Here is a 57,671-nt window from a genome sequence, read left to right on the forward strand (position 1 = left end):
GCTTGCGGCGCTTAATATCCGCATTTTAGCATTACGTTGCGCAGGTTTTAATAATGTTGATTTAGTCGCAGCACAAGAGCTTGGGATCCAAGTTGTGCGTGTGCCCGCCTATTCACCTGAAGCAGTTGCCGAACATGCCGTGGGGATGATGTTATGCCTTAATCGTCGTATCCACCGAGCCTATCAACGTACCCGAGATGCTAATTTTTCTTTAGAAGGGTTAACGGGCTTTAATATGCATAACCGCACTGTCGGTATTATCGGCACGGGTAAAATTGGCCAAGCCGCGCTGAGGATCTTAAAAGGGTTTGGTATGCGTTTACTCGCCCATGACCCTTACCCAAATCAAGTGGTCCTCGATTTAGGTGCAGAATATGTGGATTTAGATACTTTATACAAAAATTCTGACATTATCTCTTTACACTGCCCTCTCACGCCCGAAAATCACCATTTATTAGATGAAAACGCATTTAATAAAATGAAAAATGGCGTAATGATCATCAATACAAGCCGTGGCGCTCTCATCGATTCTGTTGCAGCCATTAGTGCACTTAAAGCACAGAAAATTGGCTCTCTTGGTATGGATGTTTATGAAAATGAACGCGAATTGTTCTTTGAAGACAAATCGAATGACGTTATCCAAGATGATATTTTCCGTCGCCTTTCATCATGCCATAATGTGCTATTTACGGGTCACCAGGCTTTCTTAACGGAAGAAGCATTAACCAGTATCAGCGAAACAACTTTAGGGAACATCCGCCAACTTAATAATGGCGAAGATTGTCCTAACATTGTCAAAGCCTAATAGAGGCAAAATGATAATGAAACGGATAATCCCTTTAACACTATTGGGTTTTTTATTAGCAGCCTGCCAAACCCAAAATGTGAGTGCTGATAACAGCGATAATGTGACTGAGCAACAGTTAATCCATCATAATTTTATACTAACAGAGGTTGATGGGCACCCCATCGTTGGTAAAGTCGGCGTTCCTAGTTTGTCCTTTGGCGAAAAAATGTTTGTCTCTGCCACTATGTGCAATGAATAACCGATATATTGAAATTAATTGTTTTTTTAAGATTTTATATATTGTATAATTTTATAATGCATTAGCATTATACTCTACAATCCCTTTATCAATCGAGGGTGTCACATGGACATTCATTATTTTATTGGAATTAAGATAAAAACACGGCGAAAAGAATTAGGCCTTTCGGGGGCTGATTTAGCCAAAAAATTAAATATCAGCCAACAGCAAGTCTCTCGCTATGAGAATGGAATCAATAAAATACCTCTAAATCACTTAGTTAGCATAGCGATTGCGTTGAAATGCCCTATAGACTGGTTCTTTCAAGGATGTATTACTGAAGAGGATTACTCTATGCAAGATGAAACAATTAATATTAAGAGTCAAGAGCTAAAATATACAGCAGAGAGTGTTATTATTCACTCTAAAAACTCGCTCTAATATTTCAATCTATATTATTACATTTATGATACATCTGTAATTAGACAATTATATTTCAAACCTAATCACCTAAACAAAAAAATAACATAGCGATTAAATCGCTATGTTATTTTTATTTAACCTACATGTTTTTATATGTTAATTATACTGGATTTCATATGTCGCATAACTTGCCATCAACCCAGTTGTCACATCACTCGCCTTCTCTGCTGTGTAACCAATATAATATTGGAAAATTGCATCCTTATTATCCGATATTTTCGGCGTGACTTTAAGTTGCTGAGGATCTGCTGGAATAATTTTATTATCAGCATCTAGAATCGTGTTATTATTGATGGATAATGCAAAGTTAATATTTTTTGCACCATCAACTAACATATTTTTCAGAAGCCCCGCAGTTTCAAAGTTTGTTTTCGGCACCAAGTAACCATCCGCCCAAGTTACACTGATTTTATTGAGATCGGCATCAACAACTTCACCATTATGCTCAACAGATTGACATTGTGATAACTTGATAGTAAACATTTTTGATTTTAAATAGGCACCACCTTCACTATTATGAATTTCCATAAGTGAAATTGGAGCAAGATAGATATTCGCATCACTTCCTTGGTCATTCACGGAAACTACACACGAAACATCAACAACTTTACCCGCAAAAGATACCTTGCCTTCATCATAGTTAGTTTCAAAAGTTGGTAATGCATTTGCATAACCTACCGCTGAAAAAAGCATCAGTATTATCCAGTTTTTCATTGGGCTCCCCTATTAATCATAGGTTATGTTGAATTGCATCACAGCCTGCACATCACCAGCAGTCACTTTGTCTCCATACTGGTAATAGCGAGCAATATAGTTCGTATTAATATATTTATCGAGTGCAGTTGTTAACTCCCCAACCTTATAACTCTTACCCCAAGTTAATTTTACTCCCTTGTCGGTAAGAACTTGCACACCAATACCTTGTGCCGGGGACGATTTTGCAGTGTTATCCAGAACCCCATCTTGAGGGTTGGTATTCGGTGCATTTCTTCCATAGAAACTCATGTTTACAGAAACCGAATCGGGAGAAATACTCACTCCACCATTACACATTAAATTAATAGGGAACTTTTTCTCACCCGCAGTAGTTCCTCGACCTTTAAAATCGGTGCGCTTAACCGTATCTAGATGAACATCTTGGTTTTTACCTGTCATAATTTTACAAGATGGCGATACAATGGTAATGGCATCAGCCGATAAATAAGTAATAATCGCTGGTTCAACTGAATTAGGTTTGTAACCATAACGAGTATACTCACCTTGGGTAATTCGCCCTGAGCCTGTATTTTCTGCTGTCTTAATGATTTGTAACTTAAATGTTGAGCCAGCTAAATACACATTGATCTTTTGTCTATTACTCCCACTAACTTTAAACGTATCTGGGTAGGTCATTGCTACAGCCCCCATACGTTGGAAACGCAATCCTATCCCTGGGATATTCGTGTTATAGACTTTATTTGGCCCCTCAGTCAGCCCCTTTGCTGTTATAATGGCATCTAAAACAGTGCCACCATAACACTGTGCCCAATAACTGCCAGTTTCCTTCATCGGCCATGTTTTTTCTTGTATCACACTACCTACAGGAAGATCTGGGGAGACAACCACTCGGCCAAATTGCATGTCGATATTCTCGGCTGGAATCCAACTATTTCGGGTGCATGTAGCATACGCGGGGATACTCGATAGCACTGCTGCCAGTGCTATTCCATTACGTAAAATTGTGTTTATCGACATACACTATCCTTACTGGTTCCTGCTTCCAGAGAAAATACACATTGCCCATTATCCCATTTCACAATAGCTTCTTTGGCATCTTCGTTACTAATAAATACCGTGCCACCTTGTCCGACAACACCAATTGACTCACCTTCAGCGTTAGTCACTTCCGCGCCAAATGGCATTGGCTTTTTATCGAGACGCACAACGTTAAAAGTCCGATTACGTTCAACTTTAGTGCCAAATTTCACCTTAACAATACTGCCTTCATAAGGAACGACTTGGCTTGATGTGTTTTCGAACACGATATCTTCAGCACTGCCTTTAGGGTCAATTTCAATATTATTAATACGATAAGGTCGTACATATGGTGCTAGTGCATAACCACCTCGATTGACGCGTACACCTGGAGCACTGATAATTGAAGCGCCTTCTGCACCTTCGGCTTCAATCAACGCCATTGTCGTTGCAGTATTTGGTGTGAGTACAACGCCCCCTGAATGCACAACAACAGAGCCATTCGCACCAACGCCAAATTGGCGATAACCTTGCCCTTGACTATAATTAGCATTGGTATTGACATAAGGAGTACGATAACCCGTATTTACTGCAACACTGTGTTCACCACCTCTAGCCGTTGAGGTATTTAGCCCATAAGTCCAGTTATTCTCATCATCTAGTGCCCCATTAACACCGAGCTGAGTTGAGCCAAATTTCTCATTATTAAATACGGTGTTTGAGGTTAATGTGGTACTTCTGCTGTCACCAAAATAGAGTGGAATATTTAGGTTTAGGCTAATACGGTCGTCTTTCTTTCCATGTGAGTTATTATTATCCGAGTAGACTCGCATAAAATTAATGGAATAAGAGAGGCGCTGATATTGGTTGTTATAACTAAACTGATACTGTTTCTCAGTGCCAGAACGTTCCCAATAACTTGATATACGACCTGTAAAATACAGCCCACCAAATCCATCCGGTAAGTTTTGGTTTACTGTATAGCTAAAACCATTTTTTTCACGCCAACGGTTATTTGAAAGACCACGTTTATCATAATCGATCGCATACAGCGCATCGTTAACATTAAAATAGTCTTTCGTTGAATAACGATACGCAGCCAATGAAATATTGGTATCAGTTTGCGATATCAGTCGGTTAAAAGTGATACGATAACTTTGGCCATTATCGGTTCGATGTTTTAACGCAGTTCGAGATTGCGTCACGTCCAGTGCTAACGCACCAATCCCCGTATTAATACCAGTACCAACTAAATAAGCTTGGTAGTCATCAAATGCCGTAACACCACCATAAAGTGAAAACGTATTATTTAAGCCGTGTTGGATCGTACCTTGCATAATATAAGGGCGATGATGCAAACCATCGGTATCAGACTTACCAGCAGCGACTTGATAACGTGTAAAGCCCGGACGTAACAGTTGTGCTAACGATGAATATGGCACACTGAAAGTACTTTCACTGCCATCTGCTTCCTTAACGGTGACGTTTAGGTCATTACCGTAACCGGATGGATAGACATCATTTAAAATAAACGGCCCTGGTGGTACTGAAGTTTGATATATGATCGAGCCATTTTGGCGTACAGTGACTAATGCGTTACTTTGGGCAACACCACGAATTTCAGGTGCATATGATGTCATTCCATCAGGATACATGCTGTCATCTGTCGCAATTTTTGCACCACGCAAGCTAATACTGTCAAACAGATCGCCATCAGTATAAAACTGACCTGCGGTCATTTTTGACTTCATACTTGCAATAGGTCGTTGTAAATAAGTTTGGTTGCTGTTCCAACTGGTGCTTCCTGAACGTTGCCAACTTAAGTTACCGATATGTTTTAACAACCAGCCATCGAATGATAACCCTGCATTTAATCCTAAATACGCACTAGCATCATTCTGCCCCTGAGCTCCGCTCGTATGATTATCATAATAGTTAGCCATATAGGCTACATTAAGTGCTGGTATTCCTTTTTCCCAGAATTGTGGCGCAACATACCCGCGTGATAAACGTTGTTCATAAATTTGGGGTACTGAAATATCTAGACGTAAATTAGATGAGTGAAATTTATCATTCACTTCACTCAAATTATTCCACTCTTTAAGAGGTAAGCAGGTGGATTCTTGTGAATTTAGTTGTGGGTTTAATTTTTCTGCATCAACACCAAAATTGCTCAACATAGCTGGCGTATAGCACACACCTAAATTCCCATCTTTTTGTTGAACAATATTTAAATCATAGCGTCCTTTCCAATTATCATTGGTATACACATCAACAGAATATTTACCTTCACTAATTGGAGCAGTATTGAAGCGTTCTAAATCAACATTATCTTTGCTGCCTACTATGAATCCACTGTTAAACTCGTAGGTTGTGCCTTCCGCCCCCCACGCGTAAAATGTTGGCATCATACATACAGTGACAAAGCAGGTCACAGAGAGTGTATTACTATATTTATTTATTAACTCTCGCTGTTTCATTTTTCTGTCCTATTTAACAGTTGTTTTAACTGCTATGTCCGCCCCATAATCATTGATATTGTTCAAAACAATGTTTTCACCTGCTTTAATTGTTTTTTTCAATACCACTGAGCTCTGGCTTTTTGGTGCCACCATAACCGCTTTATCAGTTAACCCATTTTTTCCATCTGTAGAAATTTTTGTAATGGTAATAAAAAATGGTGTTGGGTTATTTATAGTCAGATTATTTCCATTAGCACTCACAATTAGTTTTTCAGGTGCTAATTCACGGCTACCTAAACCTACAGGACGATAAATAAATTTAAAACGAGAACGAATTGCCAGTTGTAAAAAGTTTTGATCTTCTTTTCCTGCAGTTCGGACTGTCGGTGGAATATCTAAAATATTCAGCCACCATAAACTTTCCTTATCTTGTGGTAGTCCATTTTTATCCATTAATTTAATACGGAGAGTTTGACCACCCTTAGCATCAATACGAGATATTGGAGGCGTAATTTGAAATGGTGTTTTTATTGTATCTGGTGTTTCAGATGCATCACCGGTATCTAACCATGCTTGTGCGACAGCTGGTCTATCCGCGGTATTATTTAACTGCACTGTAATTTCTTTTTCATTTCCAGGATAAATAAATCGTGTGCCGTTAACAATAATGTTGTTCGCTAATGAAGATGCACTGAAAACGAAGCAGAAGAATAAAACAATTGCTTTCATTTGAACCTCTAAATAAAAGCGGCAGTTAACCTACCGCTTAGATAAATATTACTTTTAAATTAATTTAATATTATTCGTAAGTAATTTCGTAAGTTGCATAGCTTTCTACGATACCGCTGCTAACAGTATCTGGCGTAGAAGTTGCGTAACCTACGTAATAAGTGAAACGTGAACCGTCAGCAATATCAACTGTTTTTGCTTTAGGTTGAGTAGCACTAGTTGGGTTGATTTTGGTTTTTAAATCAGGATCAGCATTAGTTGCTAATACTAATTGAATATTTTCAGCACCCGTTGAATCAGTGTTAGCTAAATAACCTTCGTTTGCACCAGAAGCACCTACTAATACGTTACCACCAGTCCAGTTAACATTTAATGTAGTGTCATCAGCTGTACCTTGACAATTAGTCACGTCAATAACAAATGATTTTGGTTTCAGGTAAGTATTTGCACCTGCATCTTTAACTTCTTTTACTGAAACAGGAGCCAAATAAACTTTAGCGTCACTACCTTGGCCGTCAACAGAAATAGTACAAGAAACATCTGTCACTTTACCGTAAAAATTAACTTGGCCACCACCAGCGTTTTCAGTTGCAGCGTAAGCAGAAGATGCACCAATAATTGCAGTAGCAATTGCAGTCAGTAATACTTTTTTCATTGTCATTTCCTAATATGAGGGTTTTTATTATTACACTAAACAGAACTTATTAAGCACCTAGTCTTTTAATAAATAATTAGCGTAGGGTGTTGACCATATGTTTAATATGGTTACACATTTATTTCCGTGTATTTAAGCTACTGCTAATAATTTAATTAAAAATATAGTTCTATCTTAATCAGTCCATTTTTAGAATTAATAATCATAACGTGGTCTATATGATTTCGGAGAGAGGATACATAAAAACTTAAATTACATTAAATCGTTTTTATCATGAGATACAATAAAATTTAATAGTCTTAGCCTATCAAACAACTGCTATTGATCGAAAAACCTTATTGAATATACACGATGTATTACTCGTTTTACGCTAATTTATCAAATTGATTGTTTGTTTTTTATTTTTATGTTTTTAACAAATTCTAAAAAATGATCTTATAGTGATATTTTATAAAAGAGATAAATGCAAAAACTATTCTAAATAAGATTATCCTTATTGTGACTACTTATTCTAAATTTATATACTCAAAATAAATATTAGTCTAAATATGATATTTGGGTTTTAAATAATATAAATTAATTTTATGTTTATTCATTGATGGAATTAATTCTCATTTGAGAATATATTTATGATATAACGGTAATGCATCATAATTGGATTATTTACTCATGTAAGGAGTAAAACAATATGATTATATGGATAAAGGTGTATTTTTAGATTAAAAGCAAAACTTAAGCGATAAATCAGAAAGTAATAGGCTTTATTTTGATCTAGTAAGTAGAATAATTACTTGTGATTTGACTATATTTCAAAAGTTCTTTTTATTTCGCTATTTTATTCCTTGCCTAGCACCCAAAATGCGCTAATGAAGAAATAACAAAGGTTACTTATTATTAGTAAATGTTATCAATTAATTTGATGTATGCACATTTTTTCTTCATATTTTTTGATCTATTCAATTTTTTTTAAATGTGTAACCATTTGATAACTAATGTTAAAAAATAATTTACCCTCCCCTCTATTGAGACTTAACTCAGATATCAAAACCATCCTTAAGAATAGTCCTAAAACTCACCTAAAGAGTATAAATAGCTTTTTATTTCACCAGTGCTGAACAAAAAAGATGCTCAGTTAAGGTTAGTTAGATCACTTTGCGCAATAATCTATCTAAAGATAACAAGATTAATGGAGCGAATAAGCCTGTTTAATGCAACTTATTTAGACCATAACATAAAGCACACATCGTATATTGAATATCTGTTATCGCAAGAAGTGAGAGTTAGATCTCTTTCAACTACACACACCGATCAAACTTTAATCGACATTGTTGTTAAGTTACTACTTTCATATTGTTAGCGACCAATCAATTAAAACTACCGTTAACCTCTTTAACAGCACCTTACAAAATTGCTGACTTAAACTGCTACATTCCATTAAGTGAATGCAATTAACCTACTATTAGCCATAAAGTTAATTGCATTCAACGCCTTTATTGACTGAGATATACCATGCAAGCCCATTTTGTAGAGAATAAAATCATCACTCCGCTAGGCGGGTTTACCTTCAATATTCTTATTGTCTGGGTTATCGGGGGCTGCAAATGCGAGCTCTTTTAACCAGTCTGAGAGAATGGGCTTAGTTTTCTTAGCGTCAAGCTCTGCTCTTTCTTGCTTAGTGAGTCTAATAACCACAACTTCTGTTTTCATTTGATGCATTTTGGTTTCCTCCCTTTAGAGGCTTTACCATGCCATACTCAAGAAAAAGATAGGTCTTAATTACTTAATTTTACAAAAATAGAAGATAGCAATACAAACGACTACCAGAGTGGCATATTGATGTTGCTATACGCTGGTTATGTCATTTTCCGAGTGATAGGTTGGCGGGGCAATCAATGATGCTCAAATAGAGATGATGGAAAATTATAATAATTCTCAGTAAGTTATTCGTTGAGTTATCAACTTATACACTGTATGAATATGATTAATTTATAAGGTGAGATCGTCTAATGCCAATTTCTTTGCCCCAAACCCGAAGTGCCTTTTTACTTTCTCTATGGGTTATCGCTCCATGGTTTATTGCTATCCTCTATAAGCAACCCATGTTAGGGACTTTGATCTCTTTTGGTGCATATTTATTAGTTGTGTCATTTCCTAAACTCCCCACGAAAAAACCTATTTATGTTTTACTGCAAGGAGCCTGCATTTTATCTGCTCTTGCGGTAATCGGTGTTAATGTCACCCTTGGTAGCCTTTTATTCTTTATTTGCTCTGGACTTGGCGCTTTTTTTCAAGGCTATGCCGAATTGCGGTCAACCTATCTACGTTTACCAATCGCCCTTGGCGTTTTAGCTTATTTCCTATCAATTGGTCAGGTCCCCGCTCAGGGTAGCTTATTTTATGGCATCGCATTTACACTCGGTACATTTTGGGGCGTCATTATTGCTTATATTCTGTTGCCCCGTCATGACCTTCCCGCACCAACAACTCAAATTGATATGCGCACTCCCGCAGTACAGCGCTTCTCTGTGGCAATAGTTCTCGTTGCGCTCATCGGGAGTGCTCTTGCAACCCTGCTCCCTAGCTCTCATCCCTGTTGGTTACCTGCTGCTGGTTTAAGAGTGATGAAATCTGAACGGACAGCAACTTGGCAAAGGCTAAAACAACGTGGTGCAGGCACTCTGCTCGGTGCTGCTGTAGGGGGGCTTTTACTTGGTTTATCAAATAACCCACTCTTACACGTTTCCTTAGTGGGCCTATTGTTATTCGCCATGTTAATGATCGGTGCGAAACGTTATGGCTATTGGACATTTTGTTTAACCGCTATCGCATTAACATTTAACTTAACGGCCACTGCTGGGCCTATTGTATTAGCGATTGACCGAGTGTTACTGACGGTTTGCGCTTTGGTCATTGCCATCATGATGTTATTGCTACTGCCCAAATCGACAAAATAAGTTCTTACGCGGTGATATATTGGGTACAGTTTTGACATCTATCAGGAGACACTATGATCCCATCATATGAATTACTCGATGGATTCCAAATCCCTCAAATTGGTTTTGGAACATATTCATTAAAAGGTTTACATGGGGTTCGGGTTATTGAAAGTGCGCTATCACATGGCTATCGTTTATTAGATACTGCATTTAATTATGAGAATGAAGGTATTGTCGGCAAAGCCATTAAAAATAGCTCAGTTCCTAGAGATCAAATAACCGTCACATCGAAATTACCTGGCCGACACCAACAATACAATAATGCCATGCACACTATCCAAGAATCAGTGGCTCGATTAGGTTTAGATTATGTTGACCTTTATTTGATCCACTGGCCAAATCCGAAAAGAGGAACATTTGTTGAGGCTTGGCAAGCATTAATCGATTCACAACGTTCAGGTTTAATCAGAAGTATTGGGGTGTGTAATTTTCTCCCCGAACATCTAGAAACATTAGAAAAAGAGACGGGCATACTTCCCGTGGTCAATCAAATTGAGCTGCATCCTAATTTTAATCAAGCCAAACAGCGTCAGTATGACCAATCTAAAGGGATCATTACGCAATCATGGAGCCCATTAGGTCGTGCTGGTGATGTGTTATCTAATCCAACCTTACTCAATTTAGCGAGTCGCTATAATAAATCGGTATCGCAAATTATCATACGTTGGCATTTACAGTTAGGTGCATTACCAATACCGAAATCGGCGCATTCGTCACGCCAAATTGAAAATATTGATGTTTATGATTTCGAATTATCGCCGGAAGATATGCAAGCAATAAATAACTTATCTTCTGCTAATGGTCGATTACGCAATCAAGATCCTGCTGTTTATGAAGAATTTTAATACGTCACTGTTTTAAAATACGACAGCCCTATAAAATAGGGCTGTCGCGTTATTCAAACATATTGGCTAAATCAAGCTTATCTGATTAAGATGATGTTCTATCTACTGGCCGATTCATGATATGGTCTTCCCAATCCACCACATCTTTTTCTCTAACCGCGATATGGCGAACAGAGATCCGCTCACTGTGCATTGCCGCTTTTGACCCCGTTTTAAGAGGATGCCATGCAGGTAAGGTTTTACCTTCTAGCAATAAACGATAAGCACAAGTGTGTGGCAACCATTCAAACGTTTCTAAATTGTAGCGATTGAGCTTGATGCAATCTGCCTCATAACTGAAACGATCTTCATAATGCTTACACTGGCAGGTCTTGATATTTAATTGATTACAAGCCACGTTAGTAAAATAAATTTCATCCGTGTCTTCATCCATCAGCTTATGTAAACAACACTGACCACAACCGTCACACAGTGATTCCCATTCATCGTCAGTCATTTCATCTAACGTTTTTACCTGCCAGAAAGGCTGAGACATAATACTTATCAATCCTATATCATTAGATCACTCGAGTCGTTAACGAGTGGTCATTAATTGAGAGCTTTAACATATCACCCGATGTCAACGGCCCGACACCCTCTGGTGTTCCCGTTAAAATAATATCCCCCGCACGCAAAGTAAAAAAGCGAGACATATAGCTAATCAGAGGTAATATTGGCGTGATCATATCACGAGTAGAGCCTGACTGGCGAATTTCCCCATTGATCTCCAGTGAAAGCTGGGCACTTTGCGGATCACCAAAGTTATTAACCGGAATAAAGCCTGAAATAGGACATGAGCCATCAAACGCTTTACTTTTTTCCCATGGCTGCCCTGCTTTTTTAAATTTTGCCTGCAAATCACGCAACGTTAAATCTAATGCCACAGCAAAACCCGCGATTGAGCGAGAAACTCTATCTTCATCAGCATTTTTTAAGGGCATACCAATCAAAACCGCTAATTCTATCTCATGGTGTACAGAGCCAAGATCTTTTGGAATAACAATCGGTTGGTTAGCGTCACATAATGCCGTTTCAGGTTTGATAAAAATCACAGGCTCTTCGGGGTGTGCTGAGCCCATTTCTTTTATATGTTTCGCATAGTTACTGCCAACACAAACCACTTTGTTTGCAGGGAAATCCAGTAAGGCACCTTGCCAGTCACGATGTTGGTACATAGTTGTAACTCCTATTATCGTTATTGTATTTTTTGAGCAACGCCATCAGCCATGAGGCAAACGCTCAAAGCAAAGTAATATGAACGATTCCAATGCATGATCGTGCGGAAGTTTTCAGTTACTAAGTATGCACGCCCTAATGGATCATCAGGGATAACAACCCACGTTTTTAAATTGGATGATAACTGCGCAGATGCAGGGAGTTTAACGCCAAGTTGCTCCCACTGTGCAACCGTTTTGCCCTGCTCTGCTTTCACGCCTTCCAGTTGCTTATCAAAGTCGGTAGGTAGGCTCACTTGATAGCCCCAAGGTAGTGCAGACTGCCAGCCTTCCGTAGACAGGTAATTGGCAATTGAGGCAAACACATCCGCCTTATTGTTCCAAATATCCATTTTGCCATCGCCATCACCATCCGCCGCATAAGATAAATAAGACGTCGGCATAAATTGGCTTTGGCCCATGGCGCCTGCCCAAGAGCCTTTTAACTGCTGCTCTTCCGGTATATAGCCTTTATCCATAATTTCCAGTGCAGCCAGCAACTGTTTACTGAATAATGCTTCACGGCGGCCTTCAAATGAAAGCGTAGCTAATGCTGAGATAACATCTTCTTTACCTTGGGAGCGACCAAAGCCACTTTCTAGCCCCCACAATGCAACAATATATTGGGGCGGTACGCCATAACGATGGCTAATCGCATTTAAGAGTGACTCATTTTCCCAATATTTTTCCGCGCCTGCATTAATGCGTGATGCAGGTAGCACATTCTTGAGATAACTTTCTAAAGTCACTGTTGCTCTTTTTTCCGGTTGCCCTTTATCGGCCTTAACAACGCGTTCAATAAAATGAATATGGGCGAAACCACGTTCAATAGTGGCAGGTTGAATACCTTGAGCTAATGCATGCTCTTTTAACAACTCCACATAAGCAGGGAATTGCGATGGTTCACGCTCTTCGAGTGGAAAAGCTTTATTTAGCGCGATCACCTCTTTTGCAATCATGGCATCTTGCTCAGCCTGTGGTGTAACCAAAATAGGTTGTTTTGCTGAGCAGCTAGCTAAAAATAGGCCGCTAATTAAAGTAAATAATAACGTTGGTTTTATCACATCACCTCCACAAGTAAATTAACATCTAAGTATTATCCTAATTTTATTCGCTGTAAGACTCTCGATATTCAGCGAGTAGGTTTTCAACTGGAGGTGGAAATTGCAGATAATACCCAACTTCAATTAAATCAGCTTTGACTTTCTCAATGTCTGCATTTGCCAGCTTGTCGCGGTTTGCAAGGGAAAGGGTCATCGCAAATTGAGGAGTACCAAATTGTTTCATGAGTTCTTCAGGTACACGAGAAAAATCATCCTTCTTCTCAATATAAAGATATGTTTGTTCACGGTTAGGACTACGATATATTGCACAAATCATTATATTTAACTCTTTTTCTTAGTTCATTGGCTTGCTTGAAGAATGTAGTAACTATAACATGCTATTGTTTTACAGAATATCGTCACCCGAAGTTTGTTTCGGATATTTTAATTTGCTGAGCCCGGATAGATGTCACAGTCGCCAATAGAACTCAAAGGCAGTAGTTTTACTCTTTCTGTTCTTCACTTACACAGTGAAGAACCCAAACTCATCAAAAAAGCGCTACAAGATAAGGTTAGTCAAGCTCCTGACTTCCTTAAAAATGCGCCAGTGGTTATCAACATTGCTGATTTAACCACAAATGCTGATTTATACAGTATTCACAAAGCAATTATATCGGTTGGCTTAAGGGTTGTCGGAATAAGCGGATGTACCGATCCTTTGCTACGTAAGAAAGTCAATGATGCAGGCTTACCGGTTCTCAATGAGGGGAAAAGCCAAAAAGCCGTTGATACTCAACCTAAGGCTGTTCATACACCGGTTGAGGTAGCCACTCCCGCCGAACCTGAGTTTAATTACCGGAAAACACGAATTATTAATGCCCCTGTTCGTTCAGGCCAACGAATTTATGCACCAAATAGTGATCTCATCGTAACAAGTAATGTGAGTGCAGGTGCAGAATTGTTGGCAGATGGTAATATTCATATATATGGCATAATGAGAGGCCGAGCACTTGCAGGTGCTTCTGGCGATACGGAAAGCCAAATTTTTTGTGTCCACTTGCAAGCAGAGTTAGTGTCTATTGCAGGTGAATATTGGCTGAGTGATCAGATCCCGTCTGAATTTCTCGGCAAAGCAGCGAAACTTTGTCTCGTTGACAACAGATTAAATATTGAAAACTTAATTTAGACCTTATTTACAAGGAATTATTCATGGCACGCATAATTGTTGTTACATCTGGTAAAGGTGGCGTCGGTAAAACCACTTCAAGCGCGGCCATAGCTACAGGCCTAGCTCAAAGAGGGAAAAAAACGGTTGTGATCGATTTTGATATCGGTCTACGTAACCTCGACCTGATCATGGGATGTGAACGCCGAGTAGTGTATGACTTCGTTAACGTCATTCAAGGTGATGCCACATTAAATCAGGCACTGATTAAAGATAAACGCACCGAGAATCTTTATATTCTGCCAGCATCACAAACTCGTGACAAAGACGCACTGACACGTGAAGGCGTTGAAAAAATACTCGACGAATTAAGTAATGACTTGTCTTTTGATTTTATCGTATGTGACTCCCCAGCCGGTATTGAAAGTGGTGCATTAATGGCACTTTACTTTGCAGATGAAGCGATCATCACCACGAACCCTGAGGTTTCTTCTGTTCGTGACTCTGACCGCATCTTGGGTATTCTCGCCTCTAAATCACGCCGCGCCGAAAAAGGGCTCGATCCTATCAAAGAGCACTTGTTATTAACCCGCTATAACCCAGGTCGTGTGACGCGTGGTGATATGTTAAGCATGGAAGATGTGCTGGAAATACTTTGTATTCCATTAATTGGTGTGATCCCTGAAGACCAATCTGTTCTACGTTCATCAAACCAAGGTGAACCGGTCATCTTAGACGCAGAATCTGATGCAGGTCAGGCATACAGTGACTGTGTTGACCGTATTTTAGGTGAAGAGCGCCCTATCCGATTCATTGAAGAAGAGAAAAAAGGTTTCTTGAAACGCCTATTTGGGGGGTAAATAATGGCTTTATTGGATTTCTTTCTGTCGAGAAAAAAGTCGACAGCAAATATCGCAAAAGAGCGATTGCAAATCATCGTTGCAGAACGTCGCCGCGGTGATAGTGAACCTCCTTATCTTGCTGATATGAAAAGAGATATTTTGCAGGTTATTTGTAAATACGTGCAAGTTGACCCTGAGATGCTTTCTGTACAATTCGAACAAAAAGGTGATGATATCTCAGTACTTGAACTCAACGTTACGTTACCGGAAGGTGATGAAATCAAGGCTCCTGAAAAATAATCATAGCAAATAGCCGTTGTTTTTAAGTTGTAAATAGCGGCTTGCTTTTTTATTTGTTCAACCAATTGAATTTAAATAATCATCAATGGAATGAATATTTGTTCTATGTGGTTTGGGTGTCTATTGCCAAAAGAAATACAAAATCCCCCAACTCTCCGATACGCCTCTGCCGATAGTTAACTTTCTGTCGAAACCGTAGCAGTGCAGTAAATAAATCGATTGATTAATGAGTGGGTGAGCTATTCAACGCTTAAGTGCCGTCACTATTCACTAGGTAAAAGGTTAACATTTCACTCCTAGCAAACCTAGGAGTGAAAATAGGCCATTAACGCGCTTGTTGAAGGAGCTTTGTAATTGGCTCAGCAAGCATTCTTCCTCGCCAACCATCAAGTAATTCTGGCTGATTAGGGATAGATTTGATCCCCCAATGTACCGAGAGCAACTGGTTTATTTGTCGCCTTGAAGCAAGCAATTCCGCATTGAATTTCTCATGCTCTGCAATTTCTTTAACAACACTCTTTATCTCTTTAAATAACGTTTTATATTGAGGTTGCTCATTCAAATTCGCCACTGTGGGGGGATATTCACTCTCATCCATTTGTTTGGCTTTTTCAACAATACTGAGTAACCGCCTTCCATGACAGCGGATCTCTTGCCCCGTCAGCCCTAATGCGTCTAATTCACCTAATGAACCGGGTAAATAACGCGCCACTTTCCAAAGATGCTCCTCTTTAACCACAAAGTTAATCGCCATATCACGCGCTTTTGCTTGATTTAGCCGCCATTCCGCCAGCATTTGCAAGCAAGCCAATTGCTCATTCTTTAACTGACAAACATTGGTGATATTACGGTAAGCTAATGCAGGATCAGTCACATTTTGTCTGCGTTCAACCGTTCTTTGGCACTCTTCTAGCGCAGCAGAAAGGTAGCCTGACTCTTCCACTTTCTGCATCAGGATCTTGGCTAACGGCAGCAAATAAAGCACGTCTGCCGTCGCATATTGGCACTGTTTTTCACTTAAGGGGCGCGCTAGCCAGTCGGTTCGAGATTCACTCTTATCAAGCTCTATGCCTAAGTATTCAGAAACTAAAGAAGCGAAACCACAGGAGATTGGATAACCCAAAAAGGCTGCAATAACCTGTGTGTCGACCATCGGTTCAGGCACACACTCAAAATCATGCAAAAACACTTCAAGATCCTCACTACCGGCATGTAAAAACTTAGTGAGGCTCTTATTTGTCAGTAAGGCTTTAAACGGTGAAAAGTCGCTAATAGATAACGGGTCAATCAGTGAAACTTGTTTTCCATCATAAAGCTGTAGCAAACCTAATTGTGGATAGTAAGTTCGAGTACGGACAAATTCGGTATCCAATGCCAACCAATCGGCTTCACTCGCCTGCTGGCATACCTGTGCAAGTTCGCTATCAGTTGTAACTAAACGATAATTCAAAACAAATTTCTCTTTTTATATTCTCATCACAGTAACGCCGGTAAAAACCGGCGTTACTCATAGGGATGCAAACCGATATGACAACGTTACGCTGTTGATTTATCTTTTTGCTGTTTCTCTTCATCACGTAGTTCTCTACGCAATATTTTACCAACGTTCGATTTTGGTAGCTCGGTTCGGAACTCAAATAACTTAGGTACTTTATAGGCGGTTAATGAGCGGCGACAAAATGTTTTCAGATCATCTGACGTTAGATTAGGATTACTACTAACAACAAAGACTTTAACTGCCTCCCCTGTACTCGTACTCGGCACACCAATCGCGGCACACTCTACGACATCAGGATGAGATGAAATCACATCTTCCACTTCGTTTGGATAGACATTGAAGCCCGAAACGATGATCATGTCTTTTTTACGATCGACAATGCGGATATAACCTTCACTGTCTATTTCAGCAATATCCCCCGTCGCTAACCAGCCATCATGTAAAATTTCCGCGGTTGAATCAGGGCGGTTCCAATACCCTTTCATCACCTGTGGACCTTTCACCCACATTTCCCCTGGTTCCCCAAGTGCAACCTCATTTCCATCATCATCAACCAGCTTGATTTCTGTTGATGGAACCGGTAACCCGATACTACCACTATAAGCCGTCAGATTATACGGGTTTCCAGTGACAAGTGGCGAACATTCCGTCAATCCATACCCTTCTAATAAATGCTTCCCAGTCAGTTTTTGCCATTTTTCAGCAACCACTTTTTGAACAGGCATCCCGCCACCAACCGTCAACCTGAGTTTAGAAAAATCCAGTTGTTGAAACTCTGCGTTATGTAACCATGCATTGAATAAGGTATTAACACCCGTAATCGAAGTGATCGGATAACGTGCTAGCTCTTTAACGGTACCTGCCACATCACGAGGGTTAGTAATCAATAAGTTCACCCCCCCGACATTAATAAACAGGAAGCAATTTACCATAAGAGCAAAGACGTGATAGAGCGGTAGTGCCGTAACAACAAATTCTGAACCTATTTTTAATACCGGACCATAAGCCGCTCGAGCTTGCTCGATATTCGCTAACATATTACGGTGCGTTAGCATTGCCCCTTTCGCTACCCCTGTCGTCCCTCCGGTATACTGAAGGAACGCAAGGTCATCGCCATTGATCTTTGGCTTGATATATTGCATACGATAACCGTAATGCATCGCACGTCGGAAAGAGATAGCATCTGGTAAATGGTATTTAGGCACCAACCGTTTAACATACTTGACGACAAAATCCACTAATGTCGCTTTCGGACGAGAGAGTTGATCCCCCATCCGAGTTAAAATAACGTGCTTAACCTTGGTATTAAACACCACTTTTTCAAGGGTATGAGCAAAGTTAGACACAATGACAATGGCCGTTGCACCACTATCATTTAACTGGTGCTCTAGCTCCCTTGGGGTATAAAGTGGGTTAACATTGACGACAACCATACCCGCGCGCAAAACGCCAAATAGAGCTATCGGGTATTGCAGCAAGTTAGGCATCATCAACGCGACGCGGTCGCCTTTTTTTAACCCTAACCCATTTTGTAGGTAAGCGGCAAAAGCACGACTTCTCTCTTCTAACTTGCGATAAGTCATCACCGCACCCATGTTGATGAATGCAGGTTGGTCAGCATATTGCGAAACCGAATTTTCAAGTAACTCTGCTAAAGAAGCAAAGCGATCAGGATCGATCTCTTCCGGCACATCGCTTGGGTAATTTTTCAGCCAGATTTTTTCCAAAGTATGACTCCTGAATTTTAGTATAGTAATATAACTCAAACACTCTTTTAACAAATTATTAACTCAGCGTACCAGTTTGAAAAATACCCTGTGCTAAGGTTGAGAGGTCTATCACTAAATAAATTTCATTCCTTCGAAACAAAAATAGGCGGACTATTCCGCCTATTTCGTTTTAGTATGTTATTCCAGAACGATATCTGGTGTAGATATCATAATAATACACTTTTTTGAATCATTTTTGGAAAAATTAACATATTTCCCACGTATAAACCTAATAAATAAACTGACTAAGCTCATTGCCGAATAAATAGCCTTTCACTTCTCATTTTATTCGGTTAAATAGGTTTGTACTGGAGCAACACCCCCCGGATAGCCATAACCATAGCCATATCCGTAACCCCAAGGATGGTTATAGTAATAAGGGTTTCCGTAATACCCATAACCCCACGGGCCTGGTGGCGGCAAAATTACACTTTGCGCTAAATTCCAACGCTGGTAACCCGTTACGTCTAACGTGACATACTTATAGGGGATATCACCAATTTTACCAGGCTGCTCTCCGGTAATTTTACCCACCACTGTGATGTAACGACCATTATAGTCAGCAGGGTCAAGGAACCCATTAACAAAGGCATAAATACGACCAGTTGATGCCGTATTTAATTCTGGTGCTGCATCATATTTATTCAGTGGGATCACGGCAATTTCTAATCGCGTTTTATTAGGCTGATTAAAAACAGAGATTACTTTCCCACCAAAACGCCCTTCCTGCCCAATATACATTTCAGGCGCATTTTGTACTGACGATAAGTTAACCGCTGGATTAGGTGACGAGCCTTGAATTGAGGCTGGGATCGACACACACCCCGTTAACGTTAATATGCCGACAAATAAAACCGCTTTAAATGTCGAACGGCTGTTAATTTTTATACCCATATACCACCTCCATTTAGCTTTAATTATAAATTCAGACGGCAAGGATTAACATTAATATCAACTAACATAACACGATATGTTCAATACTTTGAGAGATAAATACACGAATAATTCAATTATAGACTGATAAAATAAGGCTTGATGAGTCTCGATGCTAATTTCAATCATCAAATTAAAAAAAACATCCATTTAAGACAGTAAATATTGGTAGGAAAAAAGCGTAAAACAGAACTTGGCTATGCCTAACTTAACAATAAAATAAGCATAGCCAATCTAAAAAATATACCTATTCACGACCCGGCAGTTTTTTCCACGTCACTTCGTTACGTAAATATGTTGGTTCAACGTTTTCGACGGCTTGTACCTGACCCGCACGCCATAAACGTTCAGCAATCGGTAACATATCTTGTGCCGCTGGCAATGTGATCCCACTCTCAATCAACGAAAGCGCACTGTCTTTTAATTGCGGATAAGCTTGCCAACCTGTTCCTGCTAGGCTCCATTGCCCTGCCAACTGAGCGATTGAATCTCTAAATAGCTCCGGCGCCATAACAGCTTCGGTATCCTCACCGAGCCATATGCCCTCTGCTGTACGCTGATATTGAGCGCAATATACCTCTGTCATGCGCGCATCAATCGCCGTCAAAACCTGCTCATGTCCTTGCGTTCGATATGCCCCTTCTGCCAGTGTCATCAATGATGAAACACCGATCATCGGTAAATTGGCGCCGAGTGCTAACCCTTGGGCGATACCGACCCCGATGCGAACGCCCGTAAAACTCCCCGGTCCACGACCAAACGCTAACGCATCCAATTGGTTTAAAGTGACCCCCGCTTGGGATAATACCTCGTCCACCATTGGCAACACTTTTTGTGTATGCTCTCGAGGCGAAACGGCAAAACGCGAAATAATTTCTCCATCGCATAACAATGCGACTGAACATGCTTCTGTTGCTGTATCAACAGCAAGAATACGGCTCGACATGCCACAACTCCGGCAAATGATTAGATTTGATGCCACTGTACCTGTACAGTGACCTGAAAATGACGTTTATAGTAGCATAAACTCAAAATGAAATAGCAGAAAAAACCGCTTATGACCTTGGTTTAATTGCTATTATTATGTTCTATTCGTTTTTTCTCAAGAAACTCAATTGCTTTAGATAAACTGCGAGTTCTTGGTGACGGCGGTAAACTATTCAAAAAAACCTTACCATATGGACGTGTTACTAAACGGTTATCGCAAATCACAATAACGCCGTAATCACTGGTATCACGGATCAAACGCCCAACACCTTGCTTTAAGGTGATCACCGCATCAGGAATTTGAACATCCGCAAATGGGTCACCGCCTCTTAATTGGCAATCCTCAATACGCGCCCGTAATAATGGGTCATCAGGGGCTGTAAACGGTAATTTGTCGATAATCACACATGTCAGTTCATCCCCTCTGACATCTACCCCTTCCCAAAAGCTACTCGTTGCAACAAGCACTGCATTTCCCGCCGCAATAAATTGGGCAAGTAACTTATTTTTACTGCTTTCGCCTTGCATAAGCACAGGTAACACGAGTGTTGTTCTCAGCTCTTCGGCTAATTCACGCATCATCATATGTGATGTACACAAGAAAAAGCAGCGCCCTTGGTTTTTTATAATCAGTGGTCGCAACATATTCGCAAGTTTTTGTGCCACCCCTTTTTGGTTTGTTTCCGGTAAAAAACGTGGCACACAGAGTAAAGTTTGGCTTTGATAATCAAAAGGGCTCGCCAATAGCAAGGTTTTCGCTGACGTTAAACCCAATCTATCGGTAAAGTAATTGAGTTGTTCATTAACGGATAACGTTGCCGATGTGAATACCCAACTTGCTGGCGTACTGGAGATCATTTCACTGAATTTTTCCGCAACCGTCAGTGGTGTTATCGCTAATAAAAAATGCCGGCCATAGCTTTCAAACCAATAGCTATAACCTGGAATTGTGACATCTTTTAGCCGATTCAAACGATTACGGTAGAGAGTCACCCGTTCAAAAACGGAATCTAATGTTTGCGAACGCCCTAATGATGTCTTGATTACTTCATAACATAACTCGAGAGAATCATCGAGTAATGTCAACGCGCGCTGCACCACAGGGCTTTTCAATAGATCACGCAAGTTACCACGAAAGCTGCTCTCACCTAAATTTAAGCGAAAATCCAATGTGCTTTGGGTTAGCCTATCTGCACTTTTTTGTAGCTGAACCAGATCTTTTAGCTCTGTGCGATAGGCCATAACCATATCACGTGCGAGATCAAGAAGCTGGCGGCTACTGAGTTGTTGACCGAAATATTGGCTAGCAATATCGGGGATTTGATGCGCTTCATCAAAAATCATCACATCAGCTTGTGGCATTAACTCCCCAAACCCCGTATCTTTAACAACACGATCAGCCATAAAGAGATGATGGTTAACAACGATAATGTCAGCATCTAATGCTTTGCGGCGCGCTTTTAATACAAAGCATTCTTGATAACGAGGGCAATCACTGCCGAGACAGTTGTCATTAGTGCTGGTGACTAATGGCCAAACGGCATGATCTTCCGCGATATCGTGACAAGTGCTGATATCCCCAGACTCCGATTCAATGGACCAGTTGCGTAAGCGGACAACGGCAGACAATATTTCTGGCTCAAGGCTACCCCCGCCTAATGACTGCTGATCTAAACGCTCTAAGCAAAGATAATTTGAGCGGCCTTTTAATAACGCTGTCCGCCCATTAAATTTCATCGCGTCTATAATCGTGGGTAAGTCACGGTGATAAAGCTGATCTTGTAACGCTTTCGATCCAGTCGAAACAATCACTTTTTTACCCGAACGTAAGGCGGGCACCAAATAAGCGTATGTTTTGCCTGTTCCTGTTCCCGCTTCAGCCACTAGTACATGCTGTTTTTCAATTGCCTCCGTGACAGCATGTGACATTTTGACTTGGGCTGCTCGTGGTTGAAAACCTGGGATTGTTCTCGCCAAAAAGCCATTAGAAGAAAAATCGTCGTGCACCGCAAACCCATTTATTGTTCTCTTTGAAGGCGTCTACTTTATCATGTCTTGATGTTGCCTGCTGAGCTAAATCATCCAATCGTCATAGAAAGGATTTTTCATCAATAAAGCAAGCTGTTATCCTTAAAAAGACTCACTAATGAAATGAACTAAGGAATAATGATGACGATTGAAAGAATTGACCCTGACAAACGTTGGTCTGAAGCGGTTATTCACAACAATGTTGTCTACTACACCAGTGTACCGGATAACTTAGATGCTGATATTATTGCTCAAACAGCTAATACCCTTTCAGCGATTGATATTCTTTTACAACGCGTGGGTTCTGACAAAAGTAAAATCCTTGATGCAACGATTTTCCTTGCTGACAAAGCCGATTTTGCGGGAATGAATCAAGCATGGGATGCTTGGGTTGTTGAAGGCAGCGCACCGGTTCGTTGTACTGTACAAGCGGCGCTGATGAAACCGGAATATAAAGTCGAAATCAAAATTGTTGCCGCTATTGAATAACGACACCTAGCAAACGATTTATCATAAAAAAATAGAGCGCCAATCATCAATTGGCGCTCTATTTTTTAAGACATCTTAATAAGCACCATCCCCAACAATAACAGGACGATACCACCCCAACCTTTATAATTTAGCCGCTGATTGAAAAGGATCCACCCCGCGGCTACCGTCGCAATAATACCAAAAGCGCCCCACAACGCATAAGCAATCGACAATTCGATACCTTTGACTGCTTGAGCCAACGAGCTAAATGCGCCTAATACTGCCACTAAAGATAAAATGCCTAACCAGTAACGTTTAAAGCCGTTCGACATTTTTAAGAGGATGTTTGCAAGAATTTCCAGTACCACAGCAAGAACTAAAAATGCGCCGTGCCACCATTCAAATTGGACGTCCATAATCAGGCCTCCGTTTTAGCACGTTCTTGTGCCAAACCACCTGATTTAACCGCAGAGACCGCACGCCCCGCCGCTTCTTTCACTTTTTGAGCAGACTGAGTGACGGTCGATTTTTTAGTACCTGATTTAATTAATCCAATTCCTGCGATTAACAATACTAAGCCACCAATTTTCATAGGGGAAAGCGACTCGCCAAACCACAACACACTAAACGTCGTGATAAATAGAATACCGATCCCTTCCCATAAGGCGTATGCAACCCCAAGGGCAACTTTTTTCACAGCAACAGCTAGCAAAATGTAAGAAGATGCAATCATGACATACATTACTGCCATCCCAGTAAAATCACCACTCACGCTGGCGTGTTTCATCGATAATGTACCGATCACTTCGGTAATGATAGCTAATGCTAAAAATATCCAATATATCATTATATAATCTCTCTATGGATAATCGCACGACTGCTTATTATTCATACAGAAATAGCAAACTTTTCGGCTAAGAAAAATTTTGTGCAATTATAAAAAACAAATAAATATCAAAGTGATGCTGATTTTATTCAGCAAAATGAATAATAGAGAGAGACGCTATAATGCACCGCACCAGTGGTGTTCACTGGAAAGGATCGCTGAAAGGAAAAGCCGATGGGTAGTTCTTCTTTGGGACTTACTGATTTTAATGCTATTCACGCTAAGCATGATATCTCATTCATTTCATCGGATGGACATCCATCCAAGTTACTCCGAACCCTCATATAATTGTTGATTACAGGTTATTTTTATCATGCCAAAAATATTAAGTCAATGAATATAAAAAGCTTTTTTAAATGAATATTTCTTGCATAATTATGCAAGAAATAATCAACTAACCTTGACCTATTCTCAAGTGAAACGAATAATCAACCACAAACTTCTCACTAGATAACCATACTTTTTATTGAAAAAAATAAATTTTTCATTGTTTTCTTTTATTACGTAGTCCTATCCATTGTTTATGATTGACTTCAACGGCAAACAGGCATCTTATATTAGCTAACTGCTTAATTTTGGCCGAAAGAGAGATAAATGGACACCTTTAACCTCACCTCTAACAGTTTTCAAAACGATGCAAATGCCACGCCGCTGCCTTATGATGTCATCTCCATCCAGTCGCAAGTTATTTACGGCAGTGTCGGTAACAGTATTGCGGTTCCGGCACTGATGAAGCAAGGGCTAAGGGTCGCTGCTGTACCGACAGTGATTTTAAGCAATACCCCCCATTATGTGACATGTCACGGCGGCGAATTACCGGGTGAATGGTTTCGAGGCTATCTGTCTGGATTAGTTGAGCGCGATTGCCTTGGCAGTGTACGTGCGATCCTAACGGGATATTTAGGCTCTAGAGATAAAGCCCATGATCTTGCACAATGGTTATCAAGTGTACGTCAGTCATACCCTTCTATACCTGTCATTGTCGATCCTGTTATGGGGGATGAAGATAGCGGTTTTTATATTCCCCCAGAAATTGCCGATGTGTATCGCGATGAAGTATTGCCGCTTGCAACAGGTATCATCCCCAATAAATTTGAACTCGCGACACTAAGTGGTCAACAGATAAAGACCCTTGATGATGCAACTCAAGCTGCTCGTTCATTACTAAAAGGCCATACACAATGGGTGATCATTACCAGTGCATTCCAACCCGATGATGAAAGTATTGAGGTCGTGTGTGTCACCAAACAGGATGTCGCGGTTATTCGCCATAAACGTTACCCTGTCACGCCAAAAGGCACCGGCGATCTATTTGGTGCAGAGTTAACAGCTCAATTACTCGCGGGGCTGTCTGTTCCCGATGCGGCTAAAATGGCTTGTTTACGGATAGAGCAAGGTATTATTCATATGGCGGCGACAGGAAGAAGTGAGTTAGTGCTGTAAGATGCTCTCGCACCATGGATAAAAATAAGGCCAGCTTCCTTCTAGAGCAAGCTGGCCTACGAGATAAATCAACTATAGTTTATTCAAATTCGTTCCAAGAACGCCCATCACGAGTGATCATCGCAACCGATGCGATAGGCCCCCAAGTACCCGCTTGGTATGGTTTAGGGGCTTCATTATCCATAGCCCACGCATCCATAATGGAATCAACAAACTTCCAAGCCTCTTCAACCTCATCACGGCGTACGAACAGCGCTTGAATACCGCGCATTGCTTCAAGCAATAAGCGCTCATAAGCATCCGCAAGGTGTGTTTGATTAAAGGTTTCTGAGAAACTCAAGTCCAGCTTAGTGGTTTGCAAGCGATGTTTGTGATCAAGGCCCGGTGCCTTATTCATGATCTCAATATCAATCCCTTCATCCGGTTGCAGACGAATAGTGAGCTTGTTTTGCGGTAATTCCTGATAACTTTCAGAGAAAATATTCAGTGCTGGCTTTTTAAAATAAACAACAACTTCAGAGCACTTAGCAGGTAAACGCTTACCTGTGCGTAAATAAAAAGGTACTCCCGCCCAGCGCCAATCATCGATGTCAACGCGTAGCGCAACAAAGGTTTCTGTCATACTTTGTTTATTAGCGCCTTCTTCTTCAAGATAACCGGGGACCTTATTACCTTGAACAAAGCCCGCAGTATACTGCCCGCGAACCGCTTTTTCTCTGACATTAGTGTGGTCAATTCGACGTAATGAACGTAACACTTTCACTTTTTCATCACGGATCCGGTCAGTGGTGAGATCAGCAGGTGGCGACATCGCGATCATGGTGAGAATTTGTAATAGGTGGTTTTGCACCATATCGCGCATTTGACCTGCCTGATCAAAATACCCCCAGCGCCCTTCTATACCCACTTCTTCTGCAACGGTGATCTGCACATGGTCAATGGTGCGATTATCCCAGTTGTTGATAAATAATGAGTTAGCAAAACGTAGAGCCAGCAGGTTAAGTACCGTTTCTTTACCGAGGTAATGGTCGATACGATAGACCTGACTTTCATCAAAATATTTCGCTACTTCATTGTTGATTTCTTGAGAAGACGCTAAATCTGTACCTAACGGTTTTTCCATCACAACACGGTTAGGCTGTTTATTTAAACCTGCATGTCCAAGTCCATGGCAAACTGCCCCAAAAGTGCTCGGCGGCATAGCAAAATAGTGGATAGCGGGATGGCAGTCTTGCTTCAACATTTGTGCCAAGCTATCGAAATTTTCGGTTTGATTAACATCCAAATTGCAGAAATCTAAACGCGCACTGAGCCTCTCCCAAAGTACTGGGTCGAGATCTTCTTTTAAAAATTCGCTGAACGCCTTTTCAACAAACTCAACATAATCGCTCTGGCTCCACTGCGCACGCCCTACACCGATGATACGGGTGTCTGGGTGAATGTAGCCTGCTTTCTCCAACTGATAAAGGGATGGAAGCAACTTACGACGAGCGAGGTCTCCTTTGGTGCCGAAAATAATCAAGTCACAGGCTTGAGCAGCATTATTTACCGCCATATTGGTTCTCCTCAATTTGCGGAATTTATTGTAATTTTGTTACAAAATTAGCCAGATGTTCCGCTAATGTACCCTTTTGAGGGTATTCAGTAAATATTGATGATACAGATCACAGTTTTTATGCTGAAAAAAGCAGCAAACCTAAACCATGTCATGTTAACTGAATGGTGACAGCATTTGTAATAAAATGACAAAACAGCTAACGAACTTACTGATATGAAAATTAGATACAGCTCATAGTTTTGTAAAAAATTACATCACAAACGCCTCTCATTCAGATAGGTTAGCCATTACCCATAGTATATTCCTTTTATATACACACTGCCTTCAAAACGATATTAATAAAATACAGCGTATCTTTATGGCAGAAAAATTTCTCCTTTTGATGAAATAGGCACTTTCGTTATATGAATATTTTAGAACAAATGAAGAACAGCCTCGATTATTTAAGTAAATCAGAAAAGAAAGTTGCCGAAGTGATTTTAGGTATGCCACAGCGAGCTATTCATCTTAGCATTGCGAGCCTTGCTCAACTTGCTGATGTGAGTGAACCCACCGTTAACCGGTTTTGCCGTAAAATGGATACCAAAGGGTTTCCTGACTTTAAACTTCGATTGGCGCAAAACCTCGCTAACGGCACCCCTTACGTGAACCGAAATATTGAAGAGAATGATACGGTTAACACCTATACCCATAAAATTTTCGAATCAGCAATGGCGGGTTTAGATAATGTCAAACATACTTTAGACATTGCGGCCGTTAATCGTGCGGTTGACCTTCTCACTCAAGCAAGAAAAATCAGCTTTTTTGGCTTTGGCGCATCGGCGGCTGTAGCACATGATGCGATGAATAAATTTTTCCGTTTTAATATTCCCGTCATTTATTTCGATGATATTGTCATGCAACGAATGAGTTGTATAAATAGTACTGAGGGGGATGTTATCGTTTTAATCTCGCATACAGGAAGAACGAAAGCCTTAGTTGATATGGCTCGCCTAGCCCGTGATAACGATGCCACTGTGATTGCCATCACCTCAGAAAACTCTCCATTGTCTCAAGTCGCTACCCTTTCAATTATTATTGATGTACCAGAGGATACCGACGTCTATATGCCAATGGTCTCAAGACTTGCTCAACTCACAGTGATCGATGTCCTCACAACGGGTTTTACCTTAAGAAGAGGTGAAAAATTTAGAGATAACTTGAAACGGGTCAAAGAAGCATTACGTGATTCGCGGTTTGATAGTGTGTAAACGTTAAAAAGTATTCTTTTCTTGCTGTGGGCTTTAATAGTTTTACAGACCTGATAGCATAAACGAATTAGCAGTATATAATAGCTGTGCTCGTGTCAGCATGACGACTTGTCGTAAAAAGGTCTCGAAAATACGCTAAATGATTCAAGTTTTATGTCGACATAATATGATAGGGGCTTACGCCACGAGCACTACATACCGCTTGAAGTATGAAAAGATTTCACTCAATAAATCAACACCATTACAGGTCAACGGAGTAATACATGACTAGACGGCTTAGAAGAACTAAAATTGTTACTACCCTAGGTCCAGCTACCGATCGTGATAATAACCTTGAAAAGATTATTAACGCCGGCGCCAACGTTGTACGCCTAAACTTCTCTCACGGAACTCCAGAAGACCATATTCTTCGTGCTAACAAAGTGCGTGAAATCGCAGCTCGTTTAGGTCGCCATGTTGCGATCCTTGGCGATTTACAAGGCCCTAAAATACGTGTTTCTACGTTTAAAGATGGCAAAGTATTCTTAAATGTTGGTGATAAATTTATCCTTGATGCCACTCTCGGCAAAGGTGAAGGTGACCAACAAAAAGTGGGTATTGATTATAAAGGTTTACCTGCTGATGTTGTACCTGGTGACATTTTATTGCTTGATGATGGTCGTGTACAACTGAAAGTCCGTGAAGTCCAAGGCTTACAAGTTTTCACTGAAGTAACCGTTGGCGGTCAACTCTCCAATAATAAAGGCATCAACAAACTTGGTGGTGGTTTATCGGCTGAAGCACTAACCGATAAAGACAAAGAAGATATCATCACCGCCGCTAAAATCGGTGTCGATTACCTTGCCGTTTCCTTCCCTCGTTCAGGCGAAGATTTAAATTATGCGCGCCGTTTGGCTCGTGATGCAGGCTGTGAATGCCAAATCGTCGCGAAAGTAGAGCGCGCTGAAGCTGTGGCAACCGATGAAATTATGGATGAAGTTATCCTTGCATCAGATGTTGTCATGGTTGCTCGCGGTGATTTAGGCGTTGAAATCGGTGACCCAGAATTAGTTGCGGTACAAAAGAAACTGATCCGCCGTTCACGTCAGCTCAACCGAGTAGTGATCACCGCAACTCAAATGATGGAGTCAATGATCACAAATCCAATGCCGACTCGTGCTGAAGTGATGGATGTCGCTAACGCCGTTCTAGATGGTACAGACGCCGTTATGCTATCAGCAGAAACCGCTGCGGGGCAATACCCAGCTGAAACCGTTGCTGCCATGGCACAAGTCTGTTTAGGGGCTGAAAAAATGCCTGGACTGAATGTCTCCAAGCACCGCTTAGATGCCGAGTTTGATTCACCTGAAGAAGCTATCGCGATGTCAACGATGTACGCTGCTAACCACCTGAAAGGGGTCAAAGCCATTATCGCGATGACTGAATCAGGCCGTACTGCTCGTATGATGTCACGTATCAGTTCTGGCTTACCTATTTTCGCTATGTCGCGCCATGAAAAAACACTCAATCAGTCTTCACTGTACCGTGGTGTTACACCTGTTTTCTGTAGCACTCACACCGATGGTATTGCGGCTGCGAATGAAGCTATCACACGCCTACGTGATAATGGTTATTTAATGACTGGAGATCTCGTTCTCGTTACTCAAGGTGACTTGATGGGCACAATTGGTAGTACGAATACTTGCCGTATTTTGGAAGTCGAATAAATCAATATTGGTGTAAAGGGAGCATTTGCTCCCTTTTTCAATCGATATAGATAATGCTGTATGCTTATTTAGAGTGAGTCATTTTCCAATTATTAAATACAGCAGCAATCACCGAAGCTATTTTGTCATAGTTTTCCCAAGAATTTTCAACATGGTATACTGATGGCAATGCTTGTGCTAAAACACGATGATAGTCATCAAAATAGCTCCCATTCTCTGTTGAATAATAAAATTCAGTAAATGCCAATCCATTCGGTCCAATGCCACCAAGTTCTCCTACGTTCGTCTTTGGCATCACTAAAATAAAAATAAGCACAACATTGTAATAAATATTGTGCTCATCATAATTTATATTGAATAGTTACCGTTTAATCTGTCCGATTTTTCTGGGAATCAATGATATTGCAAATTAAACTGTAACGTTCCATTAGCTTGGCCAGCTTGTGTATCATTCGAAGTTTGAATATACGCTGCTTGTAATGGAATACTATAATTTTCCGACGATACATTTTTTTCTTCGATCGTCATCATTTGATTTATTTTAATGGGGTCATTTTTATACTTAACTTGTATACCATACCCTTTCGCAGTATTGACGTCTGTTGGATTATTTAATGCGATTGTTCCGGGTGTCATACTATTATTGACAGGTGTTCCAGTAAAGGTGATTTTTATGGGTGACACGGGGTCACAACTAAGGTTGATTTGAAAATCTTTCACGCTATTTGGGCTAACACTCCCTACCCCTGAAAAACTCGATTTATCAATCTTATTAAAAGGCACAAGAATATTTTTATTCAGCACTTCACAACCTGTCGAAATAATATTAACCGGCCCTATACTAACCTTAGGCTCCATATTACCGTAGCTATCCGATGTTTGAAATCCATTATTATAAATAATTAACATCGCCGCTCGGCTAGCAGGTAGTACTTGCGTTTTTACGTTATCTTTGAGCTTATAAAAAACAAGTTTTAAAGAAACGGTATACACACCTGAACTCTGGGTAGTGCTACAGATCATCCTATTCGCATTATTTCCATCAATGGTATTAATTCCATCAACATAAGCACTACCTGTGCAAGGTGTTGACACTGTCCCATGTAGCGCATAGCCCACACCAGAATTATTAATTTCTTTAATATATCTGTTATTATAATATTGTTTACTGCCATACGTTTCAGGTAAATAAATTCCCACTTGAACTTCGTCTGTTATGTTACTCCAACTCCAAGCGGTATAGCTTCCTAAATCAATAGTTCCGACTTCTGATCCAATTGGTGCTGTTCTTGAAACATAAATAGGTTCATTCACTGTATGAGATAATTCATTAAATAATGCTCTAAATTCGGCTAAAGCGGATTGTGAAAATAGAAGCGTCGAAATACCCCCAATTAAAAATAATTTATTCATGTCTGCTCCTATTGGCAAATTCGCTCAATAAATTGAATTTTGTCGTTACTTAAATCAAGCTGAAGTGGCAGTTCACACTGCTGATCCGCATGACTTCCCCATTTGACAACAATACGACTCTGTTCAGGTACACCACTTAAATAGACTTCACCATCATTAGCGACAATACCTGTTGTAACTTCTTCTTTATCAACTAAAACAGACACTTGTGCTCCAAATGGAATGAGTTGATCATGGTGAGTTAATTTAAGCATGACTCTCGCACCACGTTTACCTTTAAAGTCGGCTAATACGATAGCACCACGAGTTGGTACAACTGTTGTCGTGCTTAACCCAACATCGTTATTTCCTGTTAATGTTGAAGGGTCAACGCTGATCTTATTCCTTTCATAACGTGTAGCACTCGGTACAACAGCATATCCCCAAGAGTTAGTATAAAGCGACTGCGCATTATTGACCTTCAGGTCATTAATATCATTGGCTTTGACTAAAACCGCAGAGTCATAAATCGCTCGAGCTGGGGTGATACCACCAGAGTGTAATAGTAACGCGCCAGTTGCCCCGATATTAGCGGACTGATAACGTGGATCATAACTATAGCCCCCGTTATACTCTCCTGATGAAACAATATAATTACCACTCACCGAACCGCTATTTTCATGTCGGCTATGGTTATAGTTTTGCGTGATATCAAATTGCAAATTGTTATCTTCTAAACGTGTACCACTCACACTGACCGAACTAATCGAATCACCATTCTGGCTAGTATTGTAACGATAATTGACCCAGTTATTTTTTTGTCCAAGCGTAAATGGAACACTAAAATTGATAGATAACATTTCGTTTTTACTATTAGTATGTTCCTGCTTAGTATAAGAGTAAGAAATACCATAGTTTATTTGTCGATAATTAGAGTTAAAGCCTACGGTTAAATTTTTATCGACGCCGCTTCTATCCCAATAATATTGTTGATAACCATTAATGGATAAATAACCAATATCTTTTAATGACTGAGAAATAGAAGCTTGGAACTGCTGTTTCTTTCTTCCGCTCTCATAAGGGTCATTATTTGATGCAGAAAAATCGTAATATTCTTTTGTCGAATAGCGATAAGATGCAAGAGAAAATGACGTACCTGTTCCTGGCATATATTTCGAATATTGCACTCGATAGGACTGACCTTGCGCATTCGTTTTATCAAGTAGTTCTGTTTTAGATTGAGTCACATCGGCTGAAATTGCCCCAATACTCCCCAAGTTGATCCCTGTCCCTGCGGTATAAGCTTGGTAGTCCTTTGATAAAATAAAACCACCATAAACCGACAAGTTATAAGGCAAACCATAAATAGCAGAGGCTTGCGCAAAATTAGGTTTCCGAAGCGCGTTATCAACATTGTATTTACCAATATCAATGCTGTATTTTAATGATCCCGCTCGCTGCATCATAGGAACGGCAGAAAAAGGTTGAATAAACGAACGGATCGTTCCATTTGCTTCTTCTATTTGTACATCCAAATCACCACTATATGACGTAGGATAAAGGTCATTTATTTCAAACTCGCCGGGTGGTACTGTCGTTTGATAAATCACGCTACCATTTTGGCGGATCGTCACAACAGCATTCGTTTGAGCAATGCCTTTAACTACCGGCGCAAACCCACGTTGACTTTGCGGTAACATACTTTCATCGGAGGCTAGCTTTACGCCTCGATAAGGGTTACTTTCCATAACACCGTTATCCGATGCTGTTTCACCAATCGTTAAGTGACTTTTTAATGGACGAATATCCCTTTCCACATAAGTTTGTAGATTATTCCAATCCGTTTTCCCTGAAGTCCGGCTATAAGTACTGTGGTTTCTCAATCGCCACACATCAAAATTAATACCGCTGCGTAAGCCAATAAATGTGTTATTGGTATCGTCACGATCTTTATACCAATTTTGGCTGTGCCGGATATTATAATTTACGAAGGCGGCATTAATACCATCATCCCACTCTTTAGGATCAACGTAACCGCGGCTATAATTATCTAACCCTATTTGAGGGATACTGATATTAAGGCGGCCATTCCCAAAGTCATATTTATAGAACGCACCGGGTATAGTCGCTGCGATATCAGTGATTGCTTGATCATCTTTTGCATCGCTAAAAGCTTGGCTCGCGGTATTTTTAACCCCCCAGCTTAATAGCATCTTCTTTGCTATTTCAGGAACAAGCTTTTTATTTTGCTTATCAAAGATAAAGCGTAAATTTTGTTCATCAACAAATTTGTTATTAATATAAATAGCGACATGATAAGTTCCGGGTAGCTGCCCTCCCGAATATGACAGATAATCTAAATTATTTACATCCGCAACGTGGCTTTCAATCCCTGTATTGATTGCATTAATGTCAAAAACATCATCTGCTTTAGTATTGTTAGAATATAATATAATACTGACTGCAATAAAAACTTTTGAGTGGTATAAACTTTTATTTTTAAAACATGAGGCAGACATTTTTTATACTCTTATTTAGATGTTTTATCAATAATCGCGCCATAGTCATTAATAAATTTAACAACAACTTTTTGATTATTATTTATGCTGTGTTTAACAATGTATTCTTTTGTATGAGGGTAAACGAGATCACCGCCTTGGATGTTTTTCCCGTCTACCAATATATCCCTAACTGATAAATGATAGGGAGTATCGTTATTAATAATAATACCGTCAGGTTTTTTGATAATTTCAACTTTATTAAAGTCAAATGGAACAATATCTTTTGATCTTAAAAATAGTTTAAACTGAGAGTTGATAACAATCTGTAATTGATTTTCAATTTTAACGTCTTTAGGTGGTATTGATTTTACATTAAGCAAATATAATTTTTCTTGGTTTGAACCAATAGGTTCACCTACATAAGAAATACGTGCAGCAGCATTACTATCTGGCTCGATGCGAAATAATGGTGGCGTTGCAATAAATGGTGTTTTTCCTTCACCTTCAAATGGACTTACCCAAGTTTGAATAAGGAATGGCTTTTCTTTATCACTATTAAAAATAGGGATATCAATTTCACGTTTATTTTCTTGATAGATAAAACGAGTTCCTCCCACACTGACACCCGCCGCAGAAGCAAAATGAGAAATAGAAAATAAAAGAAAAACTGCTGAAAAAATTATTTTTTTCATAATTCGGCCATTTTATTTATTAAAAATGAGAGGGTAACAGCGTTACCCTCTATACACACTATATTCAAATTGCCTCATGATTGACGTGCACCATCCCCTCCAAGAGGCATTAAATAACGATGCTTCTTAGAATATGTAGGTCTGTCTTTTAGATGCAACTCAAATTATTTAGGGTATATATTTATTATTGATATTGAATGCTATAAACAGCCGTACCATCTGCCTTACCAGCAGTTGCAGCACCTGTTGCTTTATAGCGAGCTACGTAATTCAATTCTACTGAATCACCTGCTGCATTTTTAAATTCAACTAATTTTGAATCTTCAAATAGTTTAATTTGTGTTGTCGCATCCTTTTCAAATAAAGCAATACCTACTTTGGTTGCGTGACCCCCAGCTTGTGCTATTTGTAAAATATCGCGGTCATCGTTATCACGAGAGCCACCAAATCTTACTGCCACTTTAGCATTTTCAGGGCAATCGATGAGTTTAATAGTAAAATCTTTTAAACCAGCAATTTGCCCTGCTGCTGCTAAACTTTTCACTGACACTTTACCAAGGTCAACCGTTAAGTTTTGAGAGCTACTATCTACTGCACAAGCTGAATCAGTTATTTCACCAGTAAAGTCAATTGTTCCTGAAGCAAAAACAGCTGGAGCGGTTGTTACAGCTAAAGCCACCCCTAAAGCAGTTAGGGATTTTTTTAGAATACTCATATCGATTCCTATAATTAGATATTCTGATGTTAATTGCCACAGCACTAATAAATATTTACTCAGTGCATGAGTGCAAGCGAAATATAGCATCACAATTTAATTTAGTTAATATCTTGTTACATTGAATTTTTTGTTATTATATCGAAACACTTAATGTTTATTTTTGATTACTCATTTAATGATTAACGTTTATTTAATCTCAGTTAACTCTAAATGGTTTATAAATTCACCTAAAACATCTTGCACCAATGAATTTTTATTCACATACATATAAAAATCATAGTAAATATTTTTATTGGCAATTTTTAGCTGTTTTAGTGAATGATTATTCAACTGGTTTTTTATTAGATTTTTAGGCAACCATGTATAGCCCGTTCCATTTTCGACAAGTTTAATAACTGTTTCTAGTGATGCAGCGCTGATAGTTTGTGCACTTTTAACGGTATCTTCCAATGAAGGATCAAGAACAACTTTTGTATATTTAGATAGATAATCCAATAAGTTAGATTCTTCAATACTCTGTAATATATGGTCAGGTGAAGTCACAATAACAGATTCAACCGTTTCTAAAAAAATAGGATTTAAAGTCTCAACATGCTGATCTGTAATCAAAATATCATAATCTTTTAAAGCAAACACATCTGATTTAGATATGTTTTGTTTGATTATATCAATGTCATAATCTTTATGCCTTTTAATAAAATTAGCCACTTTATCTAAAAGATTATCTGTGTGATAAAGCGTGTCTATCACGAGTTTAATCTTTATATTGCATTTACTATTCAGTAATTTAGCTTTTGTTTCCAATAATATCGCTTTATTCGTTAACTCCCGAGATAACGCTAATAACATTTCACCTTTCGGTGTTAAAACAGCGCGTCTTTTTTCTAATGAAAAGATTTCAATTTCTAGTGTTTGTTCAAGTTTGCTGATTGTATAACTAATAGCGGATTGAGTCCGATGTAATACTTCAGCGGCTTGTGCAAATCCCCCGCAATCTACAACAGCTTGCAAGGTAATCCATTGGTCCAATGTCGTTCTAGTTTTTTCCATAGCGTCTCCAAATAGAGTTTTGGACTCAATTTTTATTATTTAATAAAAATATAGCAACATATTTCATCACCGTTAATAGGTATATGCACTTACAGATCATTTTGTCATCATTAGTTAAATATTATTTAAGTCTGTATGTTTTTTAGTACAAATTTCATCTTAGTTAAAAAGAATCTCTTTTTTGAGCTTTATTAATTTAAACTTACTCTTATTTCTTCCATCATTTAATCATCAGTAAAAATAAAATATACAATAAATTTATTGCCATTTATTGTATATTTAAAACATAAAAACTATTCGTTAATATAGCGTTTTGTCTTAGCGTTAAATCATTAAAAAAATCCCAGCGTAATTTAAATTAATTAATTATTTTATTAATAAATATTTGGTACGATGTTTAACTTTAAATTAAATTATGATTTAACATTTAATGTTCTCGTCAAATGCTTGCAAATTTATGGCTCGTTAAACACCTATTGAGAGTAAAGAAAATCAGGATATTAATCTAATAATTTTTTGTTATTGATTAGCAAATGTGGGGTTCTAGGGGGGAATGGCAGACAATATGACCTTTTTAATTAATACTTATTTCATCAAAATTTTATCAAACTAGTGCTCTATTAGATTAATCTTATTACTGTTCCAATAAGTTAACGGTTAACTATAGTGAGCTTATGAAAAAGAGAAAAAACTTATATCTCCATTATCATTCATCAATACACACGACTCTTTAGTTACAAAGAAAAATAACGCAAATGTATGAGCATCTCAATGCAACCTTCCACCTCTGATTGCCTATTTTTACTCTGACAAATACGCTCTATCAACTAAACTCACATTATCTGCATTACAACAATTTATATCATTTCATAAAAATAACCTTTTACGTGTATTTCATTTACCATATAATTGATATTAACTATTGATAAGGATTTTTGACCTTTCCGCTCGATAAAAGGCTTCGTTTTATGCAGTTAAGCAGTTATAACCTTACAAAAAATAAGTTATAAATAAACCCCAGAAATATATAATTCACTTATTTATCATGGTGTTATAAAACATTTGATATAAGGCAAATCGATAAAATAGCGATCATAAATAAAGTATAAAAGAGAAAAATAAATATCTTTTTTTCTATTCACTTCTCAATTAACTAAATTATTATCATAATTAGCCAATCAATAAAAGATTGGTAATTCTTAGGTAAGGAATTCCCCAAATATAAAAAAAGCACCTCTAACATAACAATTCAGTCGAGGTGCTATTCATAGAAAATATAATTATTTAAGTGAATTGAGCGTAAAACTATCGATATAGATCATCACGTTGATAGGGTTCAATTTCATCCCCCTTCCGTGTTTTCAATAACTTAAGTATCCAAGTATATTGTTCAGGATTTGGACCGACGAGATATTCCAGCTCTTCATTCATCCTTCTTGCAATATATTCATCATCCTGCCCATCAATATCATCCATAGGCTCACGGATATAAATATGCAGTTGATGAGTACGATGATCATACACCGGAAACAGAGGCACAATTTTCGCTTTACATACCTTCATTAGGCGGCCCACAGCGGGCAATGTTGCTTTATAAGTCGCAAAAAAATCGACAAATTCACTATGCTCTTCGCCGTGATCTTGGTCGGGAAGATAAAACCCCCAATATCCCTGCCGTACAGAAGCAATGAAAGGTTTAATTCCTGCTTCTCGAGAGTGTAAGCGACCACCAAAGTGGTAACGTGCTTTATTCCATAAATAATCTGCTACTGGGTTTTTTTGGTGGTGAAACATTGCCGCCATTTTATAGCCTTTTGCAGCAAGTAACATGGCTGGAGCATCTACAGCCCACCCATGTGGCACCATAAAAATAACATTACTGCCTTGTTGCTTTAAATTATCAATAATCTCTTGGTTATGCCAATGTGTTCTTGCTAATGTTTTATCAGCGCCACGAATACATAACTCTGCAAGCATCACAAACGATTGAGGTGCAGTTTCAAACATTCTATCCACTAATTGATTCCTTTCCTGCTCGGTAAGCTCAGGGAAGCAATATAATAGATTTATCTTTGCGCGGCGCCTTGCGCTTTTTGCCAATTTTCCTACCCATTTCCCCACTTTTGCCAGCATGGGGTCACGAATTTTAACAGGAATATAGGCTAAAGCGGCAAAAACGCCAGCCCCAGCCCAAACTCCCCAGTATTTAGGATGTAAATAGGATTTATGAAAGGTTGGCACATAGCCTAATTTACTGTCGGTATCTTTATCTTTATTCATAATGTACCTAAAAGAACTGTTCGCGCTCTTTTATAGCTTAAAATGATAATAAGTGAAAGCGTTACAAAGAAAGCTGGCAGATACACTGTACCTGCCAGTAATGAAGAGTTAATTGAGTTTTAACTGTGGTTTAGTTTCTTTAACCATGGCTAAGTACTCTTTACGTTCTTTACCAGTTAAACCACCTGAACTCGGTAATTTCGCTGTCAATGGGTTAACCGCTTGTTGGTTGACCCACATTTCAAAATGCAGATGTGGTCCTGTTGAGCGCCCTGTATTACCAGAAAGTGCAATACGATCACCCCGTTTAACTTTTTGCCCTGGCTTCACCAGTAATTGGCGTAAATGCATGTAGCGCGTGGTGTACTGACGCCCATGACGAATCGCGATAAAGTTCCCCGCGGCTCCGCTATATTTCGACACAATCACTTCACCATCACCTACTGCAAGCACTGGGGTACCCACTGGCATTGCAAAATCCACCCCTTTATGCGGTGCTACACGCCCTGTTACTGGGTTAACTCGACGTGGGTTAAACTGTGATGATACTCGGAACTGCTTGGCTGTTGGGAAACGCAGGAAACCTCTTTCTAAACCATTACCTTCGCTATCGTAATATTTACCATCTTCAGCACGGAAAGCATAATAGTCCTTCCCACCACTACGTAGACGAACACCGATCAACTGGCTTTGTTCACTACGTCCATTAAGCATTTCACGGCTCATTAACACGGTGAACTTATCGCCTTTTTTCAGTTTACGGAAATCAATTTGCCATTGAAGTGCTTTTATCACTTCACGGCCTTCACTACGTGTTAAACCTGCTTGGCTGGCACTTTGCGCAAAACTGCCGTTTACCACCCCCGCAAGGACGCTATTTGTCCATTCACCTGAACGGATCTCTTTCTTTTCTTCAAATTTATTTGTGCTACCAACACGGGTGTACACACGGGTCTCACGACGAGAAACTTCCCATGTTAAAGTGTCGAGCTCCCCCTGATCGGTCAGGCTCCAGTTTAGCGTTTGACCAATTTTTAGATTACGCAACGCTTTATGTTGATTAGCTAACGTCGCCACATCACCTGATTCAATACCGAATTGAGTCAGTATGCTAGTGAGGTTGTCGCCGCTTGCAACAACATATTCATGGGGGATTGGCGCACCATCCGTTTCACCGTCAGTGCTATCAGCGACGCCTTCATCAGGAAGTTGCTCGCTACTATCTTGAATAATATCATCAGTTGCATCAGTCAAAGGTACAAATGCAAGAGGAATAACGGTATCGACTGAACCTTCAGTATCTGTGTTAGTTGATGGTAAATGCGCTGGCCGCCAAATCGCGACGGCCAATGTTGCTACTGTTAATGTTCCTAACATTATTTTGTGAGACTTGGACAGGCTACCGTAAACCTGCGCAAGCCCTTTAGCCATTTGCTGCACTAAACAATTCCTTCTTGTTTAATTCAGGCAGCTCGCGTATTGCTTAGACAGTTGCGTTAAAAACTGCATATAGCTATCTGGTCCTATTTCCAGCCCGCTACCTAGCGGGTCGAGAGTTCCCATTTTGACTCCCGTATTTTTTGCTACGCTCTCTATGACGGCTGGCCTGAATTGGGGTTCAGCAAAAACACATTGTGCTTTATGCTCAACCAATTGAGTTCGTATTTTATGTAATTTCTGTGCACCAGGCTGAATTTCCGGGTTTATCGTAAAATGCCCCAAAGGAGCCAACCGATAGTGTTTTTCAAAGTAGCCGTAGGCATCGTGAAAAACAAAATAGCCCTTGTTTTTGGCTGGTTCTAAAATATTAACAATTTTCTTATCGTTTTGCGTCATTTTTTCATTGAATTTACGAAGGTTTACGTCCAGCTTATCTTTTTGGTCAGGATAAAGCACTACTAAACGATCGTGGATGTCTAACGCAGCCTGTTTTGCAATCTCGGGCGACAGCCAAATATGCATATTATACTCACCGTGGTGGTGATGTTCGTGATCCTCATCATGATTAGCTTCATCACCCTGTTCATGGTCATGCGCCTCTTCCTCATCCCCTTTCATCAGCAAGGGAATAATATTTGCTTGTTCTGCCAGCGCCAGACGTTTATCCTGTGGTAACGTCTTGAGTGGCTTATCTAAAAACATCTCCATATCGGGGCCTACCCAAACAAAAAGATCTGCCTGTTTAATTTTCCTCAAATCAGAAGGTTTAAGCGCATAATCATGGGGTGATGCACCATCTGGCAGCAAGACCTGAGTATCAGTCACACCATCAGCGATACCCGCGGCAATAAAGGCAAGTGGGCGAATAGAGGTCACAACATCCGCCTTTGCCGCAGTGACCAACGTTGTGCTAAGGACAGATGCCGCAACGGCGCCTAAAATAAATTGTCGGGCATTGAATTGAGATTTATGTATCATAGACGTCTTTTTCCGTGATTTTAATTTTGAAATGTTATAATATAACACAAAATGAATTCTGCAAGATGTTTTTCACATGCAACCATTACTGAATTTAAATAAAATTTCCGTTTCTTTTGGCGAGAAACAGGTGCTCAAAGACGTCAGCTTTACCTTAAATAAAGGCGATATTGTCACTTTGTTAGGCCCTAATGGCGCGGGCAAATCGACAATTGTTCGGGTCGTGCTAGGACTGTTAGCGCCGACTACAGGTATCATTGAGCGAGCCGCTTCACTGTCTATTGGCTATGTTCCACAAAAATTACATTTAGACGCCACCTTACCATTAACCGTAAAGCGTTTTTTAATGCTAAAACCTGCTGTTCGTTCAGACCAACTGTTACCTGCTCTTGAACGTGTTAAAGCCGCCCATTTATTGACACAGCCAATGCAGAAACTGTCTGGTGGCGAAACACAGCGTGTGTTATTAGCACGAGCTTTATTGAATAAGCCCGACCTTTTGGTTCTGGATGAACCCGCTCAAGGGGTTGATGTGAATGGGCAAGTCGCACTTTATGACTTAATTAACCAATTACGCACAGAGCTTGGTTGTGCCGTACTTATGGTGTCTCACGACCTGCATTTAGTCATGGCGAAAACGGATAAAGTATTATGTATTAATGGGCATATTTGCTGTTCAGGTACACCCGATGTTGTATCGAACCACCCTGAGTTTGTTGCGATGTTTGGCTATCGTGGTGCATCACAACTCGGCGTTTATCGCCACCATCATAACCATCAACATGATTTAGAAGGTAACGTTGTGGCTCCTCATATTCATAATAAGGAGTGCCGTCATGATTGAGTTACTGTTACCCGGTTGGATTGCGGGGATGTTATTGGCGATTGCTGCCGGCCCGTTAGGATCCTTTGTGGTATGGCGTCGCATGTCTTATTTTGGGGATACCCTTGCACACGCTTCTTTATTAGGTGTGGCATTTGGCCTATTGCTGAATATCAACCCATTCTATGCCGTAATTGCTGTCACTTTGCTGCTGTCTTTGATTTTAGTGTGGTTAGAACGACGCCCTCAGCTGGCTGTTGACACCTTATTAGGCATTATGGCTCACAGCGCCTTATCCCTCGGCCTCGTCGTTGTCAGCTTAATGGCCAATGTGCGTGTTGACCTAATGGCATACTTATTCGGGGATCTCCTTTCGGTTAATTACGAGGATATTATCACTATCTTTATTGGTGTGATTGTAGTCTGCGGCTTACTTTGCTGGCGCTGGCGGGCGCTGCTTTCCATGACGGTTAACCAAGAGCTCGCTTTTGTTGATGGTGTCAATATTCAACGCCTACGTCTGCTACTGATGTTAGTCACTGCATTGACCATTGGGATCGCAATGAAATTTGTCGGCGCGCTAATTATTACATCTTTACTAATTATCCCTGCCGCCACAGCACGCCGTTTCGCTAAAACACCAGAGCAAATGGCACTGATCGCGATTTTAATTGGTATGTTATCGGTGACAGGAGGTCTCACATTCTCCGCGTTTTACGATACGCCAGCCGGCCCTTCAGTGGTCTTAACCGCTGCAATCTTGTTTGCCTTTAGCTTATTAGTCAAAACGAAAAATTAATACCGACTGAGGCTTTTCTCTTACCGCTCAATAGGTGATACCCCATTGAGCGGTTTTATTTTATATCAACTTCACACTTTTGCTATTTTCAGTCTTAACCATCTCGTTAATTAAAATAAAAAATAAATACTTAATACTCTAATAATATTAAGTATCAAGGTATCGAAATGAATAAAACATTACTTGGGATGGTTATAATTGGGGTATCTGCAACACCAGTGATGGCCGCAGAATTTACCTGCCAACTGGAGAATAAAAAGTATGTTAGCGTGATAGTCGACGCGGGGAAAACACCACAATATCGATACGGAACTTTGGCTAAGCCAGAGATAACCTTACCGCTTAATGAAAAAGGAGCGAGAAATATTTTTGTTGGGCAAGGACATTTTATTGCTGGTGAATCTCTATATATTCGTTTTCAAAATGGCCCATACAGCTATTTGTTGTATCAAGGCGAGGGCCGCGGCTGGGCATTTAAGGGATTAGCTGTTTATAAAAATAACAAGTTAGTCAATAAGAAAGAGTGCCAAAATTGGAATTCATTTGATTTATACGACATTTTAAATTATCAGATTCGTACAGATCCAGCATTAGAATTATATGATTCCCCTTACTCATTTGATCCTAATTCAAATGAGTAAATGATCGTGTAGCATCATATTCCCCCTTTATTTTTCCTATCCGTAAAGGGGGAAATTTCTGACATTAAGCACTTAAACTTCTTTCGGAGTTAAACCAAAGTGTAGATAAGCGTGAGTTGTTGCCATCCGACCACGAGGAGTGCGCTGGATAAAACCTTGTTGGATCAAAAATGGCTCTAAAACATCTTCGATGGTTTCTCGCTCTTCACCAATAGCCGCTGCAAGGTTATCAACCCCCACAGGTCCACCCATAAATTTATCAATAATGGCGACTAACAGTTTCCGGTCAAGGTAATCAAAACCCGCGGCATCGACGTTCAACATATCGAGTGCTTGGCTAGCAATTAGCTCATTGATGCTGCCATCACCTTTGACTTGTGCGAAATCACGTACACGGCGTAATAAACGGTTAGTAATACGCGGTGTACCTCGCGAGCGCATGGCGACTTGTCTAGCCCCTTCTTCACTAATTTCTACACCCATAAACTGAGCGCTACGTTTCACAATGTATTGCAAATCATCGACATTATAGAATTCAAGGCGCTGCACAATACCAAAACGATCACGTAATGGTGAAGTTAAAGAGCCAGCCCGTGTTGTTGCCCCAATTAAAGTAAAAGGCGGTAAATCAATTTTGATCGAGCGCGCTGCTGGCCCTTCCCCTATCATAATATCAAGTTGATAATCTTCCATTGCGGGATACAAGATCTCTTCAACAACGGGAGATAAGCGGTGGATTTCATCAATAAATAACACATCATGCGGCTCTAAGTTGGTGAGCATCGCCGCTAAATCCCCCGCTTTCTCGAGTACTGGGCCGGAGGTCGTCCGTAAATTTACCCCCATTTCATTCGCGACTATCCCTGCAAGCGTGGTTTTACCTAAACCTGGGGGGCCAAAAATTAATAGATGATCAAGAGCATCACCTCGTAACTTAGCCGCCTGAATAAAGATTTCCATCTGCTCTTTAACTTGTGGCTGCCCGATATACTCATTGAGTAATTTAGGGCGGATCGCGCGATCAATCGCTTCTTCCTCATCATGGATCACTTCAGCAGAAATTAGGCGATCAGCTTCAATCATCGTTATTTTCTCTCAATCAAAGTGCTGCACGTAATGCATCACGGATCAATGACTCACAATCACTGTCTGGCTTAGCCACTTTGCTGACCATACGACTGGCTTCTTGTGGTTTATAACCTAAAGCGACCAGTGCGGTTGCCGCCTCCGCTTCAATATCAGCGCGGCTTGATACTTTGACATTGACATCCGGCAGCTTAATATCACTGTGTTGGTTAAACAGATCACCATTGAGGCCTTTAAAGCGGTCTTTCATTTCAACGACCAAGCGTTCAGCCGTTTTTTTACCAATTCCCGGTAATTTAACCAATGATGAAATCGCTTCTTGTTCGATAGCAGAAACAAACTGTTGAGCCGACATCCCTGATAATATCGCTAAAGCCAGTTTAGGCCCAACACCATTCACTTTAATCAGCTCTTTGAATAGTGCACGCTCTTGTTTGTCATTAAAACCATACAATAATTGCGCATCTTCACGCACCACAAAATGGGTAAATACAATGGCTTCTTGACCGATTTCGGGTAATTCATAAAAGCAGGTCATTGGCATATGGACTTCATAGCCAACACCTTGCAATTCTAACAAAACAATGGGGGGTTGTTTTTCTAATACAATACCGCGTAAACGACCTATCACCTTGAAGCCCTCAGTTTATTTTATTGATAACGCTGTTTATACCATAAAAAAGGCTGGACGTATATCCAGTCACTATCTTAATCGCCCACGCGTTAACACTAAGCGAGGATCGCCAACACGAAGCAAATTCTGATTAAAATGACAATGCGTTATGGCAATCGCTAAGGCATCCGCTGCATCTGATTGAGGATTAGCAGAAAGTTTAAGTATCGATTTAACCATATGCTGTACTTGGCTTTTTTCCGCGGCCCCTGTACCGACAACGGTTTGCTTCACTTGCCGCGCAGCATATTCAAACACAGGAATATTTTGATTAACACCTGCTACAATCGCTACACCACGAGCTTGGCCCAATTTCAAGGCTGAGTCGGCGTTTTTTGCCATAAACACTTGTTCAATTGCTAATACATCGGGTTGGTATTGAGTGATAATTTCCGAGACTCCCGCATAAATACGTTGCAGGCGGCTTGGTAAATCATCAACCTGAGTACGAATACAACCACTTCCTAAATAAAAAAGTTGCCTGCCTTGTTGGCGGATAACACCATAGCCCGTTACACGTGAACCGGGGTCTATACCTAAAATAATCGCCATATCAAAGCCTATTAATATCCATTATTACTTTTAATATCATCTTATCTGTATCTTTCCGCGGCGACAATACTCATGCCGTCCCTTAATAATCGTATTGATAAGCGACTATGACTAGCGAGTCTCTCTAAGCTGAGATAAAAAAGCACAGAAATAGCCTATTTCCCAATATCATTAGGCCCAAAAAAACAGACAGGAAAGACAAAATGCACAAAAGCGCTAGATGGCAAACCAGTAAGCCACGCAGAGTAGATAAAGGAGCAGCTATTATTAGAGATGCGTTAGAGAAAACAGGCTGAATTCAGCCCGCTTTCTCTACGCGAGTGATAGCTGATTACAGTTGTGCTGCTACTTCGTCAGAGATATCACCGTTATGATAAACTTCCTGCACGTCGTCAGAATCTTCCAACATATCGATTAGGCGCAGTAATTTAGGTGCTGTTTCAACATCCAGCTCTGCTTTAGTTGATGGGATCATCGAAACTTCGGCCGCTTCGCTAGTAAAGCCAGCTGCATCCAGAGCATCTTTCACTTCACCAAAAGTTTCTGGTGTGGTGTAAACGTCGATAGCGCCATCGTCATAAGTTTCAACATCTTCAGCGCCCGCTTCTAATGCAGCTTCCATCAAGGCATCTTCATCAACGCCCGGTGCATAAGTGATAACGCCACGCTTAGTAAATAAGTAGGAAACTGAACCATCTGTTCCGAGGTTACCGCCTGTTTTGGTGAAAGCATGACGCACTTCAGAAACGGTACGATTACGGTTATCACTCAAACATTCAACCATCACCGCTGTGCCGCCTGGGCCATAGCCTTCATAAATGATAGTTTCCATATTATCGTTTTCATCATTCCCAACACCACGCGCAATTGCGCGGTTTAAAGTATCACGGGTCATGTTGTTCGATAATGCTTTATCCACAGCAGCACGCAAACGCGGGTTAGTAGCAGGATCACCGCCCCCTAAACGCGCCGCTGTCACCAGCTCACGGATAATTTTAGTAAAAATCTTACCGCGCTTAGCATCTTGTGCCGCTTTACGGTGTTTGGTGTTGGCCCATTTACTATGACCTGCCATGAAATATCTCCAAAAACGTCAATAAAATAATTAAATAGCAAATTCTAAAATAGCTTGACGGTTACTCCAAGATTTCGTTAATTCCGCCGCTTTCTGCGGTGGAACCCAACAAAACTCAGTATGCTCCGTCAAAAGTGGTACTTGTTCAACACGCAGTACCATTTTAAACCAGTGCTCTTTGCAATGTGTTACACCGGGAGCATAACGATGCCTGAAATGCGCAAAAATTTCAAAAGTGACTTCACGCGCCAAGTCATACAGTTGCCCCTCTTGGGGGAGGAAGCCCGTTTCTTCACGGACTTCCCGCATTGCGGTTTCAAACGCACCTTCATGATCTTCTAAGCTACCCGTTACGGATTGCCAAAAATCAGGATCATCTTTGCGCCGTAGCATAAGCACATTACCGCTGCTTTCAGCGGTAATGATCACTAACACCGACTCTGGGCGTTTAAAACTATTCATGTCGAATAAATTAGTCTTCAGCGTTTTTTGCATCAACTGAAATAGCTAATTCTGTTAGTGCATCTGGATTCGCTTGGCTTGGTGCACTAGTTAGTAAACACGCCGCAGCCGTTGTTTTAGGGAATGCAATAACATCACGAATATTATCAGTTCCCGTTAATAGCATGACTAAACGGTCGAGACCAAACGCCAAACCGGCATGTGGCGGTGTACCGTATTTTAATGCATCTAGCAAGAAGCCAAATTTCTCACGTTGTTCGTGTTCATTAATACCTAGAATATTAAACACGGTTTGTTGCATTTCGCTACGATGGATACGCACAGAGCCACCACCGACTTCATAGCCATTGATGACCATATCATAGGCATTAGCAACAGCTTCTTCTGGGTTTTTGGCCAGATCTTCCGGTGAATAGTCACGTGGTGAAGTGAATGGGTGGTGCATTGCACTTAGGCCACCTTCGCCATCCTCTTCAAACATTGGGAAATCAATCACCCAAAGTGGCTTCCAGCTATTTAAGTCTGTCAGTTCAAAATCACGACCTACTTTCAGTCGCAATGCCCCCATTGAATCGGTCACAACATTTTTTGCTCCTGCACCAAACAGCAGAATGTCACCGTCAGCGGCCTCTGTTCTTTCAAGAAGTTGGTTAATAACGTCTTCATTTAAGAACTTAGCGACAGGGCTTTGAATACCTTCTAAACCTTTTGCACGTTCGTTTACTTTCATCCATGCTAGCCCTTTGGCACCATAGATGCTAACAAATTGACCATACTCATCAATCTGTTTACGAGTCATGACAGCACCGTTAGGCACTTTCAATGCCACAACACGGCCTTTTGGATCGTTCGCTGGCCCTGAAAAAACGGCAAACTCGACATTTTTAACGATATCAGCTAAATCCACTAATTCCATTGGGTTACGTAGGTCAGGTTTATCTGAACCGTAGCGACGCATTGCCTCTGCGAAGGTCATTATTGGGAAGTCACCGAGATCAACACCTTTAACGTCCAACCATAATTGGCGGATCATGCGTTCCATGATTTCACGTACTTGTTCTGCCGTCATAAATGACGTTTCGACGTCGATCTGGGTAAATTCAGGCTGACGGTCTGCACGCAAGTCTTCATCACGGAAACATTTAACGATTTGATAATAGCGGTCAAAGCCAGACATCATCAGCAATTGTTTAAACAATTGTGGTGACTGTGGCAACGCATAAAATTTACCTTTATGCACACGGCTTGGCACTAAGTAGTCACGAGCACCTTCTGGCGTTGCCTTGGTCAGCATTGGCGTTTCGACATCGATAAAGCCTTCTTTATCCATAAAGTTACGGACGAAGCTGGTAATTTTTGCGCGAGTGCGTAAGCGCTCTGACATTTCAGGGCGACGTAGGTCAAGATAGCGGTATTTTAAGCGGCGCTCTTCCGTATTAGATTGGTTGCTATCTAACGGCAGTGGCTCTGATTTATTAAAAACGTTGAGATCTTCAGCAAAGATTTCAATTTCCCCCGTCGCCATGTCTTTATTTTTTTGGTTATCTGGGCGAGCGCGGACAGTTCCTGTAATTTGTATACAGAATTCATTACGCAATTCCGAAGCTTTTTCAAAGAGGTCTTTGCGCTCAGGGTCGAAAAATACTTGCACGACACCTTCTCGGTCACGCATATCGATAAAAATCAAACCACCCAAATCACGACGGCGGTTTACCCATCCACAAAGAGTGACCTTTTGGCCTTCATGAGCAATGTTTAACTGCCCACAATAGTTAGTACGCATACAATATCCTTTTTTACTCAGCTTGTTGTGCATTTTACTTGCTGCGGAAATTTGGCATTTTGCTGAACATTCAGAATGTCAAAAAGGCAGACATTATACAGGAAATTCTGTTGCACAAACAGTTACGTATTAGCGGACACAGCTAATATTTTTGTTTTTAATCATCTTTTAATCGATTAAAAGTTAATCGAAACACGTAACGATGACTGTACATGGCTATAAACAGAATTTATGACTGTTGGTGATTTTAAGTGACTCCGCGAGTTATGTACATATTGCAAGGCGGGTTTATTTAATTGCGTTATTCTGTTTCATGACCGCAACATAGACAATGGTGTTTGCGTTATCCATTATCCTTACGCGCTCGAAACAAAATGATGCTTAATTTTCAAACAAAATAGATAATAGGGTTATTCTAGCTCATCACTGCACGACGATGAATGTGATAACAAACAAAAACCTATTTAACTGCATACGAGCAAAATAATTGTTCAATTTGAATTGATTTAAGAATAATTACCTGCTGTTATTTATTATAATCATACTTATTTGAACTGCATATAAGGCCATCCGATGAAAAAAAGTCTCTTCGTTTCTTCTCTATTTCTACTGCTTGTAGGCTGCCAAACCGTGAAACCTGCTGATAACACAAAAACTTTTTATATTGATTCAACATTGGCTGATTGCGTTGGTGTTGCCCCCATGAAATGTATGAAAGTCAAACAAGACCCAAATGCCGAGTGGGAATTTTTTTATGGCAATATCCAAGGGTTTGAATATGAACCAGGCTACCAATACACTTTGAAAGTCAAACAATTTGACGTTGCTAATCCGCCTGCTGATGCCCCAAATGTCAGATATGAGTTAGTTGAAATTATTAATAAAGCCAAATAATTCATATAAAATTTTATATTACCCATTAGTGGACCATGATTCTGTCTACTAATGGGGAACCATACAAAACCCATTGTTTTCATTATATTTGAGTAATATTATTAACATCACATCATAGTGGCCCCAACACTTAAAACAAAGAGTTAAAGGCAATGGACAATAAAATTATCGATAAGTTAGGCTTAATTACACTTGTTGACCGCAAAGTAGCAATGGTTCGTTCTCATAATAAGACACTCTTCTATATTCCGGGCGGAAAGCGCGAACCTAACGAAAGTGATGAACAAGCCTTATGTCGAGAAATTGAAGAAGAGTTAACCTTAACCTTACATAAAGATTCTCTTCAATTTTATGATGAATTTATTGGCGCTGCTGATGGTAAGCAAGATGGAACTCAGGTACGTATTCGTTGCTATTTTGCGCATTATAATGGTACCCCTCGCCCTGCCGCAGAAATTGCGGAGCTTGCTTGGTTTGATAGCCATGACCTAGCAAAATGTTCAGCCACTGCCGCGATCATTATGGCGAAATTACAACAAGATGGCCTAATTAATTAAGTTAATCACCAACAGATTACGTTGTTGTGGAGCCTTAATTTAAGGGTAAACTAATTAGACATTATACTATTAGTAAATTTTACTAATATCTATTAATATAGTGAATAGTTTTAATCAATCAGTGAATCAATTTGGTTAAGCAATGGAGTGAATAAATGGTCAGCTCTCTGTATGCTGTACTGGGCGCTTTGTTACTACTTAAACTATCGTTGAATGTTGTGAAGCTCAGAAATCAATATCGAGTATCTTATGGTGATGGGGGTTTCTATGAGCTACAAACAGCGATTCGCGCTCATGGTAACGCTATAGAGTACATCCCCATTGCTTTGATATTATTGCTTTTTATGGAGATGAACGGCGCGCAGGTTTGGATGATCCACTTATGTGGCTTAGTTTTAATCGCAGGGCGTATGCTCCACTCTTATGGCCTGAAAAATCATGATATCTCTTATCGTCGCTCAGGCATGGCGGCAACCTATATTGCCATGACATTGATGGTTATCGCCAATATCTATTACCTACCTTGGATCCAAATTTTTTCCTTCAATCTTTAATTTTTATTATCAACGCGGCACTTTATTTAAGTGTCGTAAAACTTTTATTGCTGTTTTGACTGATTGATTTTCAGGTTACGCGCCTTTTCTGCTACAATCCGCAACTACTTTTGTTTTACATACACAGATCTTATGTCAAGTCAGGAATCCAACAATAAAGACAGCCTCTTTAGCGCTCCGATTGCCAACTTAGGTGATTGGCAATTCGATGAAAAAGTTGCCGAAGTCTTTCCCGATATGATCCAGCGCTCGGTGCCGGGTTATTCAAACATTATCACGATGATTGGGATGCTAGCTGGGCGCTTTGTCACCGAAAACAGCCGTGTCTATGATCTTGGTTGCTCATTGGGAGCAGCAACGCTGTCAATTCGCCGCAATATTACCGCGCAACATTGCCAAATCATTGCTGTCGATAATTCACCTGCAATGGTTGAACGTTGCCGTCGTCATATTGACGCTTACAAAGCCGCAACGCCCGTCGAGGTTATCGAAGGTGATATTCGCGATATCCCTATTGAAAATGCATCGATGGTGGTACTCAATTTTACGTTGCAGTTCCTTAATCCTAATGACCGCCAACAGCTATTAACTAAAATTTATCAAGGCCTCAAACCCGGCGGTATCCTTGTGCTGTCAGAAAAATTCAATTTTGAAGACAAAGAGATTGGTGAATTGTTATTCAATATGCATCATGATTTTAAACGTGCAAATGGTTATAGCGAATTAGAAATCAGCCAGAAACGCAGCATGTTAGAAAATGTTATGCTGACCGACTCTGTTGAAACGCATAAGTTACGTTTAAAACAAGCCGGCTTTACGCATTGTGAAGTATGGTTCCAATGCTTTAACTTTGGCTCCTTATTAGCACTTAAAGAGGCACAGTTATGATTGATTTCGGGCGCTTTTATCAGCAAATTGCAACAGGCCCTTTAAGTCATTGGCTTGAAACATTACCCGCTCAACTTAGCGAGTGGAAAAACTCGCAATTACACGGTGGATTCAAATCATGGGAAAAAATGTTAGAAAATTTACCCATCATGACCCCCACCCAACTCGATTTAAAAAATAGCGTAACTGCGATACGTGACCCTGAATTATCCGCAGGGGAAACTCGCCGTCTTAATAGTATTCTTGAGCAATTAAAACCCTGGCGTAAAGGCCCTTTCTCTCTATACGGTATCAATATCGATACGGAATGGCGCTCTGATTGGAAATGGGATCGGGTTTTACCTCACATCTCCCCTTTAAAGGATAAAATGATCCTTGATGTGGGTTGTGGTAGTGGTTACCACATGTGGCGCATGTTAGGCGAAGGCGCCTCATTTGTCGTCGGGATTGATCCTACACAACTGTTTCTTTGCCAATTTGAAGCGGTTAGGAAATTACTGGGCGATGACCAACGCGCTCATTTATTACCATTAGGCATCGAACAGCTCCCCGCACTTAATGCCTTTGATAGCGTATTTTCAATGGGAGTGCTCTATCATCGTCGTTCTCCTCTTGACCACTTATGGCAGCTAAAAAATCAATTAGTCAGTGAAGGCGAACTAATTTTAGAAAGCTTGGTTGTTGAAGGGGATGAGTTCCAGTGCTTAGTACCCGGTGACCGTTATGCACAAATGCGTAACGTTTACTTTATTCCATCGGCTAAAATGCTTAAAGTTTGGTTAGAAAAATGTGGTTTTGTTGATGTGCGGATCGTTGACCAAGCCATCACCACAGTTGAAGAGCAGCGCCGTACTGAGTGGATGAAAACGGATTCATTAGCAGAATTTCTAGACCCTAATGACTCAACAAAAACCATCGAAGGTTACCCTGCTCCATTACGCGCTATCCTCGTTGCACGTAAACCCTAAAATCATCGAATAAGGGTGACTTGTTTCACTCTTATTCTTTTCTCAATTTATTCTCCGTATTTTTAAATCTGTAGTTGCCCAAATAGTAATAATACATTTATCAAACCCTGCAAACATTTTATCTCTCAATATTTATTGATATAATATACTTATACAAAAATTAAATAGCGGTTAGCCTTTATTAATGACAGACTCATTTGGATACGATCATGAAACTGCCCCATTTTTTTATTTTCCCTCTCTCTTTTCTCTTATTCGCTTGCTCTCCCCCAGAAAATAAAATTCATACTGCAATAAAAAAAGAGATTGCCACACATTATCCTGATCCTGACTCAATACAATATAAAGATATTGTTGTTCATAGGAATGCCGATGAAGCCATCGTTTGTGGTGAGTTTAATGCAAAGAATAATCAAAATGAATTTATGGGGTTTAGGCCATTTATTAGTGAAGTCTATATCGGTGACGATATCGTAATTAACTCTGTTCGTGTTGGCAATCGCATCCGTAAAGACAGCTTTCCTGCCTTAGTTTGTGAGCACGGCGGTTATGAGGGTGGTATTAAAGCGCAGAACCTTCAAAATAAAGCGTTTATAGATAATATGAATGGATTAGCTCAAATCGAAAACTATATTAACGATTCATCAGTCGGTAATCGAGTGAGAGCTCATCTCATTAATAGAGCAAAAGAGATTTACGACAATGAATTAAGCCCTGAAACACTCAAGGTCGTTGACTCAACAGAAGGACGTTTGGTTACTGTTGTTGCCTATAAAAAAGGTGATGATGTCTATTTTGCTTCCATACTGAATCAAAAGATCTATGAGTTAGAGCCTATAAAAAATTCCGTCGTAAAATATATCCATGGGGCTGAAAAAGATAAGAACCTCGTTGTATTAGGAAATTATACGACTGAGGATAACGGTGGAAAACCCTCAAAGCTGCTACCATTGGCAATTGAGATCCTAGAAAATGGTGTTTCTTATGCAAACGCTGTTTTTCCAGCCAAATCCTAGTTCAAGGTAATTTTATTGGGCACGTTATTATCTTATTTTCTATAACGGCCCAATCAATTTACGTGTATTTATGGATAAAGAAGATTATCTTATACGCGGTTTCTTATGCCTTATTACCTCGAGAAAAACAGCATATAACTGTTCTCTTTAAAGCGCGAAACTATTCCCCTTTTTAATATCTTATCGATATTGCCTTATCATTTAATTCTTATTTAGCATGATCTCTAAAATGACTTTGAATACTGTTTTATGGGTAAAAGGCTATATTGAACGATTTATTACTTACTATCTCTTTTCTGTATTGATTACATGACCCAAAATAAAAAGAGAGATAAAACTCTCCCTTTTTATTAATTATTATTGAATAATTTCGTTTTTATGCTGAAATCTTTTCAGTGATCGAAATAAAATCTTTCATCGCTTCAACGGTTGGCCCATCAACGCAGTAATGAGTAAATTCATCATTTTCACTGTTTGATGCCATCGTCACCCCTGCTTTACGATAACTCATACTTGACGGAACTGATTTCCCCGCCGAACTGTGTAATTCTACCAGCCCTATTTCCATAAACTTACTTAAATTAGCCAGCCTAACCCCTGCACCAGCCATAATCACTGGGCCGTTAATTTCAATACTTTTTTCGTTTAACTCTTTAAGTAACGGTAACCCCAACTCTGCATTCTGCTGCTGCCCCGATGTAAGAATACGAGCAACCCCTAAACTTTTTAGTTGTTCAAAGGCTAATAAGGGATTCACGCACATATCAAATGCGCGGTGAAACGTGATATTCATTCCCGTTGCTATTTCCATCAATGTCGCCATGCGGTCGATATCGATACGCCCTTCGGTATCGAGGATTCCGATAACTGCCCCTGGGAAGCCCATCTCTTTCACCATCCGCAGATCTTCACAGATTACTTCAAATTCATTCGTGTTATAGCAAAAATCGCCTCCGCGCGGACGAATAATAGGATGAACGGGGATATGAAGTTTTTCGCTTGCTAATTTTAGATAGCCATAACTTGGTGTCAGGCCGCCATCTGCTGCACCGGAGCATAATTCAATACGATCAGCGCCGTATTCTTGTGCAACTTGTGCACATTCGATACCGAAACAGCAAATTTCCAATTTTGCCATGACCACCTCCAAAACGTAGGATTAAAGCGTTGCTTTAACATCTAATTAATAACTTAAAGGAACTTGTTAATCGTTAACATTCGATTAATGATGCCACTAATTTTTGAACGTTACCGGATTAACATCACACCATTAACAGTTTTTTACGAATTGTTCGTAATAACGTTAATTGCATCACTTATTTTTCGCTTTCAATAATCTGTTTCAGCGCGTAAGGGTGATATTTCAAAGTAATTATCCCATTTGTCACTGCTAATGTCGGATTAGGCAATCTTTCTAACTGCCCTTTCGGTTGACTCATTTTCAAGCTGTAGCCTTCTGGAAGCGGATGTGGCAGTAATGCCAATGCACTCTGCTCTAGCTGTTCTGGGGCAACATTAATGACCATCTCAACGTGCTCCCATGTCTCTTGTGGGTACATTTTTCCTTTTGGAAAAGGCAATTCGACCACATAAACCTGTTGAGATGCGATTATTAATGGTTTGTTCAATTCGAATAAACAGATCGGACGCCCGTTAATTTCATTTTCAGACAGTAACTGACCGCATTGGTGGAGGCCTTTCCGCCAGCGCTCTGCTGTTTCATTATGATGACAACGGACAGAAACATGGTCTATCAGGTGATCGTTTAAGGATAAAGCTAATACTTTAGCCATTTGCGTTAATTTTTGCTCAAACTCAGGCAACGTGTTCCATAGATCTTGCAGTTCAGGCACATTGGCAAATTCAGTCATTCAACACACTCTTTTCTAAACACCGTTTATCTCTTCGCATTCGCGATATACTCTCAATTTTTCGTCTGTTGTGTTATCAACGCTATTGAAATATGACAGCTATACCGTGAATAAAACTGCCAGACTGTAGCACGACTCCCTTAAAATATGGTATAAAACCTGCCGAATTTTCTCTTCTTTCTTTTAGTTCTACGCATGTGATGGCACAATGCGATAACTATGGTTCGTTATTTAAGGTAATCCGGTGAATATTCAGGCTATTCTTTCAGATAAAATCAGTGCTGCAATGCAGGCAGCGGGAGCTCCAGAAGGCAGTGATGCCCTTGTGCGTCAATCAGCGAAAGCGCAGTTTGGTGACTATCAAGCCAACGGTGTAATGGGCGCTGCTAAAAAAATGGGCATCAATCCCCGACAACTGGCCGAGCAGATTGTCAGCCATTTAGATCTTGAAGGTATTGCAAGCAAGGTAGAAATCGCAGGGCCGGGTTTTATCAATATTTTCCTTGAGCCAAGCTGGCTCACCACACAAGTGGAACAAGCATTAACCTGTGATCGCCTTGGCCTATCCCCTGTTAAATCAGAAACTATCGTCATCGACTATTCCGCGCCAAACGTGGCCAAGCAGATGCACGTAGGCCATTTGCGTTCGACAATTATCGGTGATGCTGCCGCACGTACTTTAGAGTTTTTAGGGCATAAAGTGATCCGTGCTAACCATGTTGGTGACTGGGGTACGCAATTTGGTATGCTGATCGCTTACCTCGAAAAAATGCAAAATGAAAATGCAAGTGACATGGCATTGGCAGATCTCGAGGAGTTTTACCGCGAAGCAAAACAACACTATGACAGCGATGAAGTATTCGCTGAGCGCGCAAGAGGTTACGTGGTTAAATTGCAATCAGGTGATGAGTACTGCCGTAAAATGTGGCGTAAACTGGTTGATATCACCATGCAGCAAAACCAAGAAACCTATCGTCGCTTGAACGTGACGTTAACTGAAGATGACGTCATGGGCGAAAGTTTATATAACGATATGCTGCCTGGGATTGTCGCTGACTTGAAAGCCAAAGGGCTCGCGGTAGAAAGCGAAGGTGCTACTGTCGTTTATCTTGACGAATTTAAAACTAAAGAAGGCGAGCCTATGGGCGTTATTGTCCAGAAAAAAGATGGCGGCTTTTTATATACGACAACAGATATCGCTTGTGCAAAGTATCGTCATGAAGTACTGCATGCTGACCGTGCACTTTACTATATTGATTCACGTCAGCACCAACACTTGATGCAGGCATGGACAATCGTACGTAAAGCCGGTTATATCCCAGAATCAATGTCTCTCGAACATCACATGTTTGGTATGATGCTCGGTAAAGATGGCAAGCCTTTTAAAACTCGCTCAGGCGGTACTGTTCGCCTCTCTGACTTATTAGATGAAGCGATTGAACGTGCGCAAGTACTCATCCGCAGCAAAAACCCCGATATGCCAGAAGATGAGTTAAACAACGTTGCAAATGTTGTCGGTATTGGTTCAGTGAAATATGCAGACTTATCAAAAAGCCGTACAACGGATTATATTTTTGATTGGGATAACATGTTAGCTTTCGAAGGTAATACCGCACCGTATATGCAATATGCTTATACGCGTGTCGCCTCAATCTTCAAAAAAGCAAACGTGACACAAGCGGATCTCACACTGCCTATCGTGTTACAAGACCCACGTGAAATTGCACTTGCTACACGTTTGATGCAATTTGAAGAAACCATCTTGATGGTCGCACGTGATGGTACGCCACATGTTATGTGCGCTTACCTTTATGATTTAGCCGGCCTGTTCTCAAGCTTCTATGAACACTGTCCTATTTTAAGCGCCGAAGATGAAGCTCAGCGCCAAAGCCGCTTAAAATTAGCGTTATTGACCCA

Annotated in this window: 57 protein-coding genes (2 of these 57 running past the window's edge); 22 read left to right on the top strand and 35 right to left on the bottom strand. The window is 40.2% G+C overall.

The genetic code is table 11. The features are described 5' to 3' along the window. From PSF11_RS03100 to PSF11_RS03110, 3 genes are all read left to right on the top strand, one after another. Positions 1-805, top strand: the 3' portion of a protein-coding gene (locus tag PSF11_RS03100; RefSeq protein ID WP_004919549.1) for a 2-hydroxyacid dehydrogenase. Its footprint begins 194 nt before the window's first position; the window shows 805 of its 999 coding nt (coding positions 195-999); its start codon lies off the left edge, out of view; it ends in the stop codon at positions 803-805. Between the two features lie 16 nt (positions 806-821). Further along, entirely contained in the window at positions 822-1,046 is a 225-nt protein-coding gene (locus tag PSF11_RS03105; RefSeq protein WP_272682736.1) for a hypothetical protein, read from the top strand. A 105-nt stretch (positions 1,047-1,151) separates the two neighbouring features. Then, on the top strand, positions 1,152-1,466 hold the full coding sequence (locus PSF11_RS03110) for a helix-turn-helix domain-containing protein (RefSeq protein ID WP_004919544.1): 315 nt from the start codon (positions 1,152-1,154) through the stop codon (positions 1,464-1,466). Between the two features lie 138 nt (positions 1,467-1,604). On the opposite strand, the gene PSF11_RS03115 is transcribed toward PSF11_RS03110, so the two are convergent. The 6 genes from PSF11_RS03115 to PSF11_RS03140 all read right to left on the bottom strand — a co-directional run bounded on the left by PSF11_RS03115 (position 1,605) and on the right by PSF11_RS03140 (position 8,804). Next, complete coding sequence (locus PSF11_RS03115) at positions 1,605-2,222, bottom strand: fimbrial protein (RefSeq protein WP_004919541.1); 618 nt, start codon at positions 2,220-2,222, stop codon at positions 1,605-1,607. A gap of 12 nt (positions 2,223-2,234) precedes the next feature. Further along, on the bottom strand, positions 2,235-3,242 hold the full coding sequence (locus tag PSF11_RS03120; protein ID WP_115113527.1) for a fimbrial protein: 1,008 nt from the start codon (positions 3,240-3,242) through the stop codon (positions 2,235-2,237). Beyond that, on the bottom strand, positions 3,233-5,722 hold the full coding sequence (locus PSF11_RS03125; protein WP_040133104.1) for a fimbria/pilus outer membrane usher protein: 2,490 nt from the start codon (positions 5,720-5,722) through the stop codon (positions 3,233-3,235). Before PSF11_RS03125 ends, PSF11_RS03120 begins: the two co-directional genes overlap by 10 nt. A gap of 9 nt (positions 5,723-5,731) precedes the next feature. Beyond that, on the bottom strand, positions 5,732-6,433 hold the full coding sequence (locus PSF11_RS03130; protein ID WP_072502244.1) for a fimbrial biogenesis chaperone: 702 nt from the start codon (positions 6,431-6,433) through the stop codon (positions 5,732-5,734). 70 nt (positions 6,434-6,503) lie between these two features. Further along, positions 6,504-7,088, bottom strand: coding sequence for a fimbrial protein (locus PSF11_RS03135; protein WP_004919533.1), 585 nt, complete (start codon positions 7,086-7,088; stop codon positions 6,504-6,506). 1,548 nt (positions 7,089-8,636) lie between these two features. Next, positions 8,637-8,804 carry a hypothetical protein gene (locus PSF11_RS03140; protein WP_004919531.1) on the bottom strand — a complete coding sequence of 56 codons (168 nt, stop codon included), beginning with the start codon at positions 8,802-8,804 and terminating at the stop codon, positions 8,637-8,639. 290 nt (positions 8,805-9,094) lie between these two features. Between PSF11_RS03140 and PSF11_RS03145 the strand changes: the two genes are divergently transcribed. Both PSF11_RS03145 and PSF11_RS03150 read left to right on the top strand, forming a co-directional pair. Continuing rightward, positions 9,095-10,042 carry an FUSC family protein gene (locus tag PSF11_RS03145; RefSeq protein WP_004919529.1) on the top strand — a complete coding sequence of 316 codons (948 nt, stop codon included), beginning with the start codon at positions 9,095-9,097 and terminating at the stop codon, positions 10,040-10,042. A 53-nt stretch (positions 10,043-10,095) separates the two neighbouring features. After that, a complete protein-coding gene (locus PSF11_RS03150; protein ID WP_004919527.1) occupies positions 10,096-10,929 on the top strand; it encodes an aldo/keto reductase in 834 nt (277 codons plus the stop codon). 85 nt (positions 10,930-11,014) lie between these two features. Here the strand turns inward: PSF11_RS03150 and PSF11_RS03155 are convergent, their stop codons facing one another. Genes PSF11_RS03155 through PSF11_RS03170 form a run of 4 tightly spaced genes read right to left on the bottom strand, consistent with a single transcriptional unit; the run spans position 11,015 to position 13,562 of the window. After that, positions 11,015-11,467: a YcgN family cysteine cluster protein gene (locus tag PSF11_RS03155; RefSeq protein WP_088499444.1), complete on the bottom strand. Its 453-nt coding sequence runs from the start codon at positions 11,465-11,467 to the stop codon at positions 11,015-11,017. 19 nt (positions 11,468-11,486) lie between these two features. Continuing rightward, positions 11,487-12,143, bottom strand: coding sequence for a fumarylacetoacetate hydrolase family protein (locus tag PSF11_RS03160; protein ID WP_004919523.1), 657 nt, complete (start codon positions 12,141-12,143; stop codon positions 11,487-11,489). Between the two features lie 20 nt (positions 12,144-12,163). Next, on the bottom strand, positions 12,164-13,246 hold the full coding sequence (locus PSF11_RS03165) for a lytic murein transglycosylase (RefSeq protein ID WP_072502243.1): 1,083 nt from the start codon (positions 13,244-13,246) through the stop codon (positions 12,164-12,166). Positions 13,247-13,289: 43 nt separating this feature from the next. After that, positions 13,290-13,562: a YcgL domain-containing protein gene (locus PSF11_RS03170; RefSeq protein WP_004919520.1), complete on the bottom strand. Its 273-nt coding sequence runs from the start codon at positions 13,560-13,562 to the stop codon at positions 13,290-13,292. Between the two features lie 129 nt (positions 13,563-13,691). On the opposite strand from PSF11_RS03170, the gene minC reads away from it, so the two are divergent. The 3 genes from minC to minE are packed head-to-tail and all read left to right on the top strand — an operon-like array spanning position 13,692 to position 15,532. Beyond that, positions 13,692-14,411 (top strand): septum site-determining protein MinC, encoded by a 720-nt coding sequence (gene minC, locus PSF11_RS03175; RefSeq protein WP_004919519.1) that lies wholly within the window; start codon positions 13,692-13,694, stop codon positions 14,409-14,411. A 23-nt stretch (positions 14,412-14,434) separates the two neighbouring features. Next, positions 14,435-15,250, top strand: coding sequence for a septum site-determining protein MinD (minD, locus tag PSF11_RS03180; RefSeq protein WP_004919516.1), 816 nt, complete (start codon positions 14,435-14,437; stop codon positions 15,248-15,250). Positions 15,251-15,253: 3 nt separating this feature from the next. Further along, positions 15,254-15,532: a cell division topological specificity factor MinE gene (gene minE / locus PSF11_RS03185; RefSeq protein WP_004919515.1), complete on the top strand. Its 279-nt coding sequence runs from the start codon at positions 15,254-15,256 to the stop codon at positions 15,530-15,532. Between the two features lie 325 nt (positions 15,533-15,857). On the opposite strand, the gene rnd is transcribed toward minE, so the two are convergent. From rnd to PSF11_RS03210, 5 genes are all read right to left on the bottom strand, one after another. Next, a complete protein-coding gene (rnd, locus tag PSF11_RS03190) occupies positions 15,858-16,982 on the bottom strand; it encodes a ribonuclease D (protein WP_004919510.1) in 1,125 nt (374 codons plus the stop codon). 86 nt (positions 16,983-17,068) lie between these two features. Next, a complete protein-coding gene (fadD, locus tag PSF11_RS03195) occupies positions 17,069-18,757 on the bottom strand; it encodes a long-chain-fatty-acid--CoA ligase FadD (RefSeq protein WP_004919508.1) in 1,689 nt (562 codons plus the stop codon). A 327-nt stretch (positions 18,758-19,084) separates the two neighbouring features. Further along, positions 19,085-19,693: a Slp family lipoprotein gene (locus PSF11_RS03200; RefSeq protein ID WP_004919506.1), complete on the bottom strand. Its 609-nt coding sequence runs from the start codon at positions 19,691-19,693 to the stop codon at positions 19,085-19,087. 286 nt (positions 19,694-19,979) lie between these two features. Continuing rightward, positions 19,980-20,678: a tRNA (adenosine(37)-N6)-threonylcarbamoyltransferase complex dimerization subunit type 1 TsaB gene (gene tsaB, locus PSF11_RS03205; protein WP_004919503.1), complete on the bottom strand. Its 699-nt coding sequence runs from the start codon at positions 20,676-20,678 to the stop codon at positions 19,980-19,982. A gap of 122 nt (positions 20,679-20,800) precedes the next feature. Beyond that, positions 20,801-22,726 (bottom strand): ATP-dependent DNA helicase, encoded by a 1,926-nt coding sequence (locus tag PSF11_RS03210; protein ID WP_036940136.1) that lies wholly within the window; start codon positions 22,724-22,726, stop codon positions 20,801-20,803. Positions 22,727-22,888: 162 nt separating this feature from the next. Between PSF11_RS03210 and PSF11_RS03215 the strand changes: the two genes are divergently transcribed. Then, positions 22,889-23,236: a RidA family protein gene (locus PSF11_RS03215; RefSeq protein ID WP_014658300.1), complete on the top strand. Its 348-nt coding sequence runs from the start codon at positions 22,889-22,891 to the stop codon at positions 23,234-23,236. 65 nt (positions 23,237-23,301) lie between these two features. Here PSF11_RS03215 and mdtI read toward each other — a convergent pair whose 3' ends face one another. After that, positions 23,302-23,634, bottom strand: coding sequence for a multidrug/spermidine efflux SMR transporter subunit MdtI (gene mdtI, locus PSF11_RS03220; RefSeq protein ID WP_004919498.1), 333 nt, complete (start codon positions 23,632-23,634; stop codon positions 23,302-23,304). Between the two features lie 2 nt (positions 23,635-23,636). After that, the gene (gene mdtJ / locus PSF11_RS03225; protein WP_004919496.1) at positions 23,637-24,065 is read right to left on the bottom strand and encodes a multidrug/spermidine efflux SMR transporter subunit MdtJ; all 429 of its coding nucleotides are present in this window, start codon (positions 24,063-24,065) and stop codon (positions 23,637-23,639) included. A 633-nt stretch (positions 24,066-24,698) separates the two neighbouring features. Between mdtJ and pdxK the strand changes: the two genes are divergently transcribed. After that, a complete protein-coding gene (gene pdxK / locus PSF11_RS03230) occupies positions 24,699-25,547 on the top strand; it encodes a pyridoxine/pyridoxal/pyridoxamine kinase (RefSeq protein ID WP_004919494.1) in 849 nt (282 codons plus the stop codon). Between the two features lie 79 nt (positions 25,548-25,626). On the opposite strand, the gene zwf is transcribed toward pdxK, so the two are convergent. After that, the gene (zwf, locus tag PSF11_RS03235) at positions 25,627-27,102 is read right to left on the bottom strand and encodes a glucose-6-phosphate dehydrogenase (RefSeq protein WP_004919491.1); all 1,476 of its coding nucleotides are present in this window, start codon (positions 27,100-27,102) and stop codon (positions 25,627-25,629) included. A 407-nt stretch (positions 27,103-27,509) separates the two neighbouring features. Between zwf and PSF11_RS03240 the strand changes: the two genes are divergently transcribed. Continuing rightward, entirely contained in the window at positions 27,510-28,355 is an 846-nt protein-coding gene (locus PSF11_RS03240) for a MurR/RpiR family transcriptional regulator (RefSeq protein WP_072502242.1), read from the top strand. 263 nt (positions 28,356-28,618) lie between these two features. After that, positions 28,619-30,061 carry a pyruvate kinase gene (pyk, locus tag PSF11_RS03245; protein WP_004919488.1) on the top strand — a complete coding sequence of 481 codons (1,443 nt, stop codon included), beginning with the start codon at positions 28,619-28,621 and terminating at the stop codon, positions 30,059-30,061. Positions 30,062-30,125: 64 nt separating this feature from the next. Here the strand turns inward: pyk and PSF11_RS03250 are convergent, their stop codons facing one another. The 9 genes from PSF11_RS03250 to znuA all read right to left on the bottom strand — a co-directional run bounded on the left by PSF11_RS03250 (position 30,126) and on the right by znuA (position 41,112). Next, on the bottom strand, positions 30,126-30,356 hold the full coding sequence (locus tag PSF11_RS03250; protein WP_036943896.1) for a DUF7832 domain-containing protein: 231 nt from the start codon (positions 30,354-30,356) through the stop codon (positions 30,126-30,128). A 98-nt stretch (positions 30,357-30,454) separates the two neighbouring features. Then, positions 30,455-31,474: a fimbrial protein gene (locus PSF11_RS03255; protein WP_014658298.1), complete on the bottom strand. Its 1,020-nt coding sequence runs from the start codon at positions 31,472-31,474 to the stop codon at positions 30,455-30,457. An 8-nt stretch (positions 31,475-31,482) separates the two neighbouring features. After that, on the bottom strand, positions 31,483-33,972 hold the full coding sequence (locus tag PSF11_RS03260; protein ID WP_040133097.1) for a fimbria/pilus outer membrane usher protein: 2,490 nt from the start codon (positions 33,970-33,972) through the stop codon (positions 31,483-31,485). Positions 33,973-33,983: 11 nt separating this feature from the next. After that, on the bottom strand, positions 33,984-34,646 hold the full coding sequence (locus tag PSF11_RS03265; RefSeq protein WP_004919478.1) for a fimbrial biogenesis chaperone: 663 nt from the start codon (positions 34,644-34,646) through the stop codon (positions 33,984-33,986). Positions 34,647-34,830: 184 nt separating this feature from the next. Further along, positions 34,831-35,361, bottom strand: a complete 531-nt coding sequence (locus PSF11_RS03270; protein ID WP_014658296.1) for a fimbrial protein — start codon at positions 35,359-35,361, stop codon at positions 34,831-34,833. A gap of 189 nt (positions 35,362-35,550) precedes the next feature. Further along, positions 35,551-36,414 carry a LysR family transcriptional regulator gene (locus PSF11_RS03275; RefSeq protein WP_040133096.1) on the bottom strand — a complete coding sequence of 288 codons (864 nt, stop codon included), beginning with the start codon at positions 36,412-36,414 and terminating at the stop codon, positions 35,551-35,553. A 1,305-nt stretch (positions 36,415-37,719) separates the two neighbouring features. Continuing rightward, positions 37,720-38,694, bottom strand: coding sequence for a lauroyl-Kdo(2)-lipid IV(A) myristoyltransferase (lpxM, locus tag PSF11_RS03280; protein ID WP_072502241.1), 975 nt, complete (start codon positions 38,692-38,694; stop codon positions 37,720-37,722). A gap of 108 nt (positions 38,695-38,802) precedes the next feature. Beyond that, on the bottom strand, positions 38,803-40,125 hold the full coding sequence (gene mepM / locus PSF11_RS03285) for a murein DD-endopeptidase MepM (RefSeq protein WP_154598745.1): 1,323 nt from the start codon (positions 40,123-40,125) through the stop codon (positions 38,803-38,805). A gap of 27 nt (positions 40,126-40,152) precedes the next feature. Next, positions 40,153-41,112 carry a zinc ABC transporter substrate-binding protein ZnuA gene (znuA, locus tag PSF11_RS03290; protein WP_004919466.1) on the bottom strand — a complete coding sequence of 320 codons (960 nt, stop codon included), beginning with the start codon at positions 41,110-41,112 and terminating at the stop codon, positions 40,153-40,155. A 76-nt stretch (positions 41,113-41,188) separates the two neighbouring features. Here znuA and znuC point away from each other — a divergent pair, with 76 nt between their 5' ends. From znuC to PSF11_RS03305, 3 genes are all read left to right on the top strand, one after another. Next, on the top strand, positions 41,189-41,956 hold the full coding sequence (gene znuC, locus PSF11_RS03295) for a zinc ABC transporter ATP-binding protein ZnuC (protein WP_004919464.1): 768 nt from the start codon (positions 41,189-41,191) through the stop codon (positions 41,954-41,956). Further along, positions 41,949-42,734 carry a zinc ABC transporter permease subunit ZnuB gene (znuB, locus tag PSF11_RS03300; RefSeq protein WP_014658292.1) on the top strand — a complete coding sequence of 262 codons (786 nt, stop codon included), beginning with the start codon at positions 41,949-41,951 and terminating at the stop codon, positions 42,732-42,734. Before znuC ends, znuB begins: the two co-directional genes overlap by 8 nt. 167 nt (positions 42,735-42,901) lie before the next feature. Further along, the gene (locus PSF11_RS03305; RefSeq protein WP_072502240.1) at positions 42,902-43,375 is read left to right on the top strand and encodes a hypothetical protein; all 474 of its coding nucleotides are present in this window, start codon (positions 42,902-42,904) and stop codon (positions 43,373-43,375) included. Between the two features lie 72 nt (positions 43,376-43,447). Here the strand turns inward: PSF11_RS03305 and ruvB are convergent, their stop codons facing one another. The 6 genes from ruvB to aspS form a co-directional block, all read right to left on the bottom strand. Further along, a complete protein-coding gene (gene ruvB, locus PSF11_RS03310; protein WP_072502239.1) occupies positions 43,448-44,458 on the bottom strand; it encodes a Holliday junction branch migration DNA helicase RuvB in 1,011 nt (336 codons plus the stop codon). A 16-nt stretch (positions 44,459-44,474) separates the two neighbouring features. Continuing rightward, a complete protein-coding gene (gene ruvA / locus PSF11_RS03315) occupies positions 44,475-45,092 on the bottom strand; it encodes a Holliday junction branch migration protein RuvA (protein WP_004919453.1) in 618 nt (205 codons plus the stop codon). Positions 45,093-45,164: 72 nt separating this feature from the next. Beyond that, positions 45,165-45,686, bottom strand: coding sequence for a crossover junction endodeoxyribonuclease RuvC (ruvC, locus tag PSF11_RS03320; RefSeq protein ID WP_004919450.1), 522 nt, complete (start codon positions 45,684-45,686; stop codon positions 45,165-45,167). 331 nt (positions 45,687-46,017) lie between these two features. Beyond that, positions 46,018-46,761 carry a YebC/PmpR family DNA-binding transcriptional regulator gene (locus PSF11_RS03325; protein ID WP_004919448.1) on the bottom strand — a complete coding sequence of 248 codons (744 nt, stop codon included), beginning with the start codon at positions 46,759-46,761 and terminating at the stop codon, positions 46,018-46,020. A gap of 30 nt (positions 46,762-46,791) precedes the next feature. Further along, positions 46,792-47,223, bottom strand: coding sequence for a dihydroneopterin triphosphate diphosphatase (gene nudB, locus PSF11_RS03330; protein WP_169342169.1), 432 nt, complete (start codon positions 47,221-47,223; stop codon positions 46,792-46,794). Positions 47,224-47,233: 10 nt separating this feature from the next. Further along, positions 47,234-49,006, bottom strand: coding sequence for an aspartate--tRNA ligase (aspS, locus tag PSF11_RS03335; protein ID WP_072502238.1), 1,773 nt, complete (start codon positions 49,004-49,006; stop codon positions 47,234-47,236). Between the two features lie 573 nt (positions 49,007-49,579). Here aspS and PSF11_RS03340 point away from each other — a divergent pair. The 6 genes from PSF11_RS03340 (at position 49,580) to PSF11_RS03365 (ending at position 53,883) form a co-directional block, all read left to right on the top strand. Continuing rightward, complete coding sequence (locus PSF11_RS03340; protein ID WP_036940116.1) at positions 49,580-49,900, top strand: DUF4377 domain-containing protein; 321 nt, start codon at positions 49,580-49,582, stop codon at positions 49,898-49,900. Between the two features lie 152 nt (positions 49,901-50,052). Continuing rightward, a complete protein-coding gene (locus tag PSF11_RS03345; protein WP_004919442.1) occupies positions 50,053-50,457 on the top strand; it encodes an NUDIX hydrolase in 405 nt (134 codons plus the stop codon). Positions 50,458-50,612: 155 nt separating this feature from the next. After that, positions 50,613-51,011: an MAPEG family protein gene (locus tag PSF11_RS03350; RefSeq protein ID WP_072502237.1), complete on the top strand. Its 399-nt coding sequence runs from the start codon at positions 50,613-50,615 to the stop codon at positions 51,009-51,011. Positions 51,012-51,143: 132 nt separating this feature from the next. Then, the gene (gene cmoA / locus PSF11_RS03355; protein ID WP_004919440.1) at positions 51,144-51,899 is read left to right on the top strand and encodes a carboxy-S-adenosyl-L-methionine synthase CmoA; all 756 of its coding nucleotides are present in this window, start codon (positions 51,144-51,146) and stop codon (positions 51,897-51,899) included. Next, on the top strand, positions 51,896-52,867 hold the full coding sequence (gene cmoB / locus PSF11_RS03360; protein ID WP_072502236.1) for a tRNA 5-methoxyuridine(34)/uridine 5-oxyacetic acid(34) synthase CmoB: 972 nt from the start codon (positions 51,896-51,898) through the stop codon (positions 52,865-52,867). The genes cmoA and cmoB overlap by 4 nt, the downstream gene beginning before the upstream one ends. 209 nt (positions 52,868-53,076) lie before the next feature. Then, positions 53,077-53,883: a hypothetical protein gene (locus tag PSF11_RS03365; RefSeq protein WP_040133094.1), complete on the top strand. Its 807-nt coding sequence runs from the start codon at positions 53,077-53,079 to the stop codon at positions 53,881-53,883. 376 nt (positions 53,884-54,259) lie between these two features. Here PSF11_RS03365 and cutC read toward each other — a convergent pair whose 3' ends face one another. Both cutC and PSF11_RS03375 read right to left on the bottom strand, forming a co-directional pair. Further along, the gene (gene cutC / locus PSF11_RS03370) at positions 54,260-55,021 is read right to left on the bottom strand and encodes a copper homeostasis protein CutC (RefSeq protein WP_072502235.1); all 762 of its coding nucleotides are present in this window, start codon (positions 55,019-55,021) and stop codon (positions 54,260-54,262) included. A gap of 178 nt (positions 55,022-55,199) precedes the next feature. Then, positions 55,200-55,754 (bottom strand): VOC family protein, encoded by a 555-nt coding sequence (locus tag PSF11_RS03375; protein WP_004919436.1) that lies wholly within the window; start codon positions 55,752-55,754, stop codon positions 55,200-55,202. 244 nt (positions 55,755-55,998) lie between these two features. Here PSF11_RS03375 and argS point away from each other — a divergent pair, with 244 nt between their 5' ends. Next, positions 55,999-57,671: the 5' portion of an arginine--tRNA ligase gene (argS, locus tag PSF11_RS03380; RefSeq protein ID WP_014658286.1), read on the top strand. The gene runs 58 nt beyond the window's last position; 1,673 of the gene's 1,731 nt are visible here — the first part of the coding sequence; its start codon is at positions 55,999-56,001; the stop codon falls past the right edge of the window.

The organism is Providencia sp. PROV119 (genome assembly GCF_028482435.1).
GTDB classification, from domain to species: Bacteria; Pseudomonadota; Gammaproteobacteria; order Enterobacterales; family Enterobacteriaceae; genus Providencia; species Providencia stuartii.

Bases quoted from the DNA above. Each gene is read 5' to 3' on its own strand.
- cmoA (WP_004919440.1), top strand. From the start codon at position 51,144: ATGTCAAGTCAGGAATCCAACAATAAAGACAGCCTCTTTAGCGCTCCG.
- tsaB (WP_004919503.1), bottom strand. From the start codon at position 20,678: ATGTCGAGCCGTATTCTTGCTGTTGATACAGCAACAGAAGCATGTTCA.
- PSF11_RS03105 (WP_272682736.1), top strand. From the start codon at position 822: ATGAAACGGATAATCCCTTTAACACTATTGGGTTTTTTATTAGCAGCC.
- znuB (WP_014658292.1), top strand. From the start codon at position 41,949: ATGATTGAGTTACTGTTACCCGGTTGGATTGCGGGGATGTTATTGGCG.
- PSF11_RS03110 (WP_004919544.1), top strand. From the start codon at position 1,152: ATGGACATTCATTATTTTATTGGAATTAAGATAAAAACACGGCGAAAA.
- PSF11_RS03305 (WP_072502240.1), top strand. From the start codon at position 42,902: ATGAATAAAACATTACTTGGGATGGTTATAATTGGGGTATCTGCAACA.
- PSF11_RS03115 (WP_004919541.1), bottom strand. From the start codon at position 2,222: ATGAAAAACTGGATAATACTGATGCTTTTTTCAGCGGTAGGTTATGCA.
- lpxM (WP_072502241.1), bottom strand. From the start codon at position 38,694: ATGAATAAAGATAAAGATACCGACAGTAAATTAGGCTATGTGCCAACC.
- PSF11_RS03255 (WP_014658298.1), bottom strand. From the start codon at position 31,474: ATGAATAAATTATTTTTAATTGGGGGTATTTCGACGCTTCTATTTTCA.
- minD (WP_004919516.1), top strand. From the start codon at position 14,435: ATGGCACGCATAATTGTTGTTACATCTGGTAAAGGTGGCGTCGGTAAA.
- cutC (WP_072502235.1), bottom strand. From the start codon at position 55,021: ATGGCAAAATTGGAAATTTGCTGTTTCGGTATCGAATGTGCACAAGTT.
- ruvB (WP_072502239.1), bottom strand. From the start codon at position 44,458: ATGATTGAAGCTGATCGCCTAATTTCTGCTGAAGTGATCCATGATGAG.
- PSF11_RS03215 (WP_014658300.1), top strand. From the start codon at position 22,889: ATGACGATTGAAAGAATTGACCCTGACAAACGTTGGTCTGAAGCGGTT.
- PSF11_RS03265 (WP_004919478.1), bottom strand. From the start codon at position 34,646: ATGAAAAAAATAATTTTTTCAGCAGTTTTTCTTTTATTTTCTATTTCT.
- PSF11_RS03125 (WP_040133104.1), bottom strand. From the start codon at position 5,722: ATGAAACAGCGAGAGTTAATAAATAAATATAGTAATACACTCTCTGTG.
- PSF11_RS03145 (WP_004919529.1), top strand. From the start codon at position 9,095: ATGCCAATTTCTTTGCCCCAAACCCGAAGTGCCTTTTTACTTTCTCTA.
- zwf (WP_004919491.1), bottom strand. From the start codon at position 27,102: ATGGCGGTAAATAATGCTGCTCAAGCCTGTGACTTGATTATTTTCGGC.
- mdtJ (WP_004919496.1), bottom strand. From the start codon at position 24,065: ATGATATATTGGATATTTTTAGCATTAGCTATCATTACCGAAGTGATC.
- znuA (WP_004919466.1), bottom strand. From the start codon at position 41,112: ATGATACATAAATCTCAATTCAATGCCCGACAATTTATTTTAGGCGCC.
- PSF11_RS03325 (WP_004919448.1), bottom strand. From the start codon at position 46,761: ATGGCAGGTCATAGTAAATGGGCCAACACCAAACACCGTAAAGCGGCA.
- mdtI (WP_004919498.1), bottom strand. From the start codon at position 23,634: ATGGACGTCCAATTTGAATGGTGGCACGGCGCATTTTTAGTTCTTGCT.
- pyk (WP_004919488.1), top strand. From the start codon at position 28,619: ATGACTAGACGGCTTAGAAGAACTAAAATTGTTACTACCCTAGGTCCA.
- PSF11_RS03270 (WP_014658296.1), bottom strand. From the start codon at position 35,361: ATGAGTATTCTAAAAAAATCCCTAACTGCTTTAGGGGTGGCTTTAGCT.
- PSF11_RS03250 (WP_036943896.1), bottom strand. From the start codon at position 30,356: ATGCCAAAGACGAACGTAGGAGAACTTGGTGGCATTGGACCGAATGGA.
- PSF11_RS03135 (WP_004919533.1), bottom strand. From the start codon at position 7,088: ATGAAAAAAGTATTACTGACTGCAATTGCTACTGCAATTATTGGTGCA.
- pdxK (WP_004919494.1), top strand. From the start codon at position 24,699: ATGGACACCTTTAACCTCACCTCTAACAGTTTTCAAAACGATGCAAAT.
- PSF11_RS03120 (WP_115113527.1), bottom strand. From the start codon at position 3,242: ATGTCGATAAACACAATTTTACGTAATGGAATAGCACTGGCAGCAGTG.
- PSF11_RS03275 (WP_040133096.1), bottom strand. From the start codon at position 36,414: ATGGAAAAAACTAGAACGACATTGGACCAATGGATTACCTTGCAAGCT.
- PSF11_RS03240 (WP_072502242.1), top strand. From the start codon at position 27,510: ATGAATATTTTAGAACAAATGAAGAACAGCCTCGATTATTTAAGTAAA.
- aspS (WP_072502238.1), bottom strand. From the start codon at position 49,006: ATGCGTACTAACTATTGTGGGCAGTTAAACATTGCTCATGAAGGCCAA.
- minE (WP_004919515.1), top strand. From the start codon at position 15,254: ATGGCTTTATTGGATTTCTTTCTGTCGAGAAAAAAGTCGACAGCAAAT.
- PSF11_RS03365 (WP_040133094.1), top strand. From the start codon at position 53,077: ATGAAACTGCCCCATTTTTTTATTTTCCCTCTCTCTTTTCTCTTATTC.
- nudB (WP_169342169.1), bottom strand. From the start codon at position 47,223: ATGAATAGTTTTAAACGCCCAGAGTCGGTGTTAGTGATCATTACCGCT.
- PSF11_RS03130 (WP_072502244.1), bottom strand. From the start codon at position 6,433: ATGAAAGCAATTGTTTTATTCTTCTGCTTCGTTTTCAGTGCATCTTCA.
- PSF11_RS03200 (WP_004919506.1), bottom strand. From the start codon at position 19,693: ATGGGTATAAAAATTAACAGCCGTTCGACATTTAAAGCGGTTTTATTT.
- znuC (WP_004919464.1), top strand. From the start codon at position 41,189: ATGCAACCATTACTGAATTTAAATAAAATTTCCGTTTCTTTTGGCGAG.
- minC (WP_004919519.1), top strand. From the start codon at position 13,692: ATGTCACAGTCGCCAATAGAACTCAAAGGCAGTAGTTTTACTCTTTCT.
- mepM (WP_154598745.1), bottom strand. From the start codon at position 40,125: ATGGCTAAAGGGCTTGCGCAGGTTTACGGTAGCCTGTCCAAGTCTCAC.
- PSF11_RS03340 (WP_036940116.1), top strand. From the start codon at position 49,580: ATGAAAAAAAGTCTCTTCGTTTCTTCTCTATTTCTACTGCTTGTAGGC.
- cmoB (WP_072502236.1), top strand. From the start codon at position 51,896: ATGATTGATTTCGGGCGCTTTTATCAGCAAATTGCAACAGGCCCTTTA.
- PSF11_RS03350 (WP_072502237.1), top strand. From the start codon at position 50,613: ATGGTCAGCTCTCTGTATGCTGTACTGGGCGCTTTGTTACTACTTAAA.
- PSF11_RS03140 (WP_004919531.1), bottom strand. From the start codon at position 8,804: ATGCATCAAATGAAAACAGAAGTTGTGGTTATTAGACTCACTAAGCAA.
- PSF11_RS03375 (WP_004919436.1), bottom strand. From the start codon at position 55,754: ATGACTGAATTTGCCAATGTGCCTGAACTGCAAGATCTATGGAACACG.
- PSF11_RS03160 (WP_004919523.1), bottom strand. From the start codon at position 12,143: ATGTACCAACATCGTGACTGGCAAGGTGCCTTACTGGATTTCCCTGCA.
- PSF11_RS03170 (WP_004919520.1), bottom strand. From the start codon at position 13,562: ATGATTTGTGCAATATATCGTAGTCCTAACCGTGAACAAACATATCTT.
- ruvC (WP_004919450.1), bottom strand. From the start codon at position 45,686: ATGGCGATTATTTTAGGTATAGACCCCGGTTCACGTGTAACGGGCTAT.
- PSF11_RS03345 (WP_004919442.1), top strand. From the start codon at position 50,053: ATGGACAATAAAATTATCGATAAGTTAGGCTTAATTACACTTGTTGAC.
- PSF11_RS03150 (WP_004919527.1), top strand. From the start codon at position 10,096: ATGATCCCATCATATGAATTACTCGATGGATTCCAAATCCCTCAAATT.
- PSF11_RS03260 (WP_040133097.1), bottom strand. From the start codon at position 33,972: ATGTCTGCCTCATGTTTTAAAAATAAAAGTTTATACCACTCAAAAGTT.